This is a genomic window from Paenarthrobacter sp. 10L412, from assembly GCF_056395565.1.
The window spans coordinates 168,206-224,583 of record NZ_JBFTJT010000009.1 but is presented as its reverse complement, the minus strand read 5'-3'; the positions used below and the strand labels follow the sequence as shown (position 1 = coordinate 224,583).

General features: G+C 62.2%; 55 protein-coding genes and 1 pseudogene (2 of these 56 running past the window's edge). 26 read left to right on the top strand and 30 right to left on the bottom strand.

Going from position 1 to position 56,378, the window contains the following annotated elements:
- The 6 genes from AC1DD7_RS14620 to AC1DD7_RS14595 form a co-directional block, all read right to left on the bottom strand.
- Positions 1-397 carry the start of an SGNH/GDSL hydrolase family protein gene (locus AC1DD7_RS14620; RefSeq protein ID WP_477515551.1) on the bottom strand. 440 nt of this gene lie to the left of the window's left edge, so only the first 397 of its 837 coding nucleotides appear in the window; it begins with the start codon at positions 395-397; the stop codon falls past the left edge of the window.
- Positions 398-663: 266 nt separating this feature from the next.
- Complete coding sequence (locus AC1DD7_RS14615; RefSeq protein WP_477515550.1) at positions 664-1,719, bottom strand: siderophore-interacting protein; 1,056 nt, start codon at positions 1,717-1,719, stop codon at positions 664-666.
- Positions 1,716-2,540, bottom strand: coding sequence for an ABC transporter ATP-binding protein (locus AC1DD7_RS14610; protein WP_477515549.1), 825 nt, complete (start codon positions 2,538-2,540; stop codon positions 1,716-1,718). The genes AC1DD7_RS14615 and AC1DD7_RS14610 overlap by 4 nt, the downstream gene beginning before the upstream one ends.
- A 1-nt stretch (position 2,541) precedes the next feature.
- Entirely contained in the window at positions 2,542-3,525 is a 984-nt protein-coding gene (locus tag AC1DD7_RS14605; RefSeq protein ID WP_477515563.1) for a FecCD family ABC transporter permease, read from the bottom strand.
- 149 nt (positions 3,526-3,674) lie between these two features.
- On the bottom strand, positions 3,675-4,802 hold the full coding sequence (locus AC1DD7_RS14600; protein WP_477515548.1) for a FecCD family ABC transporter permease: 1,128 nt from the start codon (positions 4,800-4,802) through the stop codon (positions 3,675-3,677).
- A 5-nt stretch (positions 4,803-4,807) separates the two neighbouring features.
- Positions 4,808-5,890 carry an iron-siderophore ABC transporter substrate-binding protein gene (locus tag AC1DD7_RS14595; protein ID WP_477515547.1) on the bottom strand — a complete coding sequence of 361 codons (1,083 nt, stop codon included), beginning with the start codon at positions 5,888-5,890 and terminating at the stop codon, positions 4,808-4,810.
- A 384-nt stretch (positions 5,891-6,274) separates the two neighbouring features.
- Here AC1DD7_RS14595 and AC1DD7_RS14590 point away from each other — a divergent pair, with 384 nt between their 5' ends.
- Positions 6,275-6,778 (top strand): FBP domain-containing protein, encoded by a 504-nt coding sequence (locus AC1DD7_RS14590; RefSeq protein WP_477515546.1) that lies wholly within the window; start codon positions 6,275-6,277, stop codon positions 6,776-6,778.
- A 68-nt stretch (positions 6,779-6,846) separates the two neighbouring features.
- On the opposite strand, the gene AC1DD7_RS14585 is transcribed toward AC1DD7_RS14590, so the two are convergent.
- The 3 genes and pseudogenes from AC1DD7_RS14585 to AC1DD7_RS14575 all read right to left on the bottom strand — a co-directional run bounded on the left by AC1DD7_RS14585 (position 6,847) and on the right by AC1DD7_RS14575 (position 13,134).
- Complete coding sequence (locus tag AC1DD7_RS14585) at positions 6,847-10,317, bottom strand: ATP-binding protein (protein WP_477515545.1); 3,471 nt, start codon at positions 10,315-10,317, stop codon at positions 6,847-6,849.
- Positions 10,318-10,802: 485 nt separating this feature from the next.
- Positions 10,803-11,684, bottom strand: a pseudogene (locus AC1DD7_RS14580) (DUF4194 domain-containing protein); the annotation flags it as partial.
- The gene (locus tag AC1DD7_RS14575; protein ID WP_477515544.1) at positions 11,677-13,134 is read right to left on the bottom strand and encodes a DUF3375 family protein; all 1,458 of its coding nucleotides are present in this window, start codon (positions 13,132-13,134) and stop codon (positions 11,677-11,679) included. The gene AC1DD7_RS14575 and the pseudogene AC1DD7_RS14580, both read right to left, overlap by 8 nt.
- A 301-nt stretch (positions 13,135-13,435) precedes the next feature.
- On the opposite strand from AC1DD7_RS14575, the gene AC1DD7_RS14570 reads away from it, so the two are divergent.
- Both AC1DD7_RS14570 and AC1DD7_RS14565 read left to right on the top strand, forming a co-directional pair.
- On the top strand, positions 13,436-13,738 hold the full coding sequence (locus AC1DD7_RS14570; RefSeq protein ID WP_431116953.1) for a hypothetical protein: 303 nt from the start codon (positions 13,436-13,438) through the stop codon (positions 13,736-13,738).
- Positions 13,739-13,801: 63 nt separating this feature from the next.
- Positions 13,802-15,766 carry an acyl-CoA dehydrogenase family protein gene (locus AC1DD7_RS14565; protein WP_477515543.1) on the top strand — a complete coding sequence of 655 codons (1,965 nt, stop codon included), beginning with the start codon at positions 13,802-13,804 and terminating at the stop codon, positions 15,764-15,766.
- Between the two features lie 4 nt (positions 15,767-15,770).
- On the opposite strand, the gene AC1DD7_RS14560 is transcribed toward AC1DD7_RS14565, so the two are convergent.
- Entirely contained in the window at positions 15,771-16,175 is a 405-nt protein-coding gene (locus AC1DD7_RS14560) for a YchJ family protein (RefSeq protein WP_477515542.1), read from the bottom strand.
- A gap of 187 nt (positions 16,176-16,362) precedes the next feature.
- Between AC1DD7_RS14560 and AC1DD7_RS14555 the strand changes: the two genes are divergently transcribed.
- Entirely contained in the window at positions 16,363-17,250 is an 888-nt protein-coding gene (locus AC1DD7_RS14555) for a hypothetical protein (RefSeq protein WP_477515541.1), read from the top strand.
- On the opposite strand, the gene AC1DD7_RS14550 is transcribed toward AC1DD7_RS14555, so the two are convergent.
- A complete protein-coding gene (locus AC1DD7_RS14550) occupies positions 17,247-17,738 on the bottom strand; it encodes a flavin reductase family protein (protein ID WP_477515540.1) in 492 nt (163 codons plus the stop codon). The genes AC1DD7_RS14555 and AC1DD7_RS14550 overlap by 4 nt on opposite strands.
- A gap of 247 nt (positions 17,739-17,985) precedes the next feature.
- Here AC1DD7_RS14550 and AC1DD7_RS14545 point away from each other — a divergent pair, with 247 nt between their 5' ends.
- The 6 genes from AC1DD7_RS14545 (at position 17,986) to AC1DD7_RS14520 (ending at position 23,175) form a co-directional block, all read left to right on the top strand.
- Positions 17,986-19,020 carry an aldo/keto reductase gene (locus tag AC1DD7_RS14545; RefSeq protein ID WP_477515539.1) on the top strand — a complete coding sequence of 345 codons (1,035 nt, stop codon included), beginning with the start codon at positions 17,986-17,988 and terminating at the stop codon, positions 19,018-19,020.
- Positions 19,021-19,182: 162 nt separating this feature from the next.
- Positions 19,183-20,286 (top strand): sulfite oxidase, encoded by a 1,104-nt coding sequence (locus tag AC1DD7_RS14540; protein WP_477515538.1) that lies wholly within the window; start codon positions 19,183-19,185, stop codon positions 20,284-20,286.
- 161 nt (positions 20,287-20,447) lie between these two features.
- Positions 20,448-20,825 (top strand): RNA-binding S4 domain-containing protein, encoded by a 378-nt coding sequence (locus AC1DD7_RS14535; protein ID WP_477515537.1) that lies wholly within the window; start codon positions 20,448-20,450, stop codon positions 20,823-20,825.
- Between the two features lie 420 nt (positions 20,826-21,245).
- Positions 21,246-21,440, top strand: coding sequence for a hypothetical protein (locus tag AC1DD7_RS14530; RefSeq protein ID WP_477515536.1), 195 nt, complete (start codon positions 21,246-21,248; stop codon positions 21,438-21,440).
- 123 nt (positions 21,441-21,563) lie between these two features.
- Positions 21,564-22,235, top strand: a complete 672-nt coding sequence (locus tag AC1DD7_RS14525) for a DUF6318 family protein (RefSeq protein WP_477515535.1) — start codon at positions 21,564-21,566, stop codon at positions 22,233-22,235.
- Between the two features lie 43 nt (positions 22,236-22,278).
- On the top strand, positions 22,279-23,175 hold the full coding sequence (locus AC1DD7_RS14520) for a hypothetical protein (RefSeq protein WP_477515534.1): 897 nt from the start codon (positions 22,279-22,281) through the stop codon (positions 23,173-23,175).
- Here AC1DD7_RS14520 and AC1DD7_RS14515 read toward each other — a convergent pair.
- The 4 genes from AC1DD7_RS14515 to AC1DD7_RS14500 form a co-directional block, all read right to left on the bottom strand.
- Positions 23,172-24,164: a Fic family protein gene (locus tag AC1DD7_RS14515; RefSeq protein ID WP_477515533.1), complete on the bottom strand. Its 993-nt coding sequence runs from the start codon at positions 24,162-24,164 to the stop codon at positions 23,172-23,174. The genes AC1DD7_RS14520 and AC1DD7_RS14515 overlap by 4 nt on opposite strands.
- A 565-nt stretch (positions 24,165-24,729) precedes the next feature.
- The gene (locus tag AC1DD7_RS14510; protein WP_477515532.1) at positions 24,730-25,191 is read right to left on the bottom strand and encodes a DUF3817 domain-containing protein; all 462 of its coding nucleotides are present in this window, start codon (positions 25,189-25,191) and stop codon (positions 24,730-24,732) included.
- 60 nt (positions 25,192-25,251) lie between these two features.
- On the bottom strand, positions 25,252-25,860 hold the full coding sequence (locus AC1DD7_RS14505) for a hypothetical protein (protein WP_477515531.1): 609 nt from the start codon (positions 25,858-25,860) through the stop codon (positions 25,252-25,254).
- 78 nt (positions 25,861-25,938) lie between these two features.
- Entirely contained in the window at positions 25,939-26,445 is a 507-nt protein-coding gene (locus AC1DD7_RS14500) for a hypothetical protein (protein WP_477515562.1), read from the bottom strand.
- 200 nt (positions 26,446-26,645) lie between these two features.
- On the opposite strand from AC1DD7_RS14500, the gene AC1DD7_RS14495 reads away from it, so the two are divergent.
- From AC1DD7_RS14495 to AC1DD7_RS14475, 5 genes are all read left to right on the top strand, one after another.
- Positions 26,646-27,371, top strand: coding sequence for a FadR/GntR family transcriptional regulator (locus AC1DD7_RS14495; RefSeq protein ID WP_442006795.1), 726 nt, complete (start codon positions 26,646-26,648; stop codon positions 27,369-27,371).
- Positions 27,368-28,393: an asparaginase gene (locus AC1DD7_RS14490; protein ID WP_477515530.1), complete on the top strand. Its 1,026-nt coding sequence runs from the start codon at positions 27,368-27,370 to the stop codon at positions 28,391-28,393. Before AC1DD7_RS14495 ends, AC1DD7_RS14490 begins: the two co-directional genes overlap by 4 nt.
- A 13-nt stretch (positions 28,394-28,406) precedes the next feature.
- Complete coding sequence (locus AC1DD7_RS14485; RefSeq protein ID WP_477515529.1) at positions 28,407-29,822, top strand: aspartate ammonia-lyase; 1,416 nt, start codon at positions 28,407-28,409, stop codon at positions 29,820-29,822.
- 140 nt (positions 29,823-29,962) lie between these two features.
- Positions 29,963-31,474, top strand: coding sequence for an amino acid permease (locus AC1DD7_RS14480; RefSeq protein WP_477515528.1), 1,512 nt, complete (start codon positions 29,963-29,965; stop codon positions 31,472-31,474).
- Between the two features lie 183 nt (positions 31,475-31,657).
- On the top strand, positions 31,658-32,329 hold the full coding sequence (locus tag AC1DD7_RS14475; RefSeq protein ID WP_442018619.1) for a FadR/GntR family transcriptional regulator: 672 nt from the start codon (positions 31,658-31,660) through the stop codon (positions 32,327-32,329).
- A gap of 13 nt (positions 32,330-32,342) precedes the next feature.
- Here AC1DD7_RS14475 and AC1DD7_RS14470 read toward each other — a convergent pair whose 3' ends face one another.
- From AC1DD7_RS14470 to AC1DD7_RS14435, 8 genes are all read right to left on the bottom strand, one after another.
- Positions 32,343-33,212, bottom strand: a complete 870-nt coding sequence (locus AC1DD7_RS14470) for an amidohydrolase family protein (protein ID WP_477515527.1) — start codon at positions 33,210-33,212, stop codon at positions 32,343-32,345.
- On the bottom strand, positions 33,209-34,183 hold the full coding sequence (locus AC1DD7_RS14465) for an aldo/keto reductase (RefSeq protein ID WP_477515526.1): 975 nt from the start codon (positions 34,181-34,183) through the stop codon (positions 33,209-33,211). The genes AC1DD7_RS14470 and AC1DD7_RS14465 overlap by 4 nt, the downstream gene beginning before the upstream one ends.
- The gene (locus AC1DD7_RS14460; RefSeq protein ID WP_442006802.1) at positions 34,168-34,482 is read right to left on the bottom strand and encodes an L-rhamnose mutarotase; all 315 of its coding nucleotides are present in this window, start codon (positions 34,480-34,482) and stop codon (positions 34,168-34,170) included. Before AC1DD7_RS14460 ends, AC1DD7_RS14465 begins: the two co-directional genes overlap by 16 nt.
- Positions 34,475-35,767 carry an alpha-L-fucosidase gene (locus tag AC1DD7_RS14455; protein WP_477515525.1) on the bottom strand — a complete coding sequence of 431 codons (1,293 nt, stop codon included), beginning with the start codon at positions 35,765-35,767 and terminating at the stop codon, positions 34,475-34,477. Before AC1DD7_RS14455 ends, AC1DD7_RS14460 begins: the two co-directional genes overlap by 8 nt.
- Before the next feature lie 51 nt (positions 35,768-35,818).
- Positions 35,819-36,820: a substrate-binding domain-containing protein gene (locus AC1DD7_RS14450; RefSeq protein WP_477515524.1), complete on the bottom strand. Its 1,002-nt coding sequence runs from the start codon at positions 36,818-36,820 to the stop codon at positions 35,819-35,821.
- 71 nt (positions 36,821-36,891) lie between these two features.
- Positions 36,892-37,929 carry an ABC transporter permease gene (locus AC1DD7_RS14445; protein WP_477515523.1) on the bottom strand — a complete coding sequence of 346 codons (1,038 nt, stop codon included), beginning with the start codon at positions 37,927-37,929 and terminating at the stop codon, positions 36,892-36,894.
- Positions 37,926-39,458, bottom strand: coding sequence for a sugar ABC transporter ATP-binding protein (locus tag AC1DD7_RS14440; RefSeq protein WP_477515522.1), 1,533 nt, complete (start codon positions 39,456-39,458; stop codon positions 37,926-37,928). Before AC1DD7_RS14440 ends, AC1DD7_RS14445 begins: the two co-directional genes overlap by 4 nt.
- Before the next feature lie 44 nt (positions 39,459-39,502).
- Positions 39,503-40,801, bottom strand: coding sequence for an L-fuconate dehydratase (locus AC1DD7_RS14435; RefSeq protein WP_477515521.1), 1,299 nt, complete (start codon positions 40,799-40,801; stop codon positions 39,503-39,505).
- A 142-nt stretch (positions 40,802-40,943) separates the two neighbouring features.
- Between AC1DD7_RS14435 and AC1DD7_RS14430 the strand changes: the two genes are divergently transcribed.
- The 8 genes from AC1DD7_RS14430 to AC1DD7_RS14395 all read left to right on the top strand — a co-directional run bounded on the left by AC1DD7_RS14430 (position 40,944) and on the right by AC1DD7_RS14395 (position 48,788).
- Positions 40,944-41,852 (top strand): fumarylacetoacetate hydrolase family protein, encoded by a 909-nt coding sequence (locus AC1DD7_RS14430; RefSeq protein ID WP_477515520.1) that lies wholly within the window; start codon positions 40,944-40,946, stop codon positions 41,850-41,852.
- Positions 41,852-42,613 carry an SDR family NAD(P)-dependent oxidoreductase gene (locus tag AC1DD7_RS14425; protein ID WP_477515519.1) on the top strand — a complete coding sequence of 254 codons (762 nt, stop codon included), beginning with the start codon at positions 41,852-41,854 and terminating at the stop codon, positions 42,611-42,613. The genes AC1DD7_RS14430 and AC1DD7_RS14425 overlap by 1 nt, the downstream gene beginning before the upstream one ends.
- A 274-nt stretch (positions 42,614-42,887) precedes the next feature.
- Entirely contained in the window at positions 42,888-43,436 is a 549-nt protein-coding gene (locus tag AC1DD7_RS14420) for a type IV toxin-antitoxin system AbiEi family antitoxin domain-containing protein (RefSeq protein ID WP_477515518.1), read from the top strand.
- The gene (locus AC1DD7_RS14415; RefSeq protein WP_477515517.1) at positions 43,433-44,308 is read left to right on the top strand and encodes a nucleotidyl transferase AbiEii/AbiGii toxin family protein; all 876 of its coding nucleotides are present in this window, start codon (positions 43,433-43,435) and stop codon (positions 44,306-44,308) included. The genes AC1DD7_RS14420 and AC1DD7_RS14415 overlap by 4 nt, the downstream gene beginning before the upstream one ends.
- Positions 44,309-44,602: 294 nt before the next feature.
- Positions 44,603-45,916, top strand: a complete 1,314-nt coding sequence (locus AC1DD7_RS14410; protein ID WP_477515516.1) for an ATP-binding protein — start codon at positions 44,603-44,605, stop codon at positions 45,914-45,916.
- A 43-nt stretch (positions 45,917-45,959) separates the two neighbouring features.
- Positions 45,960-47,204: a low temperature requirement protein A gene (locus tag AC1DD7_RS14405; protein WP_477515515.1), complete on the top strand. Its 1,245-nt coding sequence runs from the start codon at positions 45,960-45,962 to the stop codon at positions 47,202-47,204.
- Positions 47,205-47,331: 127 nt separating this feature from the next.
- Entirely contained in the window at positions 47,332-47,586 is a 255-nt protein-coding gene (locus AC1DD7_RS14400; RefSeq protein ID WP_477515514.1) for a helix-turn-helix transcriptional regulator, read from the top strand.
- Entirely contained in the window at positions 47,583-48,788 is a 1,206-nt protein-coding gene (locus tag AC1DD7_RS14395; protein ID WP_477515513.1) for a type II toxin-antitoxin system HipA family toxin, read from the top strand. Before AC1DD7_RS14400 ends, AC1DD7_RS14395 begins: the two co-directional genes overlap by 4 nt.
- 25 nt (positions 48,789-48,813) lie before the next feature.
- On the opposite strand, the gene AC1DD7_RS14390 is transcribed toward AC1DD7_RS14395, so the two are convergent.
- Positions 48,814-49,350, bottom strand: coding sequence for an HD domain-containing protein (locus AC1DD7_RS14390; protein ID WP_442018603.1), 537 nt, complete (start codon positions 49,348-49,350; stop codon positions 48,814-48,816).
- A 112-nt stretch (positions 49,351-49,462) separates the two neighbouring features.
- Positions 49,463-50,251 carry an SDR family NAD(P)-dependent oxidoreductase gene (locus tag AC1DD7_RS14385; RefSeq protein ID WP_477515512.1) on the bottom strand — a complete coding sequence of 263 codons (789 nt, stop codon included), beginning with the start codon at positions 50,249-50,251 and terminating at the stop codon, positions 49,463-49,465.
- A gap of 125 nt (positions 50,252-50,376) precedes the next feature.
- Between AC1DD7_RS14385 and AC1DD7_RS14380 the strand changes: the two genes are divergently transcribed.
- Entirely contained in the window at positions 50,377-51,018 is a 642-nt protein-coding gene (locus AC1DD7_RS14380; protein ID WP_477515511.1) for a TetR/AcrR family transcriptional regulator, read from the top strand.
- A gap of 271 nt (positions 51,019-51,289) precedes the next feature.
- On the opposite strand, the gene AC1DD7_RS14375 is transcribed toward AC1DD7_RS14380, so the two are convergent.
- The 4 genes from AC1DD7_RS14375 to gluQRS form a co-directional block, all read right to left on the bottom strand.
- Positions 51,290-51,748 carry a hypothetical protein gene (locus AC1DD7_RS14375; RefSeq protein WP_477515510.1) on the bottom strand — a complete coding sequence of 153 codons (459 nt, stop codon included), beginning with the start codon at positions 51,746-51,748 and terminating at the stop codon, positions 51,290-51,292.
- A 44-nt stretch (positions 51,749-51,792) separates the two neighbouring features.
- A complete protein-coding gene (locus AC1DD7_RS14370; protein ID WP_477515561.1) occupies positions 51,793-52,215 on the bottom strand; it encodes a DUF3592 domain-containing protein in 423 nt (140 codons plus the stop codon).
- Between the two features lie 194 nt (positions 52,216-52,409).
- Entirely contained in the window at positions 52,410-53,534 is a 1,125-nt protein-coding gene (locus tag AC1DD7_RS14365; protein ID WP_477515509.1) for a serine hydrolase domain-containing protein, read from the bottom strand.
- A 24-nt stretch (positions 53,535-53,558) separates the two neighbouring features.
- A complete protein-coding gene (gene gluQRS, locus AC1DD7_RS14360) occupies positions 53,559-54,446 on the bottom strand; it encodes a tRNA glutamyl-Q(34) synthetase GluQRS (protein ID WP_477515508.1) in 888 nt (295 codons plus the stop codon).
- 338 nt (positions 54,447-54,784) lie between these two features.
- On the opposite strand from gluQRS, the gene AC1DD7_RS14355 reads away from it, so the two are divergent.
- Positions 54,785-55,243 (top strand): Lrp/AsnC family transcriptional regulator, encoded by a 459-nt coding sequence (locus tag AC1DD7_RS14355; RefSeq protein WP_431120058.1) that lies wholly within the window; start codon positions 54,785-54,787, stop codon positions 55,241-55,243.
- Positions 55,244-55,262: 19 nt separating this feature from the next.
- Here the strand turns inward: AC1DD7_RS14355 and AC1DD7_RS14350 are convergent, their stop codons facing one another.
- Positions 55,263-55,718 carry an Lrp/AsnC family transcriptional regulator gene (locus AC1DD7_RS14350; protein ID WP_431116996.1) on the bottom strand — a complete coding sequence of 152 codons (456 nt, stop codon included), beginning with the start codon at positions 55,716-55,718 and terminating at the stop codon, positions 55,263-55,265.
- A 103-nt stretch (positions 55,719-55,821) separates the two neighbouring features.
- Between AC1DD7_RS14350 and AC1DD7_RS14345 the strand changes: the two genes are divergently transcribed.
- On the top strand, positions 55,822-56,378 hold the 5' portion of the coding sequence (locus AC1DD7_RS14345) for a LysE family translocator (RefSeq protein WP_431116997.1). The gene runs 85 nt beyond the window's last position; the window shows 557 of its 642 coding nt (coding positions 1-557); it begins with the start codon at positions 55,822-55,824; its stop codon lies off the right edge, out of view.

Sequence of the window (56,378 nt, the reverse complement as noted above, 5' to 3'; positions counted from 1 at the left end):
CCTTCACGTCAAAGCCGGTAAAGAGGACCACCGTTGCCCCAGTGGCGGCAAGCCGGGCGACCAGCAGCTCGTAGTCGTTGAGGAGCGCATCCATGTCCGTGCCAAAGTCCAGGATGTCATTGCCGCCCGCATAAAGCGTGATGAGTGTTGGTTCCATGGCCAGGGCGGGCTCAAGCTGTTCATCGATGATGTGCCGGAGCCTCTTACTACGCACTGCGAGATTCGCGTACTCCCATCCAGGCTGCGCTTTGGCCAATTTCTCGGCGACCCTGTCTGCCCATCCGCGAACCCCATTGGGCAGGACCTTGCTCGGGTCCCCCACGCCCTCGGTGAAGGAATCCCCAAGGGCGACGTACCGCCGTCGTCCGCCGTGCCCAGCCGCGTCACCATCCCGCATCCAGACAACGCTACCCACCCCCGGTTACACCCCAACCAACCCAAAGTGAACAGGACGAACAGGAAGTGAAAGAACATCCCCCAAAAACCCGCGGGAAGTGAAAGAACATCCCCAAAAAACCGGCGGGAAGTGAGAGAACATCGGAAGGGTGAGGAGCGCATCGAGGCCGCTTGGCGGGGATCCGGCAGCGTGCGTCAAAGCGACGAAGGAGCAGCACGCCGAGGATGCCCGCCAAGCGGCCGGACCCAGCCACGACTCCCGAAGGCTTAGCCCTCTGCCTTACCTCGTCGCCAGTACCCCATGAACGCCACTTGCTTCCGATCAATTCCTACGTCCCGCACCAAGTACCGTCGCATTTCCTTGATCACAAATGCTTCCCCGGCGATCCAGGCGTAGAACGGCAGCGCACCGGCAGGCGAAGTGGGGTTCTTGGTGGCTTCGATGGCTGCGGCGTCCATGCGTTGCGGGGTTTCCCAGAGGATGTCCTGGTCTACGTTGACATCTTCGGGCTCGGGTCCGGCAGCGGAGTCCGTGCCTTTGAGGCCTACCCAACCGGGGACGGGAACAGCCTTGCTGACGGCTTCTTTGAGGAGTTCGCCGTGGGGGCGGGAGCGTCCAATCGCTGCGCCACGGGCAAGCCAGGTGATTTCGATGTCGGCAGCTGTGCTGATGTCCTGGAAGTCGCCTGCCTCGGGTACTTCGAGGAAAGCGTGGCCGGTCATGTCCGCGGGCAGGCTCTCAAGGATGGCGCTGATTGCCGGCACTGCTGTCTCGTCTCCGGCGAGCAGGACCCTCTGGGCCAGGCCGGGACGCCATTCGATGCCGCCGTAGGCGCCGGCCGTGGTGCACTGGGCTGCACGGTTGTTGGGGCCAATGATGGTCAGGGCGTCACCCGGCTTCGCAGCCAGCGCCCAGTTGGCTGCGGGTCCGCCGTGGCCTGCGTCGTCGAAGTGCATGACAAAGTCGATGTCGATTTCGGGGTACACGGCGTCGAGTCGCTCAGCCCTGACCGTGTACGTGCGCATGTCACCGCGGATGGACGGGTCCATGGCCAGCCATTCCTGGTACCACCCGGCTTCTTCCATCTTGAATTCGGGCAGGGGGATCTGCTGTCCGTCCGCGTCGAATGAAGGAATCATCAATTTCACGCGCAAGTCCAAGGTGTCCCCTGCAACGCCGAAGCCGCGCAGCGAGTACCCTCCGAACGTGATCCGGCGGAAATTCGGGCTCAGGTCCTGCACGGCCGAGACGGTGACGTCGAAGGCCAGGGTCATGGGTTCCACTGCGGCGCTCGCCTGGGTCCGGGTTGGTTGTGCACTCATGAGGCGATCTCCAGTTCGTTGGTTGAAACGGGCTGTGCGTGGTGGCGTCCGATGGGGACAATGAGCGGTGTTCCTGAGATGGGGTCGGGAACCACCCTGGATTCCAGGCCAAAGACGTCGTAGACCAGTTGCTCGGTCACTACAACGGGTGCGGGTCCTTCGGCCACAATGCATCCGCCCTTCATGGCGATGACGTGGTCGGCGTAGCGCGCGGCGAGGTTGAGGTCGTGGAGCACGATCGCCACGGTGGTGCCCCGGCTGCGGTTGAGGTCCGTAACGAGGTCCAACACTTCAACCTGGTGCGCAAGGTCCAGGTACGTGGTTGGCTCGTCAAGCAGCAGCACGTCGGTTTCCTGCGCAAGGGCCATGGCAATCCAGACGCGCTGGCGCTGTCCGCCGGACAGTTCGTCGACGCTTCGCTCTGCGAGTTCCAGCGTTGCGGTAGCTTGGAGCGCCCGCTGCACCGCGGCGTCGTCGGAATCGCTCCAACTTCGGAAGAACCCCTGATGCGGATACCGGCCCCGTCCCACGAGGTCGCGCACGCAGATACCGTCCGGAGCGGTGGGGTGCTGCGGGAGCAGGCCCAAGGTCCGGGCGAGCTCCCGGGCGGGTCGGGAGTGGATGTCCTTGCCGTCGAGGGTCACGGCACCACCGGCGGGCTTGAGCAACCGTGACAGTCCTCGAAGCAGGGTGGACTTACCGCAGGCATTTGCGCCCACGATCATGGTGACTTTGCCCTCGGGGATTTCGGTGGTGAGACCCTCAACCACCTTGCGCTGCTCGTATTGAAGTGTCAGGTCCTTGGCATTAAGGATGGCCATGTCAGGCTTCCTTTCGATTCGAGGTGACCAGGAGCCACAGCAGGAAGGGTGCACCGAGGGCGCCCGTTATGACGCCGACCGGGAGGACGGTTCCGTCGAGGATGACGGGGGCGATGTTGGAGGCGAAGAAGTCAGCGGCCAGCACGATCAGCGCACCGGTAAAGGCCGACGCCGGAAGGCTGGGTTTGCGGACGATGCGGCGTGCAATTGGTCCGGCCAGGAAAGCGACGAACGCAACGGGACCGGCAGCGGCCGTTGCGACGGCGGCAAGCCCGACGGCGGTCAACACCAGTCCCAGCCGGGTGGCGTTGACCCTGATGCCAAGGCCGGCGGCTGCATCGTCCCCAAGTTCGAGGATGCGCAGCGGGCCGGCCAGGATGATGACAGCCGGAACCAGGACCAGCAAGGAAGCCGTGAGTATCCCGGCGCGCTCCCAAGTGGCAGAATTCAGCGAACCGTTAAGCCAGACGAGGACGTCAGCCGCGGTACGGATGTCTGCACGGGTCATGAGGAAGTTGACCACCGCGTGCAGTGCCGCGGCGATGCCCACACCGGCAAGGATGAGTCGGTTGCCGGCAGCGTTGCCGCGGCTGCCTCCGCCTGCCCCGGACCCGGTGCCACGCGAAATGGCGTAGATAATGGCCGCAACACCCAGCGCGCCGCCAAGGGCTGCCCAAGAGACGACCGCTCCGGAAGCACCAAAGATCACAATCGCCGTCACGGCCGCCGCACTGGCGCCGTAGCTGATGCCGATAATGTCCGGGCTCGCCAGGGGATTCCGCAGCATGGTCTGGAAAAGCGCGCCGGCCAAGCCAAAAGCCACGCCGATCAGTGTTCCGACGGTAGCGCGCGGCAGTTTGTGCTCCATGACGATGAAGCTGGCGCCGGGGATCTTCTCACCGCCCGTGAGGTGGTTGATGACGATTGTGAAGAAATCGGGAATGGTGACGGTGTAGCTGCCCAGCAGTACGTAAACCGCGAACATGACCACGAGGGCCAAGCCCAGGAAGACGGTAGGGCTCAGGAGAAGCGTGGGGCCCAGGCGGCGCCGAAGTGTCAGTTCATGCCCACGTTTGCGGGAATCATGAGTGTTAAGCTCGGCGCGGGATTTCAGGGAAGTCGATTTGGCGGTGGTCACAGCCCGGCCCCCTTTCCGCGGCGGATGAGCCAGACGAAGACCGGCGCACCCACGAGCGCGGTCATGATGCCGGCGGGAACCTCGCCGGGAAGCAAGACCACGCGGCCGATCACATCGGCGATGATCAGCAGGATGGGCGCCGAGATCATGGAGAACGGGAGGACCCAGCGGTAGTCCGGACCAGTAAGCGAGCGAACAGCGTGCGGAATCACCAGGCCGAGGAAGCCAATGGGTCCAGCCAGCGCCGTAGCGGATCCGCACAGCAGGACGATCCCCAGGCCGATGACTCCGCGGGACAGGGCAACATTCTGACCGAGTCCACGGGCGATGTCGTCACCCAACGCGAGGCTGTTCAAGATGCGTCCACTGGCCATGACGATCACGGCGCCGACGGTCAGGAAGGGAAGTGCGGGCAGTAGGACGGACCAGTCCCGTCCGCCAATGCTTCCCACCTGCCAGAACCGGAATCGGTCCAGGGTGTCCTGGCTTGAGACCAGGATGACATTCATCAGCGAGAACAGGCCGGCACTCAGCGCCGCGCCCGCGAGGGCGAGCTTGACCGGCGTCGCACCGTCACGGCCCCTGGATGCGATGGCGTAAACCACGACGGCGGCCGATGCGGCGCCGATGAAGGCGAACCAAATGTAGCCGGTCAGCGAACCGACACCGAAAACATAGATGCCCACGACAACTGCAAGGGCCGCACCCGCGTTGAGTCCCAGAATGCCGGGATCAGCCAAGGGGTTGCGGGCCACTCCCTGCATTGCCGCTCCGGCCAAGCCCAGGGCGGCGCCTGCCAGGAGACCCAATACTGTTCGGGGAATCCGTGCGATGACCACTGCGTGGTCGCCGCTTTCTGGATTGAAGTTGGTGGTAGCTTCCCAAACGGTGGACAGGGGAAGTCCGCGCGCGCCGATTGCCAGGGATGCTGCGCACGCAGCGACGAGTACGACGACGGCGACCACCAGCCAGGCACTCCGCCCGCCTGTGACCGTGCTGGTGCCGTTGGGACGGGTTCCCCCATCGGCCGCGTTGCTCCGAGGGGCGTTATCTCGCTGGTTACCCGGCACAGATGTGCCGCCAACCTGCCCCACGGAAGCCGCCGTCGTCGTACTCAATTTCATTGCAGTTACTTGCCTGCCGCGTCGGCTGCCTTGTCCGCTGCGCTGCCCAGCTGCGGCAGGAACGTGTCCAGGGCCCACGGCAGGCTCAGCGGCGAGGAGGCGGAGATGGACAGCGTAAGGGTCTGATCGGCGTCGGCAACGAGTGCGCCGGACTTGACGGCGGGTATCTGGCCCAGCAGGGGGTCGGCCTTGATGGCGTCGGCCGTGGCGGCTTCGGGCACCCATGTCACGAAGACATCGGACTCGAGCTCGTTGGCTTTCTCCGCAGACCACGGGATGAAGAAGTCCTTGTTGGTCTTCGTGTTCTGCTCCACTACCGGAGCGAGCTTCATGCCGATTTCGGAGAGGAAGCGCGGGCGGTTGTCGATGGCCGTGTAGACGTTCACACCGTCACCCTTGGCCGGCTCAAGGTTGCCGTAGATAAAGGTCTTGTCCTTGATCTGCGGGTACTTGGAAACCTTGTCCTTGACGGTGGCTTCAGTGTCCTCGATCAGCTTCTTGGCTTCGGCTTCCTTGCCGAGGGCCTTGCCGATGATGGTGGTGCTTTCCTGCCAGGGCGTACCGTAGGCGAGCTCCGGGTAGGCAACGACGGGAGCGATTTCAGAGAGCTTCTTGTAATCGGCTTCTTCCAGGCCGGAGTAGGCGCCGAGGATGACGTCCGGGTTCAGCTTGGCGATCTCAGTGAAGTTGATGCCGTCCGCCTCGGAGAACTGCACGGGAGCCTTGTCCGAACCGAAGCCCGCGCCAAGCTTCTCCAGCGCGGCATCCTTCCACGGCGTAGAGCCCTTGTCGTTGTTGCCCCACTCGTTCTTGGGAACGCCAACCGGGACAACGCCCAGAGCTATTGCGACGTCGTCATTGACCCACGAGATGGTGACTACGCGCTTGGGCTGTTCCTTGATGGTGGTCTCACCGAAAGCGTGCTTGATGGTCACGGGGAAAGCAGCGGTTTCTGCCTGCTCCGTTGCCGGAGTGGAGGTGGCGGGCCCGGTGGAGCAGCCGGTGAGGGAAAGGGCGACGGCGGCCAAAGCGGCTGTCGCGGTGCCTGCGGTCTTCAGCAGGGCGCGGCGTGGAAGAAGGGAAGCCACGGGACTCCTTAGGTAAGGGATGCGAACCTAAGTAAGGCTAGCCTAGCCTTTGCATAATTACGAAACGTTTGCATCACGTAATCCCCAAGCTGAGTCATTGCTAAGATATCGGCAGCGGACTACCGCTTCCAAGGAGAACGACGAGGAGATGAGCGTGCGCACGGTTTCAGTTGCTGCAGCCATGGTTGGCGAGGTGGCCATTTTGGCCTGCTTGGCACTCCCCCACTCGTCGGCATCACTCTAGGTACACGCACTCCAGATACAACAGGCATCCCTTTTTGGGTCTCTTTGCCGTGCCTCGCTTTCACCGATGACCGACGCCCCTTTCCAGCTATCGCGCTGCTGTTCAGCGCGCCGTCGATCAACTCCGAAAGAAGCTGTGCCGTGCAGAAAATCACTGCCCAACAAATCCGTTCATCATTCATCAATGCCAGCCGCTCCGAAGCCGCCAAGCTGAACCTTCCCCGGGACTTTGAAACCACCGACTGGGAGAACCTTGAGTTCCTCGGCTGGCGCGACGAAAAAATGCCCCAGCGCGGGTACCTGGTGGTGCCTCACCGGGGCAAGCTCACCGGAATCATGCTTCGCGCTCCTGAAGGTGGCTCCGGAAAGAAGCGCGTGGTCCTCTGTGAATTGTGCCGCGACGTCTTCTCCAAAGACGACGTCTATCTGTGGGTCGCCAAGAAGGCCGGACAGTCAGGCAAGGACGGCAACACCGTGGGAACCCTGATCTGTGCCGAGTTCGGCTGCAGCGCCAATGTGCGCAAGGAACCGCCCGCCAATGAGATCAACCCGGACCCGGCCGTCGTCGTGCTTCGGCAAATCGCCGGGCTCGCGGAGCGGACGGCCCAGTTCCTGGACCGCGTCCGCGGGACCTCCTCCCGCTAATGGCAACGCGGGGTCACTTATGGCCCATTAAGGTCTCCACCATGGGCCATATGTGACCCCGCGTTGCTTTATCGCAGGACGATGTCTACGGGGTTGGCTTCGGACCGCCACGCGCCAGGCTCGCCAGCGCCTGCAATGACGGGAGCCGTCAGCACGCCGGACCGGTTGGTCCGCTTATCGCGGAGGATTTCCGTGACCGAGCCAAGGTGCCGGGACAGATCGATCACGTTTTCCGGCGCGGCCAGCAACAACTGGAAGCCGAATTCGTGAAGCGCCTTGATTCCGGCCCCGGCGAATTCCTCGGAGGCCAGCACAAACGCTTCGTCCATCATCACGGTGCCGTAAGTGGTGAAGCCCTGCTCGGCGATGCCCAGCTGATAGCTCAGGGCCGCGGCCATGATGAACGCCGTGAAGCGCTGGCGTTCACCGCCGGACATGGAACCGGTATCGGCATGCATGAAGACCTCGGTCTTCTTCTTGCCGGCCTTGCCGGTTTTCGCCGACTTGGCTGCCACCTCCCTGTGCTCCTTGCACTGGATAAACAGGTGGCCGCGGACGTCCAGGACCTCGGCGCGCCAGCGGCGGTCCTCAGGGGTTTGGGAACCGAGACGCTTCACCAGGGTCTCCAGGGACTTGTAGCGGGCGGTGAGCTCGGCGTCGTCGTCGGCCTCTGTTCCGGCAGCGGCAGATGCGCTGCGGGAGGGCCGCGTGTGCTTGGCCTTCAGCGCGTTCTGGATAGCATCCTTGAACTGCTTGGCCGTAGCCGGAAGCGTCTGCTTGATGTCCAGTTCCAGATAGCTGCCCTCGTGGAAATTGACCTCGGACAGGATTCCGTTGAGGGGCAGGATCCGGCTGGTGATACTCCGGCGCTCCTCATCCAGCAGGTGCAGGAGCGTACTGAACGATTCGTGCGTGCGCTGGTTGAAGAACAGTCGGAACTCCGCCTCCTGGGCGGGTAAGCCATCGCTCACGATCGCGTGATATCGCGATTCGAAGTCCCCGGCAGCCCCGATGGACGTGCCATAGTCAGCACTGATGGCGCTGCCCCAATCGCGCACGAAAGCCTCAAATATTCGCGTCAGACGCTCTGCCGTAGCCTGACTGCGTGATTCGGCGGCGTGCAGCTCGTCGAGCAGCTTGTTGCGGACGCTGTTGGCCAGGTTGTCCAGTTCGTAAAGTTCGGATACCTCGCCGACGCCGGCAAAGTACGGTTCCAGCGCGGCTACGGTAGAGCTCGACGGCGGTGCTTGCTCAAGCTTCAACCTCGCGGCATCAAGCAGGCCGTCAGCCGAGATCATCTTTTGGTCGAGCGCTTTGTATTCGCTCTGCAGCACGGCCGCCGCACCTGTGGAGGACTGGTGCTTTTCCCGTACGGCCTCGATGTTCGCCCGCAACGGTTCAAGGTCCGCCTGGGCAGCCAGGGCATCGGCCAGACGCTGCTCAATCCGTGCGAGCTCGTCCGCCGCAACCGCTGCGGAGACCTGTTCCCATGGACGCTCATCCTCGGCCACCCGGCGAAGGGCTTCCAATTGCCGGGCCATGCCTTGGTGGGAATCCTCACGGCTTTGCGCCAATTCCGCAGCTTTGGCCAACTCGTTTTCCAGCTCGCCCACCCGGGCCGCCACCAATTCAAGCTTGGACGCATTGTCGAAGCCGAGGACGTAATCCTGCCGGCTCGTGAAACGGTCGTCCTTTTCCACGGTGTGCCGGTTGCGTTTGACCACGCCACCGAGGCTGAGGCCCTTGTTCATCGAGGCAAGCTCGCCCGGGTCCTCCACGCACGGGTACGCGAAGTCCAAGGCGATCCGTTCGCGGATCCATGCCCCGGCGTCGGCGTTGGCGCCCGAGGTGAGGATGCTCAACTTAGTCAAGAGGTCGCCGTCGGACACGTCCTCCACAGCCAGCGCGCCACCGGCAACGGGCTTGGACACATCCACTGCGCGCAGTGCGCCCCGGACCGTGTTGTCGTTCAAGTACCGCGTAACCGCAGCGAAATGCTCTCCCGGAACCAACAGCGTGGTGGCGAGGTTGCGGAGCGCGCGCTCTGCGGCCGGACGCCACTGATCCTGGCCCTCGGCGAGGTCAATCAACTCGCCGCCGAACGGCATCCGCTCCTCGGGAATGCCGGTTGCGGCTGCGATCGCGGCTCGGTTCTCAATGCTCGACGGCGGCAGCAAAGACTTGCGCGACCGCAACGACAGCAGCTCCTGCTCAGCCGCAGCCAGCTCGCGTTTCTTGGTCGCGTGACCGTCGAAGGCCTCGAAACGGAGCTCCTTCAAAGCCTCCGAATCGTCCTTCAACTCCGCCGAACGCGTGGCAGCCTGCTCATGGGCTTGGTCCCAGCCCTCGGCCGACCACTCAAGGTTCAGTCCCGCATCGGCCAGCGCCTTCCGGGCAGATTCCTCCACCTGTTGACGCAACTTCAGACCTACACGGGCGTTCTCCAACGACTGCTCGATAGCCGAAATCGCGTTACCGCCGCGGTTGTTGTAGTCCAGCTCCAGCTCACGGAGCTCCTTGGCCAAAGCATCCCGGACCGTGCGCTCGGCAGCGAGTTCCTGCGCCTTGGACTGTGCCAACTCCTTGAAACGCGCCAAGGTCTTGGCGTGGACAGTGACCGCAAGCTGCTGCTTGTACGCCTCAAATTCCTCGCCAGCCAACTCACGAAGCCTGTTCGCATCCAACAACGCCTGCGCATAGTCCTTGTTCAGCCCCGGAACCGGCGCCAGCTGGTCGCGCTGCTGCCGGACATCTTCCAACCGTTGCCGGATGGACATCAGGTTGCTGAATTCCTCCACCACATCATCAGCCGCTGCCAACGTAGCCGGAGCATCAAGTACCTGGTCACGGAAGAACGTATTAACGCTGCCGCCCAAGCCCTTGCCTGCCTGGATCACACGCAGCAGGGGAAGTGCCTGGTCAGAGTTGATGCCGAGGAGCCTTCGGAACCGCTCCGCAAACGCCTTGTGAACGTCGAAGACCTGGCCGTCAGGGAAGATCCCCTCCAACGCACCCTTGGTAAACCTCTTCTGGGCAATCCCCTCGATCGCTTCCAAGTCCAGCGGCTTGTTGTCAATCACATAAAAACGCCCGACGCTGGACTCCGTGCCATTCTTCGGCAAATCAAACAGCGCAGAGACCGTCACCTTCGTGCCAGCCGCATTATCAAACGTCAGCGCGACGGCCGACCACGTGGCACCAGGGCGCTGGAAGGCACTGGCCGACCCATCGCCAACAGCCTTATCACCAACCTTGCCGCGCATATAAGTAAATGTGGTCCTCTTGTCCTCCACAGCGCCCCCGGAACGCTGCGCAGCAGCCTCGTTGGACCGCGGGCGGGCATCAAATACCCGGAGCATGGCATCAAACAGCGTCGACTTGCCGACGCCCGAATTGCCGGTCAGAAGAGTGCCGTTACGATCCACGTGCATCGTATGGGCCCCATGGAACGTGCCCCAGTTGACCACCTGCACCAGTGCCAGACGCATTTGGCCGGGGTTCGTCAGCTCGCCGAGTGGGAGCATGCTTGCGATCGTCACTTCTGGGTCCCTTCAGCGTTGGTCGCGTCCGCGGCGGTACTGCTGTCCACGGCGGTACCGGACACATGCTCGGCATGCTCGCTCGTGCCTCGCTTAGACGCATGCTGCCGCATGTCTCCGGGATCGCCGCTCGTGCCGTACCCGACTTGACCCGCATCAACGATTCCGCTCGAAGCACGCTCAACAGCCGCGCTCACGTCAGATCCTATGGCTGGATCGTCGAGCTCGCCGGCTTGATTGACCCCGGCACCATCTTCATTTTCGTGGTCAGCGATGGCGGCTGACGGCGCTGGATCGTGGACTCCTGGTTCCACGCCGGTGACGTGCACGCTCAAGGTAGACGACGCCGATGCCGCCCCGGGAGTGGCATCTAAGGCACTGGCCGAGGGACCCGACGCGAGCTTGCGAGTGTTGGGAAGGCCACTGCCGCTGACGGAGCCGGGCGGCTCGCTGCTTACAGCAGAGTCGTCCGGCGAAGGGGCGGGGGCGGCATCGGCGTCGTCGTCCCCGTTAGCAGAATCGTCCTCCCCATCAGCGTCGTCCTCGGTTGAGGTGTCTGACGAATCCACGTCCAGCAGCGGCTCTGTTCCTGATTCGTCGGCGGCTACCGCTATGAGGGCCTCTATTTGGGCTGGGATGTCGCCGATGTTTTCGAAGGGGAGGGCCAGTGGGAGGGCGTTGCTGATGGTGTACGTGTCGTCCAAGGGGGTGGGGAGGAGTAGTTGGCGGGCCAGGAGTTTGGTGATGGTGCGGGTGACGACGTCGGAGTCCCGGAGTGCATCCTGCTGGCCTGCGGGCGTGTAGTTGGCGACGAGGTCCGAGATCTCTTCGCGGGTGATGGTGGGGTCCGTCTGGGCTGTGACGTGACGGTCCAGGAGGAGGCGCAGGCGGAGCAGGACGATGGTTTCCACGCGGCTCAGTGCACGCTGTTGCCGCAGGATGCTTGATCGTGAGCTGGCACCGATGATTTCCGGGTCGACGGGGCGGAGGACGGCGATCTTGCGGTCGTGATCCAGCTGGAGAGTGAGGAACAGTTCGGAGAGGCGGCTGCGGAGGATGAGTTGGTTGTCCAGGAGTGTGGTCCAGAGCTTCTCGTCGCGGCCGCCGTCGATGTAGGGGCCTTTCAGCAGTTTGACCAGCGCGTGACGGACCTTCATCGGCAGCACGCCTGTGTCGCCCGGGAAGAGGGCGGCACCGTCAACGAACGTGTCCCGCGGGGTGACCCGGAACGGGTCACCGTGGGTGGCGTGAGATGCCGTTTCAGTCGGGACTTCAGCCTCCTCAACGGTGGCATGCTCAGCGGTGGCGTGCTCGTCGGTGACGTGCCCCTCCTCTGTGACGTCCGTCGTCGTGATTTCCTCAGTCATCAGAATCCTCATTCAGCGAGACAACGGGCAAGTACGCAGTGCGGATACTGCCGTCGATTTGTTCGAAATCGATGTGTTCCCAGGCGGCCCGGTCGAAGGCCGCACCACCATGCAGCGCCATGGACAACAGGGTTCGGACAGTGTTGATGTGTCGTTCCTCGGCTGGCAGGTTTTCCCACGCCTCGCCCAACGTAGTGGCGCCGGCCATCGCGGCCCGCACAGCAGCAGGCTTGGCCTTGCCGGTGCGGGCAGACCGAACCCGGTCCGAATCGCTGAAGGCGATGGGGTCCGCCAGGCGGGGTGGGGTCGCGAATTCGTCGGGGTCGAAGAGCTTGACCATGGCCAACGACTCGAACCCTGCGTTGTACAGAACGGGGCCGCGAACCAGACTGGGCCGGTCCCGCTCGTAGGGCATGGACCTGATGGCTTGCTCTGCCTCAGCTAAGACCTTGCGCAGGCTGACCGACTGGCGGACGTCGTCGCTCTGGATATAGGTGTTCAGGCTCTCGGAGAGCTTGCCGTAGATTCTCTGGATCTGGCTGTGTTGGGTACGCAGTTCGGCCACGAGGTTCTTCAGCGTTTCGCGGTCCTCGTGCGAAAGATCGTCCGCGAACTGCCGGCTCAGGACCTCGCCGATCGCGGAGCGGAAACGCAACTGCTGCTGAGGGTCCTCCAGGAAGGCTGTGAAGGAGCGGAAGGTTCGGCCCTCGGGACTTTGCCGCAGGCGTTTGTCGGCCTCCAGAACCTGGGCCATGGTTGCGCCCTTGCTGAGTGACTCCTCGATGATCTGGTTGCGGAGTTCGCCCACCAACTCCTCGATGCGGTCACGCATTTTCTTGTAATCAGCGGGAAGGCTGGCTGCGAGGTCAAGGATGTTGCCTGCGGCCTCAACAGCTTCTTCGTCGTCCAGGAGGCCGTCGAACTCGCCAGAGCTGATGTCCTCGACGAGTTGCTGGCGCTCCTGGATTTCTTCCTCCAGCGCCTCCAAACGTGCGCTTTGGTCCGGATTGGTTTCATTGGCGAGCTTCTCCACATCGCCAAGCAGCGTGCCCAGACGGGAACCGTTAAGCGTGGAACGATCGCTTGAGAGGCTGTCCAGGAATGCGAGCACGCGGGCCGCTGCTTCGGTGACTTCGTAGACGATCTGACCGGACTGGTTGCGGCGTGTCAGGAACTGCTTGCGCGTCCATTCGTCACCGAAGGCCTTGCCGTTCTGCTGGCCGCCCAGCCCTGGTTCCTGGCGGCGAAGCTGCTCAAGGAAGGCGTCGACGTCGGCATGGAACTCTTCCAGCGGAAGCTGCGGCCGGGTGCGGGTGAAGGAAGCCTGCAGCACCGCGATCACCCAAGGGGCCGAACGTGTGAGGGCCCAGGCTGGACCTTTGGTTAGTTGCTCGAGGTCGCGAAGCCGGGCACTGATGGCGTCGGCGGAGGACATGGCTGAACGGGACAACTACTCTCCTTCAGCTGCTGCGAAACCTGGCTGGCAGCGGAAACTGCCCCGTACAAGGTTAACGCAGAGCATCACCGCCGCGTCGGGCGGTACTGAAAGGGCCGCCGTCGAGCCTTCCAAGCACGATCAGAAGGCTGGCCCCGCAACCATTCCGTAACCTACCGCCCGGTTCGGTTTCGATCACATATCGACACGCCCACGACGCGATTCTGTGCTGGCCGAAAACTACGCCCAGCCCTAGTGTCGGATCATCGACGCAGCCACGCCGCGTCTACCCACGCAGTGTCGCATAGGGGGAACCATGGATTTCGACTTTACCGCTCTGGAAACAGCCACCTACGTATTCATTGGAACGCTGGCCTTCGCCGCCATTTTGGTGGCGTTCATCGCGGCAGCGGCCATAGCAACTATCGTTCTCATCGGCGCCATGGGAATGGCCTGGTACACGGTCAAGGCAGTGCTGGGCGGCTTGGTGCATGGCATCAATTTTGCGTGGGACAGCTTGGTCCACCATGCAGGAAACGTCGAAATCCCGGCCGAATTCCAGCCCCAGGTTTCCCCTAGCACCGGTAGCTACTCGCGGGTAGCATTGAGGGACAGCTGAAGGGTTCCCCACCCGAGGCGGACCCTGGCTCCATCCGGCACAACCGGCTAGAGGAGTTATCCCATGACGTCCGCTACTGACAACAGTCTCACCGCCGCAAGCGTCAACGCCACAGCAGAAGAAGCCCGCGCCGTCGCCGAGGCCGCCCGCGAAACTGAATGGAACCGGCCCAGCTTTGCCAAAGGCCTGTACTTGGGTAGCTTCGACCTCAGCCTGATCCACCCATGGCCACAAGCCAAAACGGAGGACGTGGAGCGCGGCGAAGAGTTCATGGCCAAGCTTGAAGCGTTCTGCAGGTCCATGTCCGGACGGGTGATCGAACGCGACGCGAAGATCCCGGACGAGTACCTTGCAGGCCTCGCGGACCTTGGCGTTTTCGGCATGAAAATTCCCCGCGAGTACGGCGGCCTGGGACTGTCCTTGGTCTACTATGGCCGCGCACTGGCTCTGGTTGGATCCGTTCATCCGAGCCTTGGCGCACTGATTTCGGCGCATCAATCCATCGGCGTTCCTGAGCCCGTTAAGGAATTCGGCACGCCGGAGCAAAAGCAGGAATACCTTCCCCGCTGCGCTGCCGGCGCCATTACGGCCTTCCTCCTGACAGAGCCCGACGTCGGCAGCGACCCCGCCAGGATGGGCGCCACTGCCGTACTCTCGGACGACGGCCGGTCTTACCTTTTGGACGGCGTGAAACTCTGGACCACCAACGGGGTGATCGCCGAGCTCGTGGTTGTTATGGCCAGGGTTCCTGCCCACACCGACGCCGACGGCACCACGCACAAGGGCGGCATCTCCGCGTTCGTCGTGGAGATGGACTCCCCGGGCATCACAGTGGAAAACCGGAACAGCTTTATGGGCCTGCGCGGCATCGAGAATGGTGTGACCCGTTTCCACCAAGTGCGTGTGCCGGTGGAGAACCGCTTGGGCCGCGAAGGCCAAGGCCTCAAAATCGCCCTCACCACGCTCAATACCGGACGCCTTTCCATCCCTGGCCTGTGCGTTGCCGCAGGGAAATGGAGCCTGAAGATCGCCCGCGAATGGTCCAACGCGCGTACGCAATGGGGCCGCCCGGTGGGCAAGCACGAGGCCGTAGGAAAGAAGATTGCGTTCATCGCCGCCACGACCTTCGCGTTGGAAGCTGTGTTTGAACTGTCAGCCGAGATGGCAGACGCCGGCCAAAAGGACGTGCGCATCGAGGCCGCGCTGGCCAAGCTCTGGTCCACCGAACTGAGCTGCCGGATCGCCGATGAACTGGTTCAGATCCGCGGCGGACGTGGCTTTGAAACCGCCGAATCCCTTAAAGCAAGGGGGGAACGCGCCGTAGCGGCCGAGCAGCTCCTCCGGGATCTCCGCATCAACCGGATCTTCGAGGGTTCCAGCGAGATCATGAAACTCCTCATCGCCCGCGAAGCAGTGGATGCACACCTTGCTGCCGCGGGCGACCTCGCCTCAGCGGATGCCAGCCTGCAGGACAAGGCGAGGGCCGCCGTCGGGGCTTCAGGTTTCTATGCCCGCTGGCTGCCGAAACTCGTTGCCGGAGCAGGCATGGATCCGCGCTCCTACGGCGAGTTCGGACGATTGGGCAAGCACCTGCGGTTTGTTGAAAGGTCCTCGCGCCGGCTCGCCCGGCAGACTTTCTACGGCATGGGGCGCTGGCAAGCGAAGCTGGAACACAAACAAGCGTTCCTTGGCAGGATCGTGGACATCGGCGCCGAACTGTTCGCCATGGCAGCATGCTGCTCCCGGGCCGAAATGCTGCTCCGTGCCCACCCGGAACACGGCGCGGCGGCCTTTGAGCTCGCCGAAGCCTACTGTGAGCAGGGGCGCGTGCGGGTGGACGAATACTTCGATCAGCTGTGGCGAAACACCGACGACGGCGACCACCAGCTTTCGCGCAAGGTCCTGGCTGGGGACTATGCCTGGCTTGAGGCCGGGGTCCTGGACCAGTCCGAAGGAACCGGGCCGTGGATCGCCGATGCTTCCCCGGGCGCCTCAAGCAAGGAGAACCTGCACCGGAAATATCGGTAGCCCGCTACAGGACGTCCCCGTCCACGTAGTACCAGCGCTTGTCCTCGCGTACGAAACGGCTGTGTTCGCGCTGCACTCCGCGTTCGCCGTCGGACCGGTAGTGCGCAGCGAAATCAACGGTCCCCGTGGTGTCCAAGGGCCCGCCGTTTGAGGTGCCCAGGATGTCGAGCCTGCGCCATTGCATGTCCGCGTCCAGCTCCAAGGAAGCCGGGCGAGTAGAGGCGTGCCAGGTACGCAGGAGGTACTCCGGATGGAGGACGACGAACGCCGAATACCGGGACCGCATGAGCTGCTCGGCTGTGGGCGCTTCAGTCTCGCCGCCATGGAAGTGTCCACAACAATCCTCATACTGCTCCCCCGAGAGGCAGGGGCACGCACCGTTGCGGAGTCGGCTGAAATCAGGGGTCACGTTCTCCCAATCCGAGGCTGAAAATGAGAGCTGGACAACATATTTTCCCACGCCATGTAACAGCTTCGAAACAACCCCTGCCAGAGGGTGGTGCGGGGCGTGATTCCGTCGGTGCTGGACCTTAGGCTAGATGTGCAAGCTGGGTGGGCAATGCGCGCATCGCAAAACGACTGCCAGGGGAGGCTACGTGGAGGATCCGACAACACTCGCCATCAACCTGACATATTTGGGCACGGTGGGGATGGCTATCCTCATGTTCCTGGGCCTCGGGTTGGTCATCATCATCACTCTGGTAGTTGCCGGAGTCGGACGGCTTGTGTCAGTGATTCTCCTGGCGATGATCGGCGTCTTCCCCAAGAAGGAAACGGTCGCCATCGTTCATCTGCCTCCTGCTCCGGAACACGTACCCGCTTTGGCGGGTGACGACGTCGATTACTCCAGTCACGCTGTTGAGTCACCTCTTGAAGATCTTGCCTACGTTCCTACCGGTTCCACTGCCGAGGTGGCAGCCCATCCTGTTGTGGCAGAGCCCAAGAAGGATCGCTTTGGCGATGTTCGACGCCGGGTCTCGGATGCCGCTTCTGCCGTCAAGGACGGTGCGTGGAAGGTTAGCCCCAGGAAGGTACCCAAGCCTGCTCAGGTTAAGGAAGTGGTCGAAACACAGACCGCCCACCACCCCTTGCTCGTGGCCGCCAGCAAGGAACCCCCCGTGCTTGCGAAGGACTGGGCCGACGCCGTCGCGGAAGCTGACCGGAGGGCGGCCGAGCGCGCAAAGGCAGAGGAACCACCCGCCATCAAGGTAACGGTCCGCGAGGTGGGCGAGCCAACACCGCCGTCCAGCAATGAGGAACCACCCGCCCCGAAGGCCCCGGACGCGCAGCAGTCTTCGGGCACCGAGGCGTCGCCGGGCAGCGGTCCGAAAAAGTCCGGTCCTGAATCTACAAAATCCAGCCAAGGGAACAGCTCGGCCCAAGGGAACAACTCCAAGAAATCGGGCCCGAACACTTCCAAGAATGGAAAGTCTTCGAGCCCGGTTCGTAAGGGTTCGCTCAGCGGGGTAAGCCGCAACTCCTAAGCGGCGAGCTGCCGGAACGCTGCTCCGTGGTAGATCAGTGGCTTGGATTCGTGGTTGATGGTGGTCGCTTTGACCTCGAGGACAACGATCACGTGATCCCCCGCTGGCGTCTCGGAGACAACCTCGCACTCGAAACCCAGCACCGCGCCGTCGATCAGAACGGCCCCTGAGTCACTGACACTGGTGGACAATCCGGCGAAGCGGTCCCGGGTTTTGGAGGATAGCTGAAGGCAGGCCGCTTCCTGGCCCTCGGCCAGCACGGATACCCCCAGCCTGCTGGCCTGCCGAAGCTTGGGCCACGTTGTGGAGGAGTTCTGCACCGCGAACATCACCAATGGCGGCTCCAATGACACGCCCACCGTGAAGGACGATGCCACCAATGCCTCCGGCGTGAAATCCACCATGGCACTGAAGGCAGCCACTCCGGACGGGAACTGCGCAAATGCAGCCTTGATGGCTGCCGTTTCTTCCACGGTCGTCTGTGTCATTTTTGCTGTCCCCTATCGTGCGTTGCTTGAGTTCCTTTCCCATAATTCACCCGCTTCCGGCAACCGCAATATTTGTTGATTCGAAAGACATTTGTGTTGCCGCATGTCAAGAAATGTCGCGAACTAATGCCCCTTCCATTACCCCGCAAGACGAAAAACGAAGAAGTTCTACCGTTTGCATTTGGGCGTCCTACGGCCGTGTGTAGCCTCGATTGGACATCCCCTTGACCCACCACAGGAAGCCGACATGAGCCTCAACGAGCTACGAACGCTTGGACGCACTGGCGCCCTGATCAGCCCTCTCACCCTGGGTACCTTGAACTTCGGCACCGGCACCGCTCCCACGGGACCTGCGGAGAGCATCCGCATCATCCAGGCTGCGCTCGACGGCGGCATCACCAGCATCGACACCGCCGATATTTACTCGCAGGGCGAGGCGGAAGTCGTGGTGGGCCAGGCAATCCAAGGAAGGCGCGACGACGTATTCCTCGCCACCAAATTCCATGGCCAGATGGGGTCCAACCCAGCGCATGCCGGAAATTCGCGTCGGTGGATTGTCCGGGCTGTGGAGGACAGCTTGACGCGGCTCAACACGGACAGGATCGACCTCTACCAAGCGCACCGTCCCGACTACAACACCGATCTCCTTGAGACCATCACCACCCTGAACGATCTCATCCGGCAGGGCAAGATCCTCTACTACGGCACCTCGGTGTTCAGCCCCGCGCAGCTCGTCGAGGCACAGTGGATCGCGAACACCAACCACCTGACTCCGCCGGTGGTGGACCAGGTTCCCTATTCGCTTTTGGTTCGCGCCAACGAACGCGACGTTTTCCCCATCACCCAGCAGTACGGCGTCGGGGTTTTGAGTTATGGACCGCTCGACGGCGGGTGGCTGGCTGGCGGATACCGCGTTGGCGCGGGCCAGCCCGAAAGCTCGCGTTCGGCCGCTGTGCCCGGCCGGTTCGATGTGAACGCGCCCTTCAACCAAGGCAAGCTGCACGCGGCAGACGCACTCGCACAACTGGCCGCCAGGTACGGACTGACCCTCATCCAGCTTGCTGTTGCTTTTGCCCTGAACCATCCCGCCGTCACGAGCGTGATCATTGGACCGCGGACCGAGGACCATCTCACCGACTACTTGAAGGCCGCCGATGTGGTGCTCAACGACGCGGTTTTGGATGAAATCGATGACATCGTGGCCCCCGCCGTCAACTTCCTTGAGCGGGACGCCGGCACGGTTGCTCCCCATCTGGAGTACCCGGAGCTTCGACGCCGGTAGCTCGCCACCCGTTGTGGGGACCGCTCTGCGGGCTTCTTCGCTCGCAGACAACGCATGCCGGGCCTCGCAATCGCCTATTGACGGCATTGGGTCCCCGCGTGATCCTTGTCCTAAGTGCTGCGGCACGCCCGCAGCGTCAGGTCCAGTAGAACGCCGCCTCCCATGTCCAAACACCATGTCAAGCAAGACGCGGCGAAAGCCGTCATCACGGGACAGCCGACCGAAGGCCCCCTGACCCACGAAGAGTTGCAGCTCTCTGGCCGCAACCATTCAATGCCGCTCGAAGCCCTCCACGACGACATCACGCCAGCGGGGCTGCACTACCTGCTGATTCACTTCGACATCCCGCACGTTTCCGCTGAGGCATGGCGCCTGCGGCTCGGTGGGGCGGTTAATCACAGCTTGGAACTGAGCCTCGAGGGCATCAAGTCGCGGCCCTCTGTCACGATGCCCGTCACCATGGAGTGCGCCGGAAATGGACGCTCGCTCCTGCAGCCTCGCCCCCTCAGCCAGCCCTGGGTGTTGGGAGCTGTAGGCACTGCGGAATGGACTGGAACTCCTTTGGCACCAGTGCTGGAGGAGGCAGGGTTGGCGAGTGACGCCGTCGAACTTGTCTTTACCGGCGCCGACAGCGGTATCCAGGGTGGAGTGGAGGAACCATACGCCCGTAGTCTTTCGATTGCCGAAGCGATGCATCCCGAAGTCATGTTGGTCTACGCCATGAACGGCAACCCGCTACCGATCCAGCACGGTTTCCCGCTGCGGCTGTTGGTGCCCGGCTGGTATGGCATGGCAAGCGTGAAGTGGTTGACCTCCATCGAGGCAGTGACTTCACGTTTCATGGGATTCCAACAGGCCGTGGCGTATCACTACCTTCAGGGACCCGATGGGCCAGGTTTGCCCGTGTCGCACATTCGCGTCCGCTCCCTGATGGTGCCGCCCGGGATTCCTGATTTCTTTACCCGACGCCGGGTAGTGGATTCCGGTCCTGTGATGCTGCACGGCAGGGCGTGGTCCGGTCACGGCGAAGTGGAACGGGTGGAGGTGGGGATCGACGGCGAATGGATGCCGGCCCATCTGGAACCTGCTGTAGGTGACTTTGCTTGGCGATCCTGGACTATGGTGTGGGTCGCGAGCCCGGGCGAGCACGAGTTGCGGTGCCGTGCGATGGACTCCTCGGGTGCGCTGCAGCCGAGTGACCAGGTGTGGAACTACCAGGGCATCGGGAACAACATGGCCCAGCGGGTTGAGGTGACGGTTCGGTAGGCGGTTCTCGGCTCGTGGCCCCCCCGCCCCACCCCGCCGAGATCGCGGGAGAGCTGCGTGATCGCCGTGCAGCTCCGGCGTGCTCGGTGGCTTCCCCTTGTACTCGCACGTTTCCGGCGTTCTCGCGGGTCTTGCCAGGCCCGGTTAGACTCTTCCCAATCATGAGTATCCCGTCATCATCCCCGGCAAACGTCCGCGTCGATGCCTGGTTGTGGGCGATCCGCGCTTACAAGACCCGATCCGCGGCCACCGCTGCCTGCCGCGCCGGCCACATCCGGATCAATGGCAATCCGGTGAAGGCCTCGCAAACCGTGATCATTGGAGACACCATCCGCGTGCGAGAATCCGGCTGGGAACGGATCCTCGAAGTACGGCGGCTGATCGCGAAACGCGTAGGCGCCGAGGCTGCCTCGCATTGCTTCACCGACCACACTCCCCCTCGGCCCGTTGCCCCGAAGCTTGGCCTTCCCCAGCGCGACCGCGGTGCCGGCCGACCAACCAAAAAGGACCGTCGGGACATGGAGAAATTGCGGGGTTAATTGTCCACATACAGCCCCCGATGGCTGTATTGCTGGCTAGCGGCCATTTAGCTTGGTGGAGGTCCCTGCGACAAAAGACCGGGTCCGATAACAGGGCCGAATGGTGGCGACGGGCTGAGTGGGCTTTCGACAGCATCCTTTCCCAAGAACCCCGCCGCGTACAGGTGGGCCTTCAGGTAATGACTGTATTGGCCGAATCAACACCAAGCCGTGAAGAAGTTGAATTTATAACTGTGGCTTGGAGTTATCCACTGGAAGAAGCGGCAGAATCGACAAAGATGGATGGCCTATCGCCACCCGAAGTCCCGCCCAGTTACCCCCACCCGGACCTCGATGTTGAGCTGGACCCCAACCCGAAAACGGGCAACAATGAACCGACGGCAAGCGACACCAGATAAGGGGTTGGCGATGACGGAGCCAATGAGAGCACCAGCACACCACGGCGCAGGGACCGGGGCAACCGACAGAATCGACCGCGGCGCCGCGGCGCGTGACCGCGGCGTGCAAATCGCGGCCGCCCAGCTACGACTGGTCACAGACCGACGCCTCGGAAAAGAAACTCCCGACTGGGTCAGGCAGCTCGCAGCAGAGAGCCCTCGGCGCGGCGTCTCGTAAACTCCGGGCAACAGCTCCACGAACAATAGTTATCCACAAGCGGTCCCCTTCGACGTGAAACCCTCCCTTTCCCCCGCCTAGACTGGCCGACACATCGCCAAACAGTTGCTGGGGGAGCCTGTCATGTCACGCCTTTTTGCCTATTCTTCACATGCCCGCATTCGAGGAGCGGTCTTCGGACTCACAGCCGCGTTGCTTCTCACTGGTTGTCAGGGCGGGCCGCCCGGCGGCTCTCCTTCCGAATCAAGCTCGACGACGGCGCCTACCTCGGGCGCTTCGTCGCCAGGTCCTTCGGGCACCGGCCCTTCCGGGAGTGCCGCTCCTGCCACTGTGTACAAGCCAGCCGATGCGAAGGGCAAAGCACAGAATGTGCCGGTTCCTGTGATGCCGGAGCTGGCGAAGGAGAACTCGGAGGCAGGGCTGGAGGCGTTTATCCGGTACTGGTATGCAATCGGTAACTATGCGGACGAGACAGGCGACATCTCAAACCTCCGTACACTGAGCACTCCAGAATGCCAAGCATGCACTTACTTCCAAAAAGCTTCAACGGATAGCTACAAGAATGGCCGCTGGCTTGTGGGCGGAACGGTGCATATCCCGAGAATTGAGATTGTTTGGGACGCCGCAGGGAACAACCATCAGGCCAGAGTCCAGGTTATTCAGGACGCCATCAACTACTACAACGCGGACGGCACCGAGGGACGCCCTGCAGACGCAGAAACGAATGATGCCTTTGTTGTCGTTGCCACCTTCCAAACGACCTGGAAGGTTGTTGATACAGGTGTCATTCGCTGATTACATACGGCGGTTCGCTCTGGTCCTTGCCCTAGTCGCGGCCATGTCAGTCACTTCACTGCCCGGCAGTGCCGCCCAGAATGAAGACGACTGGGCTACCGCTAACAAATCAGCCGGAACTCTAGACGTTGGGTCACGCTGGGAGTTCGACCCAACCACAGGGACATCGACACCCAGCCTTGGCGGAACTGCGACCCCCACGGCCGAGGACCCCTACCAGTACAAGCCGGATACCCTTTGTCGCGCTGGCGGTGGAGGCTTGGGATGCCAAGGACTCGAATGCCCAGCCACAACGGAGGGTGGCGCAGAAGGAACTCCCGTTGTATGGAAAAAAGCACCAAAGGCGATCACAAATCCTGACTGGACGGAGTATCGGGCGATCACCGGTCCGACGTGTCTGTACGACGTCAAGCCCGAGAACGTCCTTGCCAACATCGCCACCCGGATCCTGAACGACTACCGCCAACTCCCAGTCAACCCAGGCACCCTCGAAGCCCAACCCTTCCCCCACACCCTCAAGGGCGGGCCAACGAACTTCTACACCACCGCCACCGAACAAGCCTTCGACGTCACCATCCTCGGCCAAGCAGTCCACCTGACAGCAACCCCGGCAAGCTTCACCTACAACTTCGGCGACGCCACCACCCTCGGCCCCACCCCGGTAGCCGGCTACGCCATCCCCGAAGCCAGCTGGCTCCTCAACGACACCCGCACCAGCCACATCTACACAGCAACAGGCAACTACCCCGCCACCATCACCGCCAGCTTCATCGGCACGTACTCCGTGAACAACGGCCCACCACTGCCCATCAACGGAACCCTGGACCTCACCACACCACCCAAAACCATCCAGGTCTGGAAAACAGAAAAAGCACTCGTCGCCGACACCTGCCAGGAAAACCCCAAGTCCTGGGGCTGCCCCGACGCTCCAGGACTTTAGAGTGACTCCTGCAGAATGGCAGGTAGGAAGTCCCTTCTGTCCAGTTCCCTCACCAAGAGCGGTGTCAATTCACTGGGCGCTAGGCGAAGCCGGTAGCTTCGCCTTCCGTCACCAATCGGTTCGATGACTCCTCGCTCCAAGAGTCTCCGGATTCCTTGGCTCCGGGATGCCGCAGAACCAGGGAACGCGGGTTGGAGGTCCGCCGCCTTCACCTCAGTCTTCTGGGCAATGATGATGAGAGCATCTGTTTCCGCCTTAGTAAAACGCGCCACTTCCAGCCCGCGCTGGATGGCCGGAATCAATAGAGAGTTCGTTACATACTCTTTGTTCCCCAGCTTTGACAGTCTGGTGAGGTCGTTCAGCAGGCCCTCGAGAACGTATGTAGCCCATCGAATCAATGAATCGGGCAGAAGGGAATCAGCGTCCTCCAGCCGCTCGTAGTAGAGTTCCCGGTTCTCTCCGAACACGGCTGTCGGGTTCAGGGTCCGGTAACCCGCGCTTTCCGAAAAGCCTTGCCTACGCATCGCGGCATAGGTCAAAAGCCTGCCTACACGACCATTTCCGTTTCCGAAGGGATGTATCCAAACGAAGCGATGATGGGCCAAAGCAATCTTCAACAACTCATAGTTCTGGTCCACGTCGGCGTTAATGAAGTCGAGAAGGGCGGTCATGTCACTGTGGACATCTCCCGGGGAAGGAGGACGATGAGCCGAGCCACTAATGTTCACATCCGACACACGGTACATTCCCGGCGTCCTGTCTCCCTCGCGCTCCAATCCTTCGACTGAGATTCTGTGCAGTTCCCTCACAAAGCCATGGGTCAGATTGGTCCCGCGCTCCACGACTGAATCGACGAAAGTGGTTGCCTCCTGCAGCTGCACGATCTCCTGAACATCATCGACTTGCTTGATGTTTTCGCGACCAGCCCGTTGGACCCCTGAGACGGCATCAACAATTGAAGTCCTGTTCCCTTCGATCCGGGCACTCATGATGCTCGAGAGTAACTGGAACAACTTCCGGAGCTGAGAGTAAAGCTCCGGCGGTGTGGTTCCTTCGCCCAGATCGGCTCGTACTCGCTCAAGCTGAATGATGGACTTAGCCAGGGGAGAGTTGAACGGAAACTCTGGAAACTCGATCGGCTTCACGACTCAGAACTTTCGATAACGGTTTGTAACAATTAATTCCGTACCCAATCCTAGCCCTGTACTGCGGGGGTTTTGCCGCTGGTTCGCGCTGAAACATTTAATGTTGCACTGATCTGGAATTAAGTTCCTGCTTCGAAAGGGCTGCCTTTCACTGTCCTGTCCAGCAACGGTCTCTGGTGGGGAGGAAGGAAGGGCGATCGTTTGGAAGCGAGCGCTCAAATCCATCACGAACCCTGGGCGGCAGGACTGGATTCCGATCGGCGGACCAATGTGCTTCCACGGCCGAGAATCCTAAACGCTTTCAAGAGCAGCGATGGGAAGCATGTCCAATATGCTTCCCTTGCTTGTAAAGCTTGGTCGCCGAAGAGCGGGTGCAAAGAAGGTCAGGAAGCCACAGAGCGAAGCTGGATCAGGAGAACCAGGTATCCGGCGGGCCCATGAACAGGAGGAAGCTGAACACGCCAGCCACGCCCACCAAGACAATCGCAATGGCCAGGATCGGGTTTCCCAGGATCCAAGCCTGCCCTTTCTCCAGCCCGCCTTGAGGTTCCTCTCCCCCAGGGGCAAAGCGCCAACCGCCGGCAAGGAGACCCCGACGGTCGAGCGACTTTTCCACGGGAATAGTGACGTACGGGATCACGGCAGAGACGGTGGCAAGCAGACCCGTTCGGGCCGGCCATTTCTGGTTGATCCAAGTGAAAGCGGCTGTTGCTGCATAGCAAAGGAAGACAAAGCCATGAATGCCTCCGGCTATGCTGACGCCTACCTCCGTGGTGTGGGTGACGTACTTAAGGAACAGCCCAATCAGCAGCAGCGTCCACGTCACAGCTTCGGCAAAAGCAACGGTACGAAACAGGGTGCGGGGCTGCATGGAAGTCCTTGGCTGGGAAACGGGAGTCCCGTCCAATTTACCGTGCCAGGACAAACACGTTCACCCCGGGAGAGGAAGCGAGTCCCTGTGCCGGATCTGCGAATCCCCGAATTCAACGGGCACTGGAGCAATCTCCATGGGCGGCTCATGGCGGGTCCGGGCCTTGCCGACGGCGATATGGGGCAACCAGCGGGGTGACCTGTAGCCAAGGGTAGGTGAGCTCAGGATGAAGTCGTCAATGTTGTCCAGGCCCAGATCATCCAAGAGCACATGGAGCCCCTGAACCAGAAGGGCCTGATAGTCGTGAACCTCTTGAGGAACGTCCACTTCCAGTCCCATAAGGCGGCCACCGCCCAGAGGGATCAGTTTGTCCGACTTTCCCAGGAACCCCTGCAATACAGGCAACTCTGTCAACCAACCCACAAGCTCGGGAAGTACATTCTCTGCCCGGGACATTCCTTTGGTCCAGGCTTCAATGTCCTGGACCAAATCATCGAGGATACCCACGTGCAGCAGCGTCATGTGGAGTCCTTGCGGCTTCCGGAGGAAGTCGACGTAGCGGTTGAGTCCCTCGTAGTCGGTTTGCCCGGCGCCTATGCGGAGGACAGGCACCTCGACGGTAATGCGGGATCCATGCGGTTTGCCTCCAGCGGGGTTACTGGCCGTCATGCATGACATTATGCGCCGCTCGCGGCTCCCATGGCAGGCCCCCAACAGAAGCCCAGTGCCGCCGTCGTGCCTAACGCCCTATTTCTTGGAGCGGGCCTGAACCAGATTCGCAAACGGCAAGCGGCCATAGGTGGCAACGAAATCAGCATGGTAGTCAGCCTCGGCTGCATTCACCTCGGAAGGAGGGAGTTCCTTCCACGCGATGATCAGGTCCAGAGCGTCCCGGAGCTGCCAGATGAGCCGGGCGTCCCAGACGACAGTGGGCCGCCCGCGACCGTAATCCATGAACTCCTGGATCTGCTTCCGAAGCCCCCGATTCCCCTGGCTTCCGGCGCTGGCTTTGCCCAGGTACAACAGGGAAGCGTCGGAAACCCACTCCGCCTCCAGAGCTTCCCGCTTGAGGGACGGGTCCTTTTTCTTGAAGGTGCCCGCGGTGCTCTGGTTGAGGAAGACGGGCTCGAAACCAGCGGGGCAAAGCAGGGCAAAAACCCCGGGACCCTGAGGGACGCGCATGACGTCGAGTTCGTCCAGGGCTCGGAAGCCTGTGAAACCTTCAACGGTGAGGGACTTTTTGGTAAAGAGCATGGTCCATTGTGTCAACCGCTCGTTTGCGGTGCCTGCGCGCTTGCCTTCCAAGTCGCCGTACGGCGACATTTTCGAAAGTTGCCGTACGGCGACAGCAGTTCCGAAATCGTAACGGTGAGCTAAGCCCCGCCCACCACCAAACCCTGAAGCAAGCCTTTCAGCGTTGACACAGCCTTGTGACCCGTGCCATATTCGATAACGTGAACCTGTCAGACAGCCGGACAGCCGGACAGCCCGCACCGGGCAAGCCCGCTGGGCCCACCCCGATCTCGCGCATTTCCGCGGCTGAGGCTGTCTTCGCGGCGCTCAGAAGGGCTATCGAGGGCGGACAGTTCGATATCGGCACCAAGCTGAGCTCTGAAGCAACGCTGGCAGCCCAGTACGGCGTAAGCCGCTCGGTCATCCGCGAAGCCCTGCGCTCGTGCAACACACTGGGTTTGACCGTGACCAAGACCGGCAAGGGCACGTTCATTGTGGCCAACAAGGTCGCCAATGACCTTACCTTGGGCCAGTACAGTGCACGTGATCTGAACGAGGCACGTCCGCACATTGAGATTCCCGCAGCCGGCCTGGCAGCCCAGCGCCGCACCGAAGAAGAACTTGAGCATCTGAAGGACATCGTCCAGGAAATGCTCCATGAGAACGACCCCGAATCTTGGGTAAACCTGGACGCCAGCTTCCATTCCGCCGTCGCCCGGGCCAGTGGCAACCGGGTGTTCGCCAGCGTCGTCTCCGATATCCGCGAGGCCTTGGCCCACCAGTCTGAAACCCTCAACCTCGTCGCCGACCGGCAACACCGCTCGGACGAGGAACATGTTGCCGTGCTGAACGCAATCGAAGCAGGCGACGCCGAAGCAGCGAGCAAAGCGATGGCCGATCACCTTCAGGCCGTCAGCGTCGCACTGGACACGATCCTCAGCAAATGAACCACTCAAAGGACACCATGCCCCAAGTGACCGCGGCAGCAGCGGCCCAAACAGCACAGAGAACACCCAACCACGTCCCGCTCGTCGAACAGACCCGCGACGGCTTGGTGGAGAGCATCCACTATGGATCGCTGATCGCCCTGAACGCCGATGGCAGCAGTGCCATCGAAGCCGGCGAGCCGGACGCGCCGATGTATCCGCGTTCCTCCCTTAAGCCGCTGCAGGCCGTAGCCCTCCTCCGTGCAGGCTTGGACATCCCCCAGAACCTCCTCGCCCTGACGGCGGCCAGCCACTCGGGCAGCAAAGCGCATCGCGACGGCGCCGCCGAAATCCTGGCGCTTCACGGCCTGACCGAAGCGGCGCTGGGCAACAGCACCGACCTGCCATACGGCGTCGTTGAGCGCGAAGAATGGCTCCGCGCCGGCAACGGCCCCACCCAACTTGCGCAGAACTGCTCCGGCAAGCACGCGTCCATGACCGCGGTGTGCGTCATTAACGGTTGGCCTGTTGAGGGCTACTTGAACCCGGAACACCCGCTTCAGGTCCTGGTTCGTGACACCATCACCGAACTCACTGGCGAGGATGCAGCCGCAGTGAGCACGGATGGCTGCGGCACTCCGCTTTTTGCGCACACACTTCACGGCATGGCCCGCGCTTACGGCCGCATCGCCGCCGCTGACCAAAGCACCGACGAGGGCAAGGTTGCCCACGCCATGCGCCGCTTCCCCGAGATGGTCGCGGGCGAAGGCCGCGACGTCACCGCGCTGATGCGCGCCGTCCCGGGGCTGCTGGCCAAGGACGGCTTTGAAGGCCTCCAGCTGGTGGGCTTGCCGGACGGTCGTGGCGTGGCCGTGAAGATTTCCGACGGCGGTGACCGCGCACGCATGCCCGTCACCGTTGAGGTTCTCCGCCAGTTGGGCGTCGACGGCGGCAGCCTGGACACGCTTCAAAGCCCACCAGTGCTGGGCGGCGGCCATCCGGTCGGCGAGCTCCGCGCAGCGCAATTTTTCAGCAAGAACTAAACCAAGGACAGCTATGACCACCGTCGATCAGGCGATCCCCATCCGTTCCGAACACGACCTCCTGGGGGACCGCGACATTCCCGGGAACGCCTACTGGGGCGTCCACACCTTGCGGGCTATCGAGAACTTCCCCATCACCGGACAGCCCCTGTCCACCAACCGTCACTTGGTCCGCGGCCTCGCCGCGGTAAAAATGGCGGCAGCACGCACCAACCACGAGCTCGGCCTCCTGGATGCTGAACGTGCCGGAGCCATCGAGCAGGCCTGCCAGGACGTCATGGACGGCATGCTCCAGGAGCAGTTCATGGTGGACGTGATCCAGGGCGGCGCGGGAACCAGCTCCAACATGAACGCCAACGAGGTCATCGCCAATCGCGCGCTGGAGATCCTGGGCCACCCCAAGGGCGATTACTCCAAGCTGCACCCGAACGACCATGTAAACCTGAGCCAGTCCACCAACGACGTCTACCCGACGGCGGTAAACCTGGCCACGATCTTCTCGGTGAAGGAACTCCTCCTCGCCTTGGAAGAGCTCGAGTTGGCGTTTGCCGAGAAGGGCCGCGAATTCCGCACGGTAGTGAAGATGGGCCGCACCCAGCTTCAGGACGCCGTTCCCATGACCCTGGGCCAGGAATTCGGCGGATACGCCGTGACCATTGCCGAGGACCGGGCGCGCCTGGACGAATCCCACATGCTGATCCACGAAATCAACCTTGGCGCCACTGCAATTGGCACGGGCCTGAACGCGCCAATCGGTTACGCAGAGGCTGCATGCCGTCATCTGGCCGAAATCACTGGCCTTCCGCTCCTTACCTCGGCGGACCTCATTGAGGCCACCCAGGATGTTGGCGCCTTTGTTCACCTGTCCGGCGTCCTTAAGCGCGTGGCAGTGAAGCTCTCCAAGATTTGTAACGACCTCCGCCTGCTGTCCTCTGGACCGCGTGCGGGTTTGGGCGAGATCAACCTGCCGGCCGTACAGTCCGGCTCGTCGATCATGCCCGGCAAGATCAATCCGGTGATCCCGGAAGTGGTCAGCCAGGTGGCGTACGAAGTCATCGGCAACGATGTCACAGTCACCATGGCCGCGGAGGCGGGCCAGCTTCAGCTGAACGCCTTCGAACCGATCATTGTGCACAGCCTGCACAAGAGCATCTCCCACCTGGAAGCAGCGTGCCGCACCCTTACGGCACGCTGCGTCCGGGGCATCACCGCAAACACCGAACGGCTACGGCTTACCGTGGAGCAGTCGATCGGTCTCGTCACGGCATTGAACCCCCACATCGGTTATGCCTCCGCCACGGCCATCGCCCAAGAAGCGCTGGCCACCGGCAAGGGTGTTGCAGAACTCGTCCTGGAGCACGGTCTGCTGACCGCTGCCCAGCTTGAGGAACTGCTCAGCCCGGAACGTCTGGCAAACCTGAGCAAGTAAGCCGAAACCGGCCAGTAAGCCCAGCGGCTCAAAAGAGCCGTCCCGCCCGATAAGGCACACCCCCGAGGCCCTGTCCTGCGCTCCGGCCCCCGACCGGACGCGTCCAGGACACCCCCAACAGGACACCCCTAAGGATTCCAATGACCAACCCACCCATTACGGACCACACGGTCCCGGCCCAAGCGCATGCCAGCGAGAAAGCCCTCCACACGGAGGACAAGGGCTACCACAAGGATTTGAAGCCCCGCCAGATCCAAATGATCGCGATCGGCGGTGCAATCGGCACCGGTCTGTTCCTCGGCGCAGGTGGCCGCCTCAACGCTGCCGGCCCTTCGCTCGTCATCGCCTATGCCGTATGTGGTTTCTTCGCGTTCCTGATCCTCCGCGCGCTCGGTGAACTCGTTCTCCACCGCCCATCGTCGGGATCCTTCGTTTCTTACGCCCGTGAGTTCTTCGGTGAGAAGGCCGCGTTCGTTTCCGGCTGGTTCTACTGGATCAACTGGGCCACCACCACCATCGTGGACATCACAGCAGCGGCGCTGTACATGAACTTCTTCGGCAAATACGTCCCGTGGATCGGCGTCGTTCCACAGTGGGCATGGGCACTGATCGCACTTGTCGTGGTCCTGGGCCTGAACCTCGTATCGGTCAAGGTCTTCGGCGAGCTTGAATTCTGGTTTGCCATCATCAAGGTGGCCGCACTGGTGGCGTTCCTGGTGTTGGGCACCTACTTCGTCATCTTCGGCACACCCGTCGAGGGCCAGGAAGTTGGCTTCAGCCTCCTTTCGGACAACGGCGGCATCTTCCCCAATGGCATCCTTCCCATGATCATCCTCATGCAGGGTGTGCTGTTCGCCTACGCATCGATCGAGCTCATCGGCACCGCCGCCGGTGAAACCCCGAACCCTGAGAAGATCATGCCCAAGGCCATCAACTCCGTGGTCTTCCGTATCGCAGTTTTCTACGTTGGCTCGGTCATCCTGCTGGCTCTGCTGCTCCCGTACACCTCCTACGAGAAGGGCGTCAGCCCGTTCGTGACGTTCTTCGGTTCCATCGGCATCCAGGGCGTGGACGTCATCATGAACCTCGTGGTTCTGACCGCCGCGCTGTCCTCGCTGAACGCCGGCCTGTACTCCACCGGCCGTATCTTGCGCTCGATGTCCGTTGCCGGCTCCGCCCCGAAGTTTGCCCAGCGCATGAATAAGGCCGGTGTCCCCTACGGTGGCATTGCCATCACGGCAGGCGTCTCGCTCCTCGGCGTTCCGCTGAACTACCTCGTCCCGTCACAGGCGTTCGAGATCGTCCTGAACGTTGCTTCCGTCGGCATCATCGTCACGTGGGCCACCATTGTCCTGTGCCAGATGCAGCTCAAGCGCTGGGCAGACAAGGGCTGGCTCAAGCGCCCGTCCTTCCGGATGTTTGGTGCGCCGTATACCGGTTACCTCTCGCTCCTGTTCCTGGTGGGCGTGCTGGTGATGGTCTTCATCGACTCCCCGCTCACCATGCTGGTCACGGGTATCGCCTGCGCACTGATGGTGGTCGGCTGGTACCTGTGCCGCAAGCAGATCCACGAGCTTGCTGCGACCCGCGACGGCTACACCGGCAGCGCCCCGGTGGTTGCTAACCGCCCCATGCGCGGCGGCGACTCCTAACAAGCCCCAAGCAGCGCCCGACGGCGGCACCCGGGTTCCGTAACATCGGAACCTGAGTGCCGCCGTCGTTGGTTAACGGGCCCAAGTAGCCGTGGTTGTTCCCAGGGCTGGGAACAACCACGGCTAGATGGGGGAGAACGCGCCTAAGCCAAACATCCGATGATTCGCGACTACTATGGACCCATGGCTGTCACAGATGAGGCGATTGGCAAGATCAAGGACATGCTGATCCGCGGGGAACTCAAAGCCGGGGATCGGCTTCCACCGGAGAAGGAACTGAGCGAGCGGCTCGGCCTTTCGCGCAGTTCACTGCGTGAAGCGGTGAAGGCGCTGGAGCTGATCCGCGTGCTCGACGTCCGCCGCGGCGACGGAACCTACGTCACCAGCCTCGACGCCAAGCTGCTCAACGAAGCCGTGGCTTTTGTGGTTGACCTGCATCAGGACCGCTCCATCCTGGAACTCTTTGAGGTCCGACGAATCCTGGAACCCGCCACAGCCCACCTCGCTGCCGGCAAGATCGGTCCCGCCGAGCTCACGGCGCTGCGCGCCACCATGGATGGCATCGATGAGAACACCGATGTCGAAGAACTGGTAGCCCACGATCTCGAGTTCCACAGCATCATCACCGAAGCCGCAGGGAACGATTACCTTGGCAGCCTGTTGGAAGCCCTGTCCAGCAGCACCGTTCGTGCGCGGATCTGGCGTGGCCTGACACAGGAAAAGGCCGTGGCGCACACCCTTGCCGAGCACCGTGCGATCGCCGACGCCTTGGAACGCGGCGATGCCGAGCTGGTCCGGGCCCTCGTGACGGTCCACATCAGCGGCGTGGAGAACTGGCTGCGGCAGGCGCTCTAAGCCCTGGGAAGCCCTAATCCTGTGGAAGCGGCGTAACCGGCAGCCCGTAGGTACGAATGGCTGTCGCCTCAAGCACGGCATCCTGTTCCGGGACGCTGAGTGAAGACACGAGTTCCAACAACACATCCAGCGTCCTGCCATAGGGCGCACCCAGTGTGCTGACTGGCCAGTCGCTGCCGATCATCAAGCGATAGGGGCCGAAGGCTTCCAGCGCTTCCTCGAACAGCGGCCGCAACGCATCAGCCGAGTACTCGACGCCGGGCAGGTGCAGGCCTGACACTTTGGCCACCGTGTTGGGCAGCCGCCCGAGTTCTCGAAAATCAGAGCGCCAAACGTCCATCGCAGTCGCGTCCTCAAGGGGTGGCTTCCCGAGATGATCCAGGACCACGGTCAGCGCAGGAAGTTCTCGGGCAAGCCGGACAGTGGCTCCCAAGTGACGTGGAAAGGCATCCGGAACGTCGAAGGTGAGGCCGCGTGCAGCAACCATGGCCAGGGATTTCCGCACCGAGGGCAGGTCAAGGAAGTCATCGCGGGGATCATCGTGCACCAAATGCCGGACTCCCCTGAACACGGAATGCGCGGTGAACGCGTCCAACTGTTCCGCAGCCTGTGTTGGCGAATCCAGTTGGACCCACCCCACGACGCCGAGTACCCAAGGATTGCGCGCGGCCACCGCAAGCATGTTCTGGGTGTCGGCAACCGTATCGTCCGCCTGGACCAGTACCGCTCCCCTGATCCCGGCTGCGGCCAAGACCTCTCCGGCCTCATCCTCCCCGAAGCTGCGGAACAGCGCGCCGTGCTGCGGGCCCAGCCACGAGTAGGGTCGGACACCCCCGTTCATGGAGGCCTCGAGGTTCCACAGGTGCAGATGCGCGTCAATCACGCCCCCAGAGCCTCCAATGCATCCCACAATTCTTCCGGCACTGATTCCTGCATACGGCTGGCGTTCGAGGTGACTTGTTCAGCTTTGCTGGCTCCGACTGTCACGTTCACCACGGCCGGATGCCGCAACGGGAACTGGATTGCCGCCGTCGGAAGTTCAACGCCGAAATCCCGGCAGACCGCGGCAAGCGCCCGCGCACGCTCGACTACTTCACGCGGGGCACGGTCGTAGTTGTAATGGGCGTCGTCGGGGACTTCGGGACGGGCCAGCAGCCCGGAGTTATACACACCAACATTTACGACGCCGGTGCGGCGCTCCACACACCGGTCAAGTAGCGGGACGCTGGGCTGCTCAAGCAGTGTGTAGCGGCCTGCGAGCATGACGAGGTCCAGGTCCGCGGCCTCGACACACTCCAAGGCTGCCTCCGCGGAGTTGGTGCCGACGCCGATGGCTTTGACCACCCCTTCTTCGCGCAGTTTCTCCAGCGCTGGAAGGGCCTGGGAGATCCCGGCCTGGAGATCGTGAACATCGGGATCGTGGAGGTACGCGATATCCACATGGTCCAAGCCCAGACGTTCCAGGGAATCCTCGACGCTACGGCGGATGCCGGCTTCGGTGAAATCCCACACCCGCCTGGTGGTGGCGGGGACGTCGAAGCCTTCGTCGTCCTTTACTGAACCGTCCTTTGCCGAACCGCCGCCGGGGTTGGCTTCCAGCAGGCGGCCCACTTTGGTGGAGATGACGAATTCTTCCCGAGGTTTGTCCCGGAGGACAGCACCCAGTCTCTGCTCCGACAAGCCCAGGCCATAGTGCGGTGCGGTATCAAAATAGCGAAAGCCTGCGTCCCAAGCGGCCAGGACGGTGGCCATGGCTTCCCCATCAGGGATGGCCTTGTACAAATTCCCGATGCCGGCCGCACCGAATCCGAGCCTGCCGAGGTTAAGTGGTTCCGGGTTCATGGCAGCTCCCATACTTTCTGGATACCCGAATCGTTCCCGGAGTAATCGTCCTGAACCTCAAGAAGTTCGGCCATCCGGGCCTGCCAGGGCACGTTCGCCGGATGATCTGCGAGCGCATGGCGCATGGCTTGGTAGTCCTCGACGTCCACCACGTGGAAAAGGTCCAGCCCGCTGCGCCAGATCCGCCAATTCCGCACGCCGGCTCCTTTAAGGGCTTCGACCAGTTCGGGTGGGATGTTTGCGTGGGCGTGGGCGTATTCCTCCTCGGTTCCGGGTTTGAGGCGGGTGTGGAGTGCGATGCTTTCAGTCATTGAAGTCCCCCGGCTTCAGGAACAGTTCGAGCACGGGCACAGCGACGTCGGGCCGCTGGACGGGGAGCTTGATGGTCAGCGTCCCGGCCGGCTGGCCGCCGGGGGTGATGTTGATGGCTTGCTGTCCGGGGTCCCCTTCTTGCAGGAAGACTTCGGACGCATCGTTGAGGAGTTGGGCGTACTCCACCTTGCCAGCCAGGTCCGGGAGATGGACGTATTCAAAGGGCCAGGCGAAGAGGTGCACGTACAGCCGGTTCCCGCGCTGGGTGTAGCGGGTATCCGGTGGTGCTGTGAACTGGGATGTTCCTGCACCGTAAATCGAGCGGGAGTGCAGTTGCATCCAGTCGCCGATCCCTTCGAGGGAGGCGAGCGCCCTGGGGTCGATGCTGCCGCGGCCTGTTGGGCCTACGTTGAGCAGAAGGTTTCCGCCCTTGGAGACTCCATCCACCAGCATTCGGATCAGCAGGTCCACGGATTTGTAGTTGAGGTTGTCACGGTCGTAACCCCAGCTCCCGTTCAACGTTTGGCAAGCCTCCCAGCTGACCGGTGCGTCATCCACCATCATGGGACCTGCTGGCTGGTATTGCTCAGGAGTGACAAAGTCTCCGGGGATCCCCAGGCGGTCATTGACCACGATGTCGGGCTGGAGTTCCCGCACCATGGCGAGCAGGGTTTCGGAGTCCCAGTCCTTGGCGCCTTTGGCGCCCCAGAAGCCGGCGTGTGCGTCTTCGTCGTAGGAGAAATCGAAGAACAGGTAGTCGATGGTGCCGTAGTTGCTGAGGAGCTCACGGACCTGGCCATGGAGGTACTCGCGGTAGCGTGCCATATCGCGACCGGCGTTGAGGCTTTCGACGTCGGTGGCGTTGCGTTGCGGGTGCACGCCATCGATGGTGAAGTCGGGGTGGTGCCAGTCGATCAGCGAATGGTAGAAACCGACTTTGAGCCCTTCAGCCCGCAGCGCTTGAACGTAGGGTGCGATCAGGTCACGGCCGGCTGGCGTGTTGGTGGCTTTGTAGTCCGTCAGGGCTGAGTCCCACAGGCAAAAACCGTCGTGATGCTTGGTGGTGAGGACCACGTACTTCATGCCGGCTCTGCGCGCGGCCCGTGCCCACTCGTTTGGATCGTAGAGATCGGGGTCAAAGCGCCGGAAGTATTTGGAGTACTCCTCCACAGTGGTTTCCTCCCGGTTCATCACCCATTCATGCCGGGCCGGCAGGGCGTAGAGGCCCCAATGGACAAACATGCCAAAGCGGGACTCTTCAAACCAAGGTGCGTGCTGGATCAACGGGATACCTTCCGTGTGCCGGGAGTTGGTGGTGCTTTTGGAGGCGTGATTCTATTCGTAGAGGTTGGGCTTAATGGTCTCGGAGTCGATGTTCTTTGCGTCGTACCAGTAGAAGCCCGTGTCGATCTTGCTCGGCAACTTCTCACCCTTGATGGCGGCAACGGCTGCCTTGACGGTTTCGTAGCCGATGCCGACCGGGTTCTGGGTGACGGCGCCGGCCATGAGTCCGGACTTGATGGCGTCGATTTGCGCCTTGCCGGAGTCGAATCCGACGATCGTCAGCTTGCCCTTGAGGCCGAGTTCTTCCACGGCCTTGACGACGCCGATTGCCGAGCCTTCGTTGGTTCCGTACATGCCTTTGAGGTTCGGATTGGCGGTGATGATTGCCTTGGCAGCGTCTGCCGAGAGCAGCTGGTCGCCACCGGCGTACTGGATGGCGACGATCTTGACACCGGGGTTGTTCTTCTCGATGTATTCCTTGAAGCCGTCGCGGCGGTCGGTGCCGGACTTGGACGTCTGGTCGTGGCCGATGATGGCGATCTCGCCTGACCCGCCAATCAGTTCAGCAAGGTGCTTGGCAGCCTCAGCTGCTGCAGCCTTGTTGTCGGTGGAGGCCGTGGTGGCCGGGATGGTGGAGTCGACGCCAGAGTCGAACGCAATGACGGGGATGTTCTTGCTCTTGGCCTGCTCCAGGAGGGGCGTGGCGGCCTGCGAGTCCAGCGCTGCGAAGCCGATAGCTGCAGGCGACTTGCCCAGGGCGGTGGTGAGCATCTGGATCTGCTGGTCCACGTCCTTCTCGGTGTTCGGGCCTTCAAAGGTGATATCGACATTGAATTCCTTGGCAGCCTTGTCCGCGCCTTGCTTAACGGCCTGCCAGAACTGGTGTTGGAAACCTTTGGACACGACAGCGATGTACGGCTTGGCGCCTGCTGCTGCTGCTCCGCTGGCGCCGGCAGATCCGGCCGGTGCCTCGCAGCCGGCGATAGCTACGGCACCGAGGGCGAGGCCGGTGAGGGTAAGGAAGGAACGGCGGTTGTGGATGGACTTGCTCACGATTGAAGACTCCCTTTTTCTGAGGATGCGTTCTGGAGAGGATGCGGGTGGTTGGGGCGGAAGCGCAGAGGCTATTTAGCGGTCTCCTTCCTGCGCAGCATGTCCAGATAGACCGCTACGAGGATCACGACGCCGATTGCCACGTTCTGCCATTCCTGCGGCACGGAGATGATGCGGAGGCCGTTGGTCAGGACGGACATGATGAGGGCGCCGATCACTGTTCCGACGATGGAGCCTTTGCCTCCGGCCAGGGATGTCCCACCGATCACGACGGCGGCAATCGCCTGGAGCTCGTAGCCCATCCCCTGCCCGGGCTGGGCTGAGTTCAGGCGGGCTGCGATGATGACGCCGGCCAGGCCTGTGAAGGCTCCTGCAGCCGTGTATATCCACAACTTCCAGTTCCGGACGTTGATGCCGGAAAGTGCCGTGGCTTCCTCGTTGGAGCCGATGGAAAAGGTGTAGCGGCCCAAGAGCGTCTTGCTCATGACAAGCCCTGCCAGTACGGCCACTGCGAAGAAGATGAATACCGCGTTAGGAACCACCAGGCCCGGGATGGGCTTGCCGAGGGCGAGGTTGGCGAAGCCTTCAGTGCTGGTGAAATAGATGGGCTTGGTTCCGGAAACTACCAGTGCCATGCCCTGTGCCACGAGCATGGTGGCCAGGGTGGCAATGAACGGTGGAATCTTCAGGAAGGAGATCAGGAATCCATTGACCGCACCGATGACGGCTCCCATCAGGATGCCGCCAATCACGCCGGCCCACAGTGGCAGACCGAGATAAGTCAGGACCACTCCTGTCATGACCGAGCACAGGCTCATCCCGGTGCCCACGGAGAGATCAATGCCGCCGGTAATGATCACGAACGTCGCGCCCAAGGCCAATAAACCGATCACCACTGTGGAGAGCAGGATGTCCGAAAGATTGCTCGGCACCAGGAACCGTGAGTTCATTGCGCCGAAAAAGATCACCAGGACAATGAGTGAACCGAAGGCCAGGAGCTGTTGAAGGGATGAACGGAACCGGGTAGCCAGGTCACGTACGGGCTTCTGTTCGGCGGGTCCGGGCTTTGTACCCTGGTTGCGGGACGCGGGGGTCTCTACAAGGCTCATACTGTCATTGCTCCTGGTGTGGCGATGGCGCGGTGGGTGGCCAGCTCCATGATTTGTTCCTGGGTGGCTTCAGCGTTGCTGAGGAAGCCTGTGATCCGGCCTTCGGCCATGACGGCGATCCTGTGGGACATACGCAGGATCTCGGGAAGCTCCGAGGAGATCATGATGATCGATTTCCCACCAGCGGCCAGTTCGTTAAGGAGCCTGTAAATTTCCTCCTTGGCACCAACGTCGATTCCGCGTGTGGGTTCATCAAAGATGAGAATGTCGCAGTCTTTGACCAGCCACTTGGCGATCACGATCTTCTGCTGGTTGCCGCCTGAGAGATTGCGCGCCAGCTGGTGGATGGATGGCGTTTTGATCCGAAGCTTCCTGCTGTATTCCTCAGCGGTCCGGCGCAACGCCGAATCCTTGATGAACCCGCCAGGGGCATTCGCGGCCAGCGAAGAGAGCATGATGTTCTCCTTCACGTCCCGCTCGAGCATGAGGCCAAGATGCTTGCGGTCTTCGGACAGGTAGCCGATGCCCAGTTTCGCGGCAGCAGCAGGGTTGGCGATGGCAGCGTCAGCGCCGCGTACCTGTAGCCGGTTGAACGTGGCACGATCGGCGCCCACCAGGGCACGCGCCACTTCCGTCCGACCTGCTCCCATGAGTCCGGCGAAGCCAAGGATTTCGCCGCGTCGGAGGTCGAAGCCGACATCCCGCAGCAGGGCTCGCGTCGATAACCCCTCAACCGAAAGCACGACGTCGTTAGGCACCTCGGCGGGGACCGCCGTCGGACGCTGTTCTCCCGAAATCTGGCGCCCCACCATCAAGGAAATGACTTCCTTCATGGTGGTCTCAGCCGTGCTGACTGTGTCTACGTACTCGCCGTCGCGAATCACGGTGATGCGCTGTGAGATCTGCTTGAGTTCGTCCATGCGGTGCGAGATGTAAATGACGCCTGTGCCCGGCGAGATAAACCCACGGATGATCTGGTGCAGGGCGGCCACCTCGGCGTCATTCAGGGCTGCCGTTGGCTCGTCCATGATGATCACTTTGGAATCGTGGCTGAGTGCTTTCGCGATCTCCACCATCTGCTGCTTGGCGACCGTCAGCTGCCCCACTTTCTGGCGGGGATTCAGCTGCAGCCCGATCCTGTCCAGCAGGTCCTGCGTCTGGTGATTAAGGGCCCGCTCGTTCAGCACTCCGAAGCGCCGGGGTTCGCGGCCGATGAAAATGTTCTGGGCCACAGTGAGGTCCGGCATCAGGTTGAATTCCTGGTGGATGATGCTGATGCCCAGTTCCTGCGCGTGCTTGGGACTGTCCGGCACAAAGGCCGTTCCGTTCAGCTCGAAGGTGCCGCTGTCCGGTGTGTAGATGCCGGAAAGAAGCTTCATCAGCGTGGATTTTCCGGCACCGTTCTCTCCCACGAGCGCAAGGACTTCACCGTGGCGAAGCTCCAGCCCCATGTTGTTCAGGGCCCGGACTCCGGGGAAACTCTTGCTGACTCCATGGAGGGAGAGCAGCGGTGGCGCTTGCTGGGTCATGCGATCACTTCCTTGTGAGCGTGCACGTGTGCTGTCGCGGTACGTTATCGGGCCCAGACGGGGCCGTCGGGGAAGGCGTATTCGGCCAGTGTTTCACGCACCATTTCGTTGCCCGCACCAGGAGCCGACGGCGGCCAGTAGACGCCGCTTCGGACGTCCACGGGTGTGATGAAGTGCTGGTGCAGATGGTCCACGAACTCGATCATCCTGCCTTCCTTTGTGCCTGAAACGGCAACGAAGTCGAACATGGACAGGTGCTGAACGGCCTCGCACAGCCCTACGCCGCCGGCATGAGGGCAAACAGGCACACCGAACTTGGCTGCCAGCAGGAGGATGGCGATGTTCTCGTTGACTCCTGCTACCCGGGCTGCATCAATCTGCAGGACCTGGAGAGAGCCAGCCTGGAGCATTTGCTTGAACATCACCCGGTTCTGAACGTGCTCCCCGGTAGCCACAGGGACAGGGTCAACCCCGCGGGCGATGGCCGCGTGCCCCAGGATGTCATCGGGGCTGGTGGGTTCCTCGATCCAGGCGATGTCATAAGGCGCCAGATGGGCCATCCAATCGATGGCTTCCTGGACATCCCAGCGCTGGTTGGCATCCACCGCGATCCTGATGTCCGGCCCCACCGCCGCACGGGCAATTCCCACGCGCCGGATATCGTCCTCCAAGGAGGCGCCCACCTTGAGCTTGATCTGCGCAAACCCATCGGCCACGGCTTCCTTGGCCAGGCGCGTCAGCTTCTCGTCGCTGTAACCCAGCCAGCCCGGCGTCGTGGTGTAAGCGGGGTAGCCTTCAGCGCGAAGAGCCACTTTGCGTACTTCCCTGCCCGGCTCCGCAGCCCGGAAGATCGCCAGTGCTTCATCCGGCGTGAGGGCGTCGGTGAGGTATCGGAAGTCCACCAATGCCACGAGTTCCTCCGGACTCATGTCTGCCAGCAGTTCCCAAAGCGGCAGGCCCGCCCGCTTGGCCTTCAGATCCCAGAGAGCGTTTACCACCGCGCCGATCGCCATGTGCATGACGCCCTTCTCCGGACCAAGCCAGCGGAGTTGGGAATCGTGGACCATCAATTTCCAGGTGGCCCCCATGTCTCCCAGGAGATCCTCCACATTGCGGCCCAGGATGTGGTCCCGAAGAGCGTCGAGGGCTGCCGTCTCTACCTCATTTCCGCGCCCGATCGTGAACACAAAGCCGTGGCCTTCGTGACCGTCACCGGCATCGGTGCGAATGATCAGGTATGCGGCCGAATAGTCGGGGTCCGGGTTCATGGCGTCGGAGCCGTCGAGGTCCTGTGAGGTGGGAAAGCGGATATCGAAAGTGTCCACTGCGATGATGACGCTCATTGCGCTCCTTGCTTGGCAGCCGGTTGATCTAGGTAGAGCTAAACATCGGATGTCTACCTTGTCAATGGGTCACATTTCCGTATTATGTAGTGAAACAGCACACTAGAGCTCGGATGTTAGTCCCAAACGCACGGAGGAAGCCATGACCTTGAAATTCGCCAGGCTGGGTACGGCCGGAAACGAACAACCGGCCGTCATCGCCCAGGACGCCGACGGCACAGAGAAGTACTTCGATCTCTCGCCGCTGACCAAAGACATCGACGGCGTTTTCCTCGCCTCGGACGGTTTCGCCCGCACCCGCGCAGCCCTGGAATCCGCGGAACTCCCTGAAATTTCCGCGGACGGGGTGCGCATCGGAGCGCCTGTGGCCCGTCCGGGCTCGGTCATCTGCATCGGGCTGAACTACACCGCACACGCCGCCGAATCCGGTGCCGCGGTGCCCGAGGTACCAGTGGTTTTCCTGAAGCCGTCCAACACCATCAGCGGTCCTTTCGACGCTGCCCCCATCCCACCGTCGTCGGAAAAGTATGACTGGGAAGTGGAATTGGCAATAGTGATCGGCAAGGAAGCGTCCTACCTTTCCTCCCTGGACGAGGCCGAAGCATGCATCGCCGGCTACGCAGTGGCCAACGACCTCTCCGAGCGCGACTACCAGATCCCCGGAGCCGCGGGACAATGGACCAAGGGCAAGTCACTCCCCGCCTCCACTCCTCTTGGCCCGTGGCTGGTTCCCGCAACTGAGGTGGATCCCAGCAACCTCCGGCTGAGGACCTCGGTCAATGGCGAAGCCCGCCAAGACTCGAACACCTCGGACATGATTTTCGATCCCGCCACGATCGTTCACCACCTCAGCCAGTACATGGTCCTGGAGCCTGGCGACGTCATCATCACTGGCACACCCGAGGGTGTGGCCCTGTCTGGTCGTTTCCCGTACATCCAGCCCGGCGACGTAGTGGAACTGGAGATCGACGGCCTGGGATGCCAGCGGCAGGAATACTACCGCGCGAAGGCCGGGACCGTTTCCGCCGCGCCCGCCCACGTCAACGCCTGATGGCATCCCCAGTGGGCCAGGAATTCGAAGGCCTGGCAGCACTCGTGACCGGCGGAGCCTCCGGAATTGGTGCGGCCATCGCGGACCGGCTCGCCGCCGGCGGCGCGCAAGTTGCGGTCCTGGATCTGACACCGGAAACCAGCCCGCACTTCGGCGTGGAATGCAACGTGGCCGATGACGCCTCGGTGCGAACCGCCGTCGAAACCGTTGCCAAGCAGTTTGGCCGCCTGGACATCGTGGTCAATAACGCCGGCATTGGCGCCCAAGGTGACATCGCCGCGAACGACGACGACGAGTGGCTCCGGGTCCTGAACATCAACGTCGTAGGAATTGCACGGGTCAGCCGGGCTGCCCTGCCGTACCTGCGCGAGTCGCCGGCCGCTTCGATCGTGAATACCTGCTCAATCGCCGCGACCGCCGGGCTTCCCCAGCGGGCGCTGTACTCGGCGTCCAAGGGCGCAGTGCTGTCGTTAACGCTTGCCATGGCTGCCGACCACGTTCGCGAGGGCATCCGCGTGAATTGCGTAAATCCAGGCACTGTGGACACGCCCTGGGTGGGCCGCCTCCTGGATTCCGCCGCTGACCCGGCAGCTGAGCGCGCCGCACTCAATGCCCGTCAACCGCATGGGCGGATGGTGGACCCGGCTGAGGTTGCGGGCGCGGTGGCTTACCTCGCGAGCCCCCTGTCCGGTTCGACGTCGGGAACCTCCCTGGCCGTCGACGGCGGCATGCAGGGATTGCGGCTAAGGCCGGTTCAGTAGGGGCTGGTTTGGTTGGGGCTGGTTTGCCAGCGTCGGATGGGTAGGAAGATGCTTTCGCTGCGTCTTGGCCTATGACTCGGCTACTGCTCGCAGAAGCTTTCGTAACCCACCAGGCTGACTGAACGCCCTGCTGAAACAGATTCAGGGCCTCGGTACTGTCGACCGCGACCAGGACAGCCTGGAGGGCGAGGGCTACGAAGGTCATGAGGATGACCGTCGTGACGCAATGGTCGTAAGTATGGCAAAAGCGTACCGAAAACGGTACGCTTTTGCCATGAGATCGACTAGCTCGTACCGGCAAATCCTTAGGGAACTTGCTTACGACACCCATGGCGTCATCACAGTTGCCGATGCGGGCGAAGCAGGAGTACCGCCCGTGGAGCTCCGGAAACTGACTGCGCGCGGAGCCCTGCGACGCATCGGGCACGGTGTGTACCGAATGCTCGAAGTCCCTTCGAAGAACCTCGACGAGTTTGCTGAAGCTGTCGCGCTCGGAGGACAGGAAGCGGTACTCGCTGACGAATCGGTGCTCGCAGCCTACGGATTGGGCCAGGTCAACCTCCGCAAAATCAGGGTAGCCACTCCTCGGCGCGTACGCAGCCGACTCCCGGACACGGTCGAAATTGAACAGCGGAAAGTGCCCCTTTGGGACCGCGGTTACATTGAAGGCATCCCGGCAATGAGTGTGGAAAGTGCGCTGTTAGGTTCTCGAGGACGAATCATGACTGAACGCCTGGCGGATGCGACCCGCAAAGCGGAGCAGCGTGGTTTACTCGACTCAGCAGCTGCAGCCCGTGTCATCAGAGAATTGGAGACATCTTGAGCGAACCACTCGACGAAGATCAGCGGGAGGAAATCACTCCGCCCAAGAATGTCCGGTACCTGGAGAGCAGGATTGCGGAGCGCGCAAAGGCCGAGAACTCGACCGTCGCCAAGCTCAAGTCCCTGGTAGCCAATCTGGCCGTGTGCCAGATGCTGCCCCCATCAGCCGTGAAGGGTGGCACAGGTCTGAAGCTGCGGCTTGGCGAGAACCTTACGCGTCAAACCCCTGATCTGGACACCGCCTTTCGCGGGGACATGCAGAATTTTGAAGAGCAGTTGCGAAAGAACCTTGAAGCTGGGTGGGGAGGATTCACCGGTGCAGTTGTGTCAGGAACTCCACGCGGACCAGCGAGCGTGCCGTCCGCGTACGTCATGCAGCCTTTCGCCGTGAAGCTGCAGTACCGAAACAAATCCTTCACCACCGTGGAGCTTGAAGTCGGCTTCGACGAACTTGGAGCAACCGAAGATCTCACGGAGACAGCACTCTCGGCGGAATTGATCGACACCTTCATGGCCCTGGGGCTCCCCCGACCGGATCCCGTGCCCGTCCTACCACTTCACCACCAGGTATCACAGAAGCTGCATGCATGCACCGAACCGGGCAGCCAGCGGGCCCACGATCTGGTCGACTTGCAACTGATGGCAGGACTTGCCGACGATGTCTTGGTAGCTGAGACGGTGGAACGGCTCTTCCGATTCCGGCGCCAACACGCCTGGCCAGCTGTGGCAGCCTCCACTAAGGAGTGGAACACCCTGTACTCCGATGCAGCAACCGGCCTGGAAGAAGTAGTACTTCCCACTGTCGGCGATGCCGTCCAATGGCTGAATAGTGAATACATTCCACGGATCGTGGCAGCGGGAAAAAGTTCCTAACCCTGCAAGAGGGAAGCATGTCTTCATGCTGAAGAACAGTTTCGATGGCATGCCTGATGCACGGACGGGTGACTTGCGAGACCGAGTTCGAGATCCTCGCATCGGAAACTCTCGGAGAAGGAAGCTTGCCTTTCGAATACGCGAAAGTGAGGGGACGAAAGCGGGTGCCGACAGGCCGCCGTCGTGGGTTGCTCCGTAACGCAACGGGCCCGCAACGTTCCGGGCGGGTGGTTCGCCTATGCTCAACTCCAAGGAATCAACGGCGATCCACCAAGCACACCCAGGAGAAACCCCATGACCAACTGGCGTATCAGGGACTTCCACTCGTCCGATCTTGACGGCATTCTGCACCTCTGGGAGTCACTCAAGGCTGACGGTGTAGAGCCCGTGTACGCACTCTCCGAGGTCCTGGCCTCGTGCGAAAAGGACCATGCAGTGGTGGCGGTCCAGGGCGACCAAGTAGTTGGCGCCGCCGTTGGGCGTGCGGCCCATGACCAAGGCTGGGTCGTTTTCCTCGCGACACTGACGGAGTTCCGCGGCAGGGGCATTGGCACTTCTCTGCTGTCCGCCGTCGAGAATCGCATGGCTCCGCACGGACTCAACAAGCTCTCTGCGCTCATGCCGGAAACCGAGACGCGCGTGGAAGCGTTCCTGGGCCGTGGCTTTGTGGTGAAGAAGAACCTGCGCTACTTCGAGAGGACCATCCCCGTGCAACGCCAGGAGCTGGAACCGCTAAGCCTGTTGGGTGGCCGGATCCTGGCCCGTGACCTGTGGGAAAACGTGGCGGGCATGAAGCGCGAGAAGGAACTGTTGGAACGCCGTCTGGTTCTCCCCCTGGCTGAGGCCGACCTCGCCGACGAGTACGGCGTGGTGCCGCCGCGCGCCGTCGTGCTTTTCGGTCCTCCGGGCACCGGCAAGACCACGTTCGCCAAGGCAATCGCGTCGCGGCTCGAGTGGCCGTTCGTGGAGGTGTTCCCGTCCCGCCTGGCGTCTGATCCCAAGGGCCTGGCCGGGGCGCTGCGGGAGACATTCCTGGAAATCGCCGAGCTGGAACACGCAGTGGTGTTCATCGACGAAGTGGAAGAGATCGCCTCGCAGCGGGCGGGCGATCCGCCGTCGCCGCTGCAGGGCGTCACCAACGAACTCCTCAAGATCATCCCGGCATTCCGCGAACAGCCCGGCCGTCTCCTGGTCTGCGCCACCAACTTCATTCGCGCCCTGGACACAGCCTTCCTGCGCCACGGCCGGTTCGATTACGTCATCCCCATCGGCCTGCCGGACGTCCACGCCCGCGAGGCAATGTGGCAGCGGTTCATCCCCGCCACCGTGGTGGACGACGTCGACATTGCCCAGTTGGTGGAACGCACCCAGGGCTTCTCGCCGGCGGACATCGAGTTCGCGGCACGCAGCGCCTCACAGCGTGCCTTGGAAAAAGCAGTGTACGACGACGCACCTACTTCGGGTGCGTCGTCCACGGTTTCGTCGAACGGACGGAAGGGCCCGGTCACACAGGACTACCTCGACGCCATCGCCGATACCCGCACGACCGTGAGTGACGAGGTGTACCAGGAGTTCCTCGAAGACATCGATGTGCTGGGCCGCGTGTAAGGGTTCCATCCGCGGGAACAGGTGCACCGGTAATCTTTGACCCATGTCCACAAATCCCCTGCGCCACGCGCTGTCCCGCATGGGCGGCCGCGATCCGCACGAAAAGCACCGCACGGCCACTCCGCTGGAGCTGTTCTTCGACTTGACGTTTGTTATTGCCTTCGGAGTTGCCGGCAGCCAATTCGCCCATGCTGTGGCGGAGGCGCATTTCTGGCCAGGGCTCCTTGCGTTCGCGTTCGCCATGTTCGCAACTATCTGGGCCTGGATCAACTTCACGTGGTTCGCCAGCGCCTACGACACCGATGACTGGGTGTTCCGCGTCGTAACCATGGTCCAAATGGTGGGTGTGCTCATCCTGGCCATGGGCATAGAGCCGATGTTCCACTCGATCATCGAAGGCAAACACGTGGACAACGTGGCCATGGTGCTGGGCTACATCATCATGCGCGTGGCCCTGATCTTCCAATGGCTGCGCGCTGCCCGCCAGGACCCAGCACGCCGTGAAACGTGCTTGCGGTATGCAAAGTACGTTGCAGTGGTGCAAGTCGGCTGGGTGGGGGTCCTTTTGATCGATGCGAGCGTGGCCACCACCTTCCTCATGGCAGCCCCGTTGTTCATCCTGGAGATGGCGGCGCCGTACTTCGCGGAACGGAACATCCGCACCCCGTGGCACGCCCATCACATCGCAGAACGGTACGGACTCCTGGCCATCATTGCGTTGGGCGAATGTTTGATCGGCGCGATTGAAACGCTGCGCGCGATCGTTGCCCTCCACGGCTGGACGTTGGATGCTGCGCTGGTTGGTTTGAGCGGGACAGGGCTGGCCTTTGCCCTGTGGTGGATTTACTTCATCCTGCCCTCGGGCCCGGCCCTCCACGTGCAACGGCACCGCTCATGGATATTCGGATACGGGCACCTTCCCCTTTTCGCAGCCATTGCCGCCACTGGCGCCGGACTTCACGTTGCCGCGTACTTCATTGATCATGAGGCACACATTCCGGCGGCGGGCGCGGTCGCCTCGATCGCCATCCCGGTCATTCTGTTCAAGGTCTCGCTCAGCACCCTCTACAGCATCATGCTGGGCTGGGACCGCGAGCTTCTCTGGAGCTCAACGCTGGTGGTGATAGGCCTGGCTGGCAGTATCGCCATGGCCGCGGCGGGCGCATCCGTGCCTGTGTGCATGCTGGAAATGATGGTGGTGCTCGGCCTCTCGATCATTTTCGATGAGCGCCGGGGACACAAGGGCCGGGCAGCAGCGTTGCGTCGACTGGAGGCGGCCGCGGGCTAAGGTCCGCACACTTAGGCGGTACGTTCGTGCCGGTTTTTCGTTGGAACGCCTTGTTTCTGCCTGCTGACGGGTGCAAACTGAGGTAATCGGCACGTTCGTACCGATTGCACTGGGCGGGGAGGATCTCATGCCAGCGAACAACCTCATGACAACTTTGGGCTCTGAAGTACGCGCCCGCCGTGCCTCGTTGAGCCTGAGCCAACAGGACCTCGCCGATCTCGCGGGAGTCTCCGAACGGTTCGTCCGATTCGTGGAAACAGGCAAGAGCACAGTCCAGCTTGAGCCCCTTTTGGCGGTGCTCGACACCCTCGGCCTGGAACTTTCCCTCCGCCAGGCCGGCAGGTCTACCGCTTCTGAGACAGCTTCTGAGACAGCACAATGACCTTCCACCGTATCGCGGACGTCTACAAGCAGGGCATCCTCGCGGCGCGCCTCGAGCGGCATGAGGGCGGCACCAAGTTCAGCTACCTCCCGAAGTACCTCGACGCCGGCCTACCCGCCGTGGCAACGACTCTCCCCGTGAGGGCCGAGCCTGTTTTCACGCCCAGCGGTGCAGTCCCGCCCTACTTCACCGGCCTGCTGCCTGAGGGTCGGCGCCTCAACTCGCTGCGACGCAGCGTCAAGGCGAGCGCGGACGACGAACTCGCCCTTCTCATGGCTGCGGGCGGCGACGCAGTGGGCGATGTCCAGACGGTCCCCCACGGCGAGGCACTGGCGGAAGGGGGCGCCGCCGTCGTGCTTGATTCAAAACTGCCGCTGGACTTTGATGCGTTGCTGGGCGATTCCGGATTGATCGATCCCGTAGCGCTGGCGGGTGTGCAGGACAAGTTGTCTGCCGGGATGATTTCACTCCCCGTGGCGCAGGCAGGCAAGCGATACATCCTTAAGCTCAACGCCCCGGAGTTCCCCTCCGTGGTGGAAAACGAGTTCCTGATGTTCCGCTATGCGCGTCGGCTGCGGATTCCTGTGAGCAACGTGCAGTTGGTGCACGACGTCGGTGGCCGGGCGGGGCTTCTGGTGGAGCGATTCGATCGGGTCACCGCCCCCGACGGTTCGCCTCTTCGGCTGGCTGTGGAGGACGGCGCCCAGATCCTGGGGCTGTACCCGGCTGACAAGTACAGTGTTCCGTTCAGTGAAGTCTGTTCGGCGCTGGCCGGGCATTGCCCCGCACGCCTTCCAGCACTCCGAAATCTGGTCATCCAACTCGCGTTTGCCTGGCTGACAGGGAACGGGGACCTGCACGCCAAGAACGTTTCGATGGTGGAGGCGCCTGGGGTTCTTGGCGTCCGCGAATTCACCATCGCCCCGGTCTACGACATTCCGTCCACAGTGGTCTACGGCGACAAGACGCTGGCGTTGGCCGTCGGTGGGAAGAAGACCGGCATCTCACGCAAGCACTTCCTCGCCTGGGCCGCGAAGCTTGGACTGACTGAACGGGCGGCACAGCATTCAATGAACATTGCCCTGAAGGCAACCGGCTCCTTGATCAGCGACCTCGACGGCGGCGCCTCTCCCTTCGCGGCGAGGCAAACGAAGGAATGGACCAAGGAGCTGAAGCATCGTCGGCGCCTGCTGGAGGGCTGACGCGCCGTGGCTACTCAGGGCCGGCTTAGTCAGGAACGATGTCGTCGAGCTCCGGAAGTAGATACGGGTTTACCCTCTGCAGGATCAACTCCACTTCTTCCCGCGGCACGGCGTTGTAAAGCACTGGACGGGCGTCGGCGTAGCGGGTCATGGGCGGCTTGTCGGGCCATTTCTCCGCCAGCGCCTGTACGCGTTCGGGCAAGGAATTGTGGGCATTATCGGCGATTTTGACCAAGGTGGCGTCATGGTCTTCGGCCACAAACCGGATCCCTGCTTCATAGTCGTCGGGGTCATCGTGGAAGCGGCGCGTGACACGTTCGATGATGGCAAGGGCGCGCTCGGATACCCCCATATCCAACAAGGCTTGCCGTGTGATGGGAGTGTCCTCGGCGATGTCGTGAAGGTAGCCCGCAATCTGGATGTCCTCGTCAAAGTCGGCTAGCGCGTCCCCCACCGCCAGGACATGCTCCCGATAAGGACGCTTGAGCTTGTCCTTTTGGCGGTTGTGGGCCACCTCGGCGAGTATCTTCGCGGTCTCAACGGTGAAGCGTGGTTCGGTCATGCTGGCCTCCGGATTGATGTAGGCCCCGAACAGGGATCGGACCTTTCTTCAGGCTATCCGCAAAGTTCCCCGCAGCACCTACCCGGGTACTGGAACTACTCCTGCGCTGGAACTACTCCTGAACAGCGCGGGCGGCGATGCCCACTGCGAGCGCCCTCGGCAAGCGCTGTGCGAGACCTGCTGCGATCCGGTTGGCCCAGCCGGAGACAACGCTTGCCGGAGTTCCGGGGCGGTCCAGCGCTTTGAGGGCTGTCTGCACAACCTGCGCTGAGGTTTGCATCCGCCCGACTGCCGCGGATTCGCTGCCGAGGACATCGAAGAACTCAGTGCGGGTGGCGCCCGGGCAGAGGGCAAGCACACGCAGTCCCGAGCTCTTGGCCTCGTGGGCAACGGCCTCGGTGAAGCTGAGGACGAATGCCTTCGTAGCCCCGTAGACGGCCATGCCCGGGATGGGTTGGAACGCTGCGGTGCTCGCGACATTCACCAGCGCACCCTTGCCCGAGGAGCGCATGCCCGGCATGAAGGCCCGGGTGATATCCACCAAGGCAGCCACATTGAGTGCGATCTCGGAAGCGATAACTTCCGGGTCTTCCTCCACCAACGGAGCGCGGGTTCCGAAGCCTGCATTGTTGATGAGGGTGTCCACTATGATTCCGCGCTTGGCCATTTCATCTACGAGTTCCTTGCCAACACCGGCCCGCCCAAGGTCCATGGGAAGCACGGTGACGGCTATGCCGTGGTCAGTCCGCAGTTTCTTGGCCAGTTCTTCAAGGCGGTCCGCGCGGCGGGCCACGAGGACAAGGTTGGAGCCCCGGGCGGCAAAGCGGCTGGCAAATTCAGCGCCGAGCCCGGAACTGGCGCCTGTGATCAGCGCAGTGGTACCGGAATAGGTCGTGGTCATGGCGGTTCCAATCTGTAAACGCCGGCTTGGGATTCCAGCCGGGTTGACTCGAAGTAGTCAATGCCAACATCGTAGGCACTGTCTACATTGTTGTCAATGACTACTTCTCGGCTAGACTATGAGTTATGACGGACCAGCCCTATCACCATGGCAAGCTGCGCGAGGCGCTACTGGAGCGCGCCATGGAAACCATCGAGCAAGCCGGCGTCGACGGACTCTCCCTGAGGCAACTGGCCCGGGACCTCAACGTCAGCCATGGGGCGCCGGCCAAACATTTCCGCGACAAGCAAGCCCTCATCGACGCCTTGGCGCTGGCTGGCTTTGAGTTAATGAACCAGCGCATACTTGCGGCAGCCGGCAGTGGCGATGACCTTCGTCAGCGCTTTGCCAGCGTAGCCAAGGCCTATGTGGACTTCGCGGTCTCCCACCCGGCGCTCTTGACCATCATGTACTCAACCAAGCATCACCCCGGGTCCAGCACGGAGTTGCGGAACATCGGCGAACAAGGGATCCACGTAGCCCGCGCCCTCATTGCAGAGGCACAGGATGGTGGAGCCTTGGCCCCGGGCGACACGGAAACCCTGGCCATGGTGTGCTTCGTGAGCTTGCATGGCGCCGCGCTCCTGGCGGCAGGCAAGCAGCTGGACGGCAACAGTGTTGAGGACGTTGTTGCTGCCACCACTGACACCCTGTGGGCGGGCATGGCTGCCGGAGTTCCAGCAGCACAGCTCTCACCGGCACCCCTCGGCGGCCCAGCACTACTTTGAGGGCCGCTTTGATCTGACCGAACATCTGATCAAAGAGGTGACCAGCACCTCTATCGTCAAGGTCACGGGGACGTTACGTCTCCTACAGATCAGAGAACCGTCCCCCAAGGAGGAACCTAGCCCTTTACCCCCGGCTCTGCAATGTCCACGGATGGCCAGGGAACCACAACTCCGGTAAACGTGCGCCGGGGAAATTCTTGCCGGCAAATCTGGCAGGCGCGCTTCACCGGCACAGCGTCAGCAGCAGCTGTGGCCGCCCCGCCGGGCCTACCTAGAGACGGAGCGTCACGCCCTCGGCAGTGCAGGCGCCGGCGTTGGCGAAAACTGCGTCGCGGACGGCGTCCTTAGATGCCTGTTCGGGTTTGCCTCCGTGTTCGGCCGCGCCCGAGTGGTCAATGGCCAGGAGGCTCAACGAAGCAAAGAGGCCCCTCAGGTTCCCGGTAACGGTCTTCTTGGCATCCTCGGACTTCAGGTAGATGTCCTCGAAAGCGTTGGAATCGTTGTCCGGGACTGCCTTGTACTCGGCGTAGAGCGTATTGAAGGCCTCGCAGACGTCCTTGACGCTGCCAAGTGCAGCCGCTTCGGAGGCCGAAGACTCCGACGGCGAGGCCTGTGTAGTGGCGGTCTCTGGCGAGGGTATGGAAGTAGGGCCGACAGGTGCCGGTGCTGAGGCGCAGCCCGTCAGGCCGGCCAGTCCGGCTATGGCTGCGGCGGCGAGGATTCTTTTCACTATGGTGCTCCTTAAGGTGCTGACGGGTCGTGGAGGTCTTCGGCTCAGCCCAACGGGAAGATCCCGATGAACCAGAATGAAGCGAGGGCGAAGAACGCGAAGGTCGGAATCAGGCAGCCGATGACCATTTTGGACGGGGCATCGACCTGGAAGGACTGGTTCGGGTCGGCGGGGTTGTAGGCCACCTCCAGGGACGACCCTGGTACCGGCGGGTTGGCGTACGACACCTCGGATTCCCCGACGTACAGGATGCCGCGGGGGTCAAGGAACTGGTAGGCCGGCCAAAAACGGACGCTCCGGGTGGCGTTGCCGCCGCCGCTGGTCCAACCTTGCCGGCTGCCTGTCACCGTGGCCCGGACTTTCGGCCAGATGGCAATCAGCCGCTCCTGGCGCCTGGTTTTCCTCAGGGCACCGATGAAAGCCCAGATGACTGAGGCCACGAAAAGGGCCCAGATGATGTAAAGCACGATCTTCAAGAAGTCCCCCAAGTTGATTAACCCAGCATGTCATAGGCGTTAAGCTGCCCGTTGCTTCTGGCCTCGGCCTGCAGCTCCACGGTTCCAGGCATGAGACACGTGCCGCGATCTTCAGCTTTTCGGCCGTCACCGCTGGATTGTTCGGTGGGCGGCCAAAAAAGTACCGGCTTTCGAGACAGGGAAAACTAAGAGGCAAGCCCTGCAATCGCCTCCCGAACGGCGGAACTGAGCAGGAGATTGTTGCATCCAATTCCTCCGGGCTCGGCCTGTTGCGGGACGTATCCAAAGCCAAGTTCATACACCGGGTCCGCGAACCCCAAAGACGCGCTGGCGCCGTCGTGCCCGAACGCGCGGTAGCTGCCGAATGGCATGCGGCTGTGCGACTTCATGAAGACCGTGGCGAAGCAGCCGGCCTCGCCGAAGACGCGATCGATCCCGAACACCTGCTCAGCGGAAACCCTGCGGATGGTCTCCTCCGTGAGGAAGGGTGCGACGGCGGCCTGACCGCCGGCCGCCAACCCCGTCACCGCTGCAGCGTAGATCCTGGCCATCCCCTCAGCGCTGGAAACGCCCGCTACCGAGCTCATACCCGCGGCGCGGACCTCACGGATGTTGGGAAGATCCAGGATGTCGCCCTCTGCAGCATTGGCCGCCAAACCTAAGTGGCTGGCGGGGTCCACCCACGGCGACGCGGGGTCGGCCGCCCAACGGAAAGGCGCGAAACGTTTTTCCTCAGCATCCGGTAGCCCAAGGTAGAAGTGGGCACCCGTCACGGACCGGATGCGCTGTTCGAAGACGTCCTGGAGCGTTGAACCGGTGATTCGACGGCACAGCTCTTCCATGAAAATGCCGATTGTCAGGGCGTGGTAGCCGAACGCCGCGCCGGGCATCCAGAGGGGCGGAAGTTTGGCGAGCTTCGCGGCCGCGAGTTCGGAATTGTTAACTTCCTCAAGGCTCACGCCTTCCTGGACGCCCAACAGTCCGGCCTGATGCGAAAGGAGTTGGGAAACAGTGATGGAGGCTTTCCCTTCAACACCGAACTCCGGCCAATATTTGGCCACTTCCGCGTCGAGATCCAGTTCGCCGTCTTGAAGCAGCAGAGCCATGACAAGGCCTGCCATGCCCTTGGAACACGAGAAAACACCCGTGACTGAATCAGGACGAATGTGAGGCCCGCCGCTGAGATCCAGCACCTTGACACCCCGATGGTACGCAGCCACTTGGGCGGAATATTCAGGGTCCCGTTCGAGGAAACTCTCGAAGAGCTCGGCTACCGATTCGAAACCTGGGGCGATCACCTGTGAATGCATCCAGACAGCCTACTTGGCCCGCACTCAACCTCTCGGGGTTTTCCACACCCACGGCTCCCTCGGCAGCCTTCGGGGGTCGAATTCCGGCACGGCATCCTGCAAGGAACCAGCCGGTAATCCCAACGACTCAAGGAGGAGGTCCCGGACCCGCTCCGCTGAAACTCCGACGGCGGCGAGGTCGCCCAGCGTCACTGCGCCATCGCGCTTTGCCAACCTCACGCCGTCGTGGTTTACCACCAGCGGAACGTGGGCATATTCCGGGACAGTCAAGCCCAACAGGGTGCCCAAGTACGCCTGCCGCGGAGTGGACGGAAGGAGGTCATCGCCCCTGACCACCTGGTCGATTCCCTGGGCGGCATCGTCTACTACAACTGCCAGGTTGTAGGCCGTGACTCCATCGTTGCGGCGCAGCACAAAGTCGTCCACCACACCCACGTAGGGGCCGCGCAACTGGTCCTCAACAGCCCACTCGGCGACCTCCGATCGGAGGCGGATCGATGCCGGACGCGACGCCCGGCGGATCTCGCGCTCGGCCTCGGACAGCCTCCGGCACGTACCCGGATACGCGCCTTGTGGAGAGTGCGGCGCAGACGGCGCTTCCTGGATTTCGCGGCGCGTGCAGAAGCACTCGTAGATGCGGCCCTCGGCCGTTAGGCGCTCAATCGCTTCCTCGTACAGCGGTCCGCGCTCAGTCTGACGTACGACGGCGGCGTCCCAACTGACGCCGACGGCCTTCAGGTCGCGGAGCTGCTCCGCTTCCGCGCCGGACCGGGCCCGGTCCAGGTCCTCAACGCGCAGCAGGAAGTCGCGGCCAGTCGATTTAGCGAAGAGCCAGGCGAGGATCGCCGTCCGGAGATTGCCTACATGTAGCTCCCCGGAAGGGCTCGGGGCGAAGCGGCCTGCAGACGTCATGATCCAAGCCTATGCGTCCGCGCACAACACAAGAGCCCCTCAGCTACCGCAACGATCCGGTGGCTCAGGGGCTCTTGCTGTGCTGCCCGACAGGACGGGCGGGTGCAGAATGACAATGCTGTGAACAAGAGTCAATCAGCGGCTGCTTCCTTGCGGGAAACCTGTACAGGGATCCGGGTGGTGTTCCAGGTGCCTGCTGCCTGCGGGGTCCGGCGGTAGCCTCGCCCTGCTTCGTTGTCACCATTTCAGCAGTACGCATACAGTTGGTGCAATAGACATGGCATTGAGTGGTCGATCTGACTAATCAGAGTTGAAATTGTAGACAGGAAGTGGTCATTTTGCAGGAACTCGACGCGACGGACCGCAGGATCATCGCCGCCCTTGATGAGGATCCCCGCGTCCCCATCATGGTCCTGGCCCAGAAACTGCACCTGGCGCGTGGCACGGTCCAGTCCCGTCTGGAGCGGATGACGGCGTCGGGAGCATTGCGGCCCAACAGCAGCCGCGTGCTGCCTTCGGCACTTGGCCGGGGTGTGGCTGCTGCCGTGAGCGCCGAACTCGACCAAAGCCACCTCAATGAAGCCATCGCAGCGCTCCGGGAGATTCCCGAGGTGCTCGAATGCCACGCTCCTGCGGGCGATACCGACCTCATCATCCGGGTGGTAGCCAAGAGCCCGGACGACCTCTACCGCGTGTCGGAGGAAATCAGGCTCTGCCCGGGAATCGTGCGCACGTCCACCAGCATGTTCCTACGCGAAGTGATTCCCTATCGGACTACCGGGCTGCTGAAGGAATAGCCGCTAGAAGGAATAACGCCTAGACCGGCGGCCCAATATTGGTCTTCAGGTTCTTCATCACCAACGTGGACGTGAGACGCTCAACAGCCGGCAGGGCTGCCAGTTCGTCGTCATAGAAGCGCTGGTAGGCAGGAAGGTCAGCCGCGATGACCTTCAACAAATAGTCGGGAGAGCCGAACAGCCGCTGCGCCTCAACGATGTTGGGGCTTGCGGTCACACGTTCCTCGAACTCCGCCATGATGGTGCGTTCCACCTGACGGAGCGTGACGAACACGATTGCCTCGAATCCGAGCCCTACTGCAGCCGGATCGATGTCCGCTCGGTAGCCCCGAATGACACCGGAAGACTCCAGGTCCCGCAGTCTTCGATGGCACGGAGCCACCGTCAGTCCAACCTTCGATGCCAAGGCAGTGGCGGTCATTCGACCGTCCTCTTGGAGGTGGCGCAAAATATTTTTGTCAATATGGTCAATCACGCAATGATCTTACCCAGATTGCCGGTTTCAGGGATAAATCAGGGAACACTTATCGGGCGATTTTCCCTAGAGTTTTCCTACCCACTACATCCCTGGAGAGATCGTGAACCCACAGCTGTTCCTCGCCTTCATGCTCGTCGCAGTCTCGTTGGCCTGCACACCCGGCGTCGATTGGGCTTACTCCATCTCGGCTGGACTTCGTCAGCGCAGCTTCGTGCCCGCTGTCGCCGGGCTATGCAGCGGATATGTGGTTCACACAGTCCTGATGGCGGCAGGACTGGCGGCCCTGCTGGCGGGAATCCCGGGCCTGCTGGGCTGGCTCACGATTGCCGGCGCCGCGTACCTGTTATGGCTCGGCTTCACCACCGTGCGCTCATGGCGAGGGGCCAGCTTCAGTGCGGAAGGCGCCGTCGTGCAGTCAGGAAACCAGCTCCGAACGTTCTTCCAAGGCATGGGCACCAGCGGCATCAACCCCAAAGGCCTGTTGTTCTTTGTGGCGCTGGTGCCGCAATTCGTCAGCCCCGAAGCCGCACTGCCTGTTCCTGTTCAGTCCGGGTTGCTGGGGCTGACCTTCGTGGTCCTCGCCGGCCTGGTGTACACCGGGGTCGCGTTGACCTCGCGGAAGCTGCTCGCTTCACGTCCGGGCGCCGCGCGGGTGGT

Bases quoted from the DNA above. Each gene is read 5' to 3' on its own strand.
- AC1DD7_RS14615 (WP_477515550.1), bottom strand. From the start codon at position 1,719: ATGAGTGCACAACCAACCCGGACCCAGGCGAGCGCCGCAGTGGAACCC.
- AC1DD7_RS14610 (WP_477515549.1), bottom strand. From the start codon at position 2,540: ATGGCCATCCTTAATGCCAAGGACCTGACACTTCAATACGAGCAGCGC.
- AC1DD7_RS14605 (WP_477515563.1), bottom strand. From the start codon at position 3,525: ATGTTCGCGGTTTACGTACTGCTGGGCAGCTACACCGTCACCATTCCC.
- AC1DD7_RS14600 (WP_477515548.1), bottom strand. From the start codon at position 4,802: ATGAAATTGAGTACGACGACGGCGGCTTCCGTGGGGCAGGTTGGCGGC.
- AC1DD7_RS14570 (WP_431116953.1), top strand. From the start codon at position 13,436: ATGGATTTCGACTTTACCGCTCTGGAAACAGCCACCTACGTATTCATT.
- AC1DD7_RS14565 (WP_477515543.1), top strand. From the start codon at position 13,802: ATGACGTCCGCTACTGACAACAGTCTCACCGCCGCAAGCGTCAACGCC.
- AC1DD7_RS14550 (WP_477515540.1), bottom strand. From the start codon at position 17,738: ATGACACAGACGACCGTGGAAGAAACGGCAGCCATCAAGGCTGCATTT.
- AC1DD7_RS14545 (WP_477515539.1), top strand. From the start codon at position 17,986: ATGAGCCTCAACGAGCTACGAACGCTTGGACGCACTGGCGCCCTGATC.
- AC1DD7_RS14540 (WP_477515538.1), top strand. From the start codon at position 19,183: ATGTCCAAACACCATGTCAAGCAAGACGCGGCGAAAGCCGTCATCACG.
- AC1DD7_RS14535 (WP_477515537.1), top strand. From the start codon at position 20,448: ATGAGTATCCCGTCATCATCCCCGGCAAACGTCCGCGTCGATGCCTGG.
- AC1DD7_RS14530 (WP_477515536.1), top strand. From the start codon at position 21,246: ATGAGAGCACCAGCACACCACGGCGCAGGGACCGGGGCAACCGACAGA.
- AC1DD7_RS14525 (WP_477515535.1), top strand. From the start codon at position 21,564: ATGTCACGCCTTTTTGCCTATTCTTCACATGCCCGCATTCGAGGAGCG.
- AC1DD7_RS14520 (WP_477515534.1), top strand. From the start codon at position 22,279: ATGTCAGTCACTTCACTGCCCGGCAGTGCCGCCCAGAATGAAGACGAC.
- AC1DD7_RS14515 (WP_477515533.1), bottom strand. From the start codon at position 24,164: ATGAGTGCCCGGATCGAAGGGAACAGGACTTCAATTGTTGATGCCGTC.
- AC1DD7_RS14510 (WP_477515532.1), bottom strand. From the start codon at position 25,191: ATGCAGCCCCGCACCCTGTTTCGTACCGTTGCTTTTGCCGAAGCTGTG.
- AC1DD7_RS14505 (WP_477515531.1), bottom strand. From the start codon at position 25,860: ATGACGGCCAGTAACCCCGCTGGAGGCAAACCGCATGGATCCCGCATT.
- AC1DD7_RS14500 (WP_477515562.1), bottom strand. From the start codon at position 26,445: ATGCTCTTTACCAAAAAGTCCCTCACCGTTGAAGGTTTCACAGGCTTC.
- AC1DD7_RS14490 (WP_477515530.1), top strand. From the start codon at position 27,368: ATGAACCACTCAAAGGACACCATGCCCCAAGTGACCGCGGCAGCAGCG.
- AC1DD7_RS14485 (WP_477515529.1), top strand. From the start codon at position 28,407: ATGACCACCGTCGATCAGGCGATCCCCATCCGTTCCGAACACGACCTC.
- AC1DD7_RS14480 (WP_477515528.1), top strand. From the start codon at position 29,963: ATGACCAACCCACCCATTACGGACCACACGGTCCCGGCCCAAGCGCAT.
- AC1DD7_RS14475 (WP_442018619.1), top strand. From the start codon at position 31,658: ATGGCTGTCACAGATGAGGCGATTGGCAAGATCAAGGACATGCTGATC.
- AC1DD7_RS14465 (WP_477515526.1), bottom strand. From the start codon at position 34,183: ATGGGAGCTGCCATGAACCCGGAACCACTTAACCTCGGCAGGCTCGGA.
- AC1DD7_RS14460 (WP_442006802.1), bottom strand. From the start codon at position 34,482: ATGACTGAAAGCATCGCACTCCACACCCGCCTCAAACCCGGAACCGAG.
- AC1DD7_RS14445 (WP_477515523.1), bottom strand. From the start codon at position 37,929: ATGAGCCTTGTAGAGACCCCCGCGTCCCGCAACCAGGGTACAAAGCCC.
- AC1DD7_RS14440 (WP_477515522.1), bottom strand. From the start codon at position 39,458: ATGACCCAGCAAGCGCCACCGCTGCTCTCCCTCCATGGAGTCAGCAAG.
- AC1DD7_RS14435 (WP_477515521.1), bottom strand. From the start codon at position 40,801: ATGAGCGTCATCATCGCAGTGGACACTTTCGATATCCGCTTTCCCACC.
- AC1DD7_RS14430 (WP_477515520.1), top strand. From the start codon at position 40,944: ATGACCTTGAAATTCGCCAGGCTGGGTACGGCCGGAAACGAACAACCG.
- AC1DD7_RS14425 (WP_477515519.1), top strand. From the start codon at position 41,852: ATGGCATCCCCAGTGGGCCAGGAATTCGAAGGCCTGGCAGCACTCGTG.
- AC1DD7_RS14420 (WP_477515518.1), top strand. From the start codon at position 42,888: ATGAGATCGACTAGCTCGTACCGGCAAATCCTTAGGGAACTTGCTTAC.
- AC1DD7_RS14410 (WP_477515516.1), top strand. From the start codon at position 44,603: ATGACCAACTGGCGTATCAGGGACTTCCACTCGTCCGATCTTGACGGC.
- AC1DD7_RS14405 (WP_477515515.1), top strand. From the start codon at position 45,960: ATGTCCACAAATCCCCTGCGCCACGCGCTGTCCCGCATGGGCGGCCGC.
- AC1DD7_RS14400 (WP_477515514.1), top strand. From the start codon at position 47,332: ATGCCAGCGAACAACCTCATGACAACTTTGGGCTCTGAAGTACGCGCC.
- AC1DD7_RS14395 (WP_477515513.1), top strand. From the start codon at position 47,583: ATGACCTTCCACCGTATCGCGGACGTCTACAAGCAGGGCATCCTCGCG.
- AC1DD7_RS14390 (WP_442018603.1), bottom strand. From the start codon at position 49,350: ATGACCGAACCACGCTTCACCGTTGAGACCGCGAAGATACTCGCCGAG.
- AC1DD7_RS14385 (WP_477515512.1), bottom strand. From the start codon at position 50,251: ATGACCACGACCTATTCCGGTACCACTGCGCTGATCACAGGCGCCAGT.
- AC1DD7_RS14380 (WP_477515511.1), top strand. From the start codon at position 50,377: ATGACGGACCAGCCCTATCACCATGGCAAGCTGCGCGAGGCGCTACTG.
- AC1DD7_RS14365 (WP_477515509.1), bottom strand. From the start codon at position 53,534: ATGCATTCACAGGTGATCGCCCCAGGTTTCGAATCGGTAGCCGAGCTC.
- gluQRS (WP_477515508.1), bottom strand. From the start codon at position 54,446: ATGACGTCTGCAGGCCGCTTCGCCCCGAGCCCTTCCGGGGAGCTACAT.